This is a genomic window from Marinomonas ushuaiensis DSM 15871, assembly GCF_000521805.1.
Lineage (GTDB): Bacteria > Pseudomonadota > Gammaproteobacteria > Pseudomonadales > Marinomonadaceae > Marinomonas > Marinomonas ushuaiensis.
On record NZ_JAMB01000006.1, the window covers coordinates 115,344 to 173,014 of the forward strand.

Genomic DNA, 57,671 nt, shown 5'->3' on the forward strand with positions numbered 1-57,671 from the left:
AGCCACCACCGTACTAACATCGACAACTGTATAGCCATAAGTCTGAGCTTGATCTCTTTTCTTAGGATCAATCCATACGGCATCCAACCCAAACGATGGGTCCTTACCAGGCACACCCTCTACCGTACCAAACACTTGTCCTGGATCGATAGCCAAATCCTTATCAGGATGAACTTCAGCTTCCGCCAAACTCACCCCCATTAGCGTGACACGATAAGCATTTGGCATTAAGTCCAGATTGTCTCGAATATGCACACTCGGCACCAAGAAACCCAAATCTTGAGACAACTTCCGACGAACACCTTTTATTCTTGCTAGCAACTCACCACCCTGAGTCTTATCAACTAAAGGAATTAAGCGATAACCAACTTCTAAACCAAGCATATCAACTGGAGCAACATCATCCCAACTAAGATCTTTCATTTCAGCTGGCACAGTTTTGTCCGTTGCAGGCTTCCCAGTCGAACCTTTCGCCTTCTTAGGCGCTTGTTTCTTTCGGTACTCAAGGAAATAAGCAAGACCACCAATACAAGCCGCTAAAGATAAAAATGAAAAATGAGGCATACCAGGAACAATACCCATGATAGTCATCACACCTGCGGCAACATAGAGAGCTTTTGGAGAGCCGAACATTTGCTTCACTATTTGTGAGCCCATGTCTCCAGTTTCATTAACTCGAGTCACCATGATGGCGGCAGCAGTAGAAAGCATAAGAGAAGGTAGCTGAGCAACCAGTCCATCACCAATAGTCAGTAACGAATAACGCTCTATCGCTTCAGTAAACGACAAATCATGTTGTGCCATGCCGATGGATAAACCACCAATAATATTAATGCCAAGTATTAACAACCCAGCAATGGCATCACCTTTTACAAATTTAGACGCACCATCCATAGAGCCATAAAACTCAGCTTCTGATGAAATCTCTATACGGCGAGCTTTAGCTTGCTCAGCATCAATCATGCCAGCATTTAAATCCGCATCGATCGCCATTTGCTTACCTGGCATCGCATCCAAGGTAAAACGCGCACTTACTTCAGATATACGTCCGGCACCCTTGGTTACCACTGCAAAGTTAATAATCATCAGAATTGCGAAAACAACAAAACCAACAACATAATTCCCGCCAATGACCACTTCACCAAACGCCTGAATCACCTTACCAGCAGCATCACCACCCTCATGCCCATTCAGCAATACAACTCGTGTCGAAGCTACATTTAGCGCTAATCGCATCAAGGTAGAAACAAGCAAAACAGTGGGGAAAACAGCAAAATCTAAAGGTCGCATGGAGTAAATCGCAACAAGTAAAACCACGATTGCTAAAGCGATATTAAAAGTAAAAAGAACATCCAATAAAAAGGCAGGAATAGGTAAGATCATCATTGCCAAGAGAGACAACAACAAAATAGGAATACCTAGATTTCCACTAAAAACACCTTGAACTTGTCCTGCAATACGACCACGGTCAAAATTCACACTACAATCCTATAGAAAAATAACAAGACACGATCAACTTCCATCCCATCTAAACTCATCAGGCACATCCAAGTCAGGCATCACTTCTGGTCTAGGAGCTCCAGTTCGAGCATTACGCAGCTGATAAACATATGCCAATAACTGAGCCACAACCTTAAACAAACCATTAGGGATTTCATCACCTACTTCAGTATGATGATATACAGCTCGAGCCAATGCAGGAGATTGTATCACAGGGATATCATAGTGATTGCCAACTTCCCTAATCTTCAACGCAATAAAATCACCACCTTTCGCCAGCAATATAGGTGCTTCACCTCCAGATTGATCATACTTCAAAGCAACCGAAAAATGTGTTGGGTTTGTTATAATCACATCCGCCTTAGGCACATCTGACATCATTCGACTCATTGCAGCCTGCCTTTGCATTTGTCGAATTCGCCCCTTAACCAAAGGGTCACCTTCTTGCTGCTTGAATTCGTCTTTGACTTCTTGCTTGGTCATTTTAAGCTTTTCTTTGTGAGACCAGATTTGAAAAGGCACATCGATGGCAGCGATTAATACCAAAGCCAAAGCCACAAATATAAAAGACCAAATAATAATATCAATGCCGTTAGCTATGGCCACTTGAATAGATTGGAATGTCAGCCCTAAGGTTTCAGGTAAAAAATAGCTCAATACAATAAAGGCAATAAAACCAACCAAAGTCACCTTAGCGATTGATTTAAATAGCTCCACCAAGGATTGAACAGAAAACATTCTTTTCAAACCGGCAATTGGATTTAATTTACTTAACTTTGGCGTCAAAGGCTCCCAAGAAAAATTCAACCCACCTAAAGCAATACTCCCCACGATACCAGCCGCAGCCAAAATTGACATCATCAGCAACATAGAATCCATCATCGTCACCACAGACACATAAAGATGAAAAATCATGCGACTCAAGTCAAAAACATCGGCTCTCTCAACAATAAAATTAAAATCAAATAAAGCGGCAAGATCTCGGACCAACAATGTTCCAGTTGCATAAATAGTGACCGCCGCCACAATTAATAAAAGTGCAGAACTTAAGTCTTTAGAGCGAGGAAGGTTGCCTTTGTTACGGGCATCCTGAAGCTTCTTACTACTGGCTCCTTCGGTCTTTTCGCTACCATCTTCATTTTCAGCCATTTAAATGAATCCCCCAAGTTACCTTCATCCAGTCAATAATTTCTGCAAAGAAGAGTAAATAAATACTCAAAAATTCATCCAACATAACCCAGAAAAAGAACAAAGAGAATAGCATGATAATAGGAAAACCAAGCGCAAAAATATTTAACTGAGGAGACGCTTTTGCAACAACACCAAACGACAGATTGATAATCAACACAGCAATCGCCAAAGGCAAAACAATAAGCAACGCCTTCTCAAACATCCACCCACCAAGAAGCACCAACTGCCAATAACGCTGACTATCAAACCCACCACCAATTGGCCAATAATTAAAACTTTCAGCCAAGTATTCAATCATTACCAAATGACCATTCGTACCAAGAAATGCCAAGGCAACCATAGACAAATAATACTGCCCCAATGTCGCAACAGAAATACCATTTGCAGGGTCATTCGACATAGCAAAACCAAGACCAGCCTTCATCGCAGCCAACTGCCCTGCAAGAGAAAACAACTGAAACAAAATCGTCACGACAAAACCCAACACAAAACCAATCACCAACTGCTCAGCAATCAATACAATATAAGCCGGAGAAATAGGATCGTGACTAGGAACATTAACAATTGGCGTCACGATGATCGCAACAAGAAAGGAAAACACGATACGCACTCGCGTATTAACCAGGCGACTACCAAACAACGGCAGCGCCATGAAAAAAGCCCCAATACGAAAAAAAGGCAAAAGAAAACTGATCGTTAAAGTTAATAAATCATCAGGATTAAGTTCTAACATCAGCCTATTATCATAGGGATATTAATAAATAAGCTGGTCGTAAAATCCATTAATTTCATTAGAATCCACGGCCCCAGTTGCATAATCACCAAAATAGTAACAATTAACCTAGGAAGAAAAGAAAGTGTCTGCTCATTAATCTGAGTTGCCGCCTGGAACACACTCACCATTAAACCAACAAACAAACTGGGTAACATGACCGCACCAACGATCAATACAATTAAATAAAACCCTTGACCATATAGATCTAAAACAACTTGAGGATCCATAGTTAAATCCCAAAACTCGCCGCCAATGTTCCCATAATCATAGACCAACCATCGACCATAACAAAGAGCATAATTTTAAACGGCAAAGATATAATAATAGGTGACAACATCATCATACCCATCGCCATCAAAACACTGGCCACGACCATATCCACAATCAAAAACGGAATAAAAATCATAAAACCAATCTGGAAAGCAGTTTTCAACTCACTTGTGACAAAAGCAGGCATAAGAATCGTAAATGGAAGTGTTTCTAATGACTCTATCGTACCTTCTCTACCTGCTAACTTAACAAAAAGAGCGATATCATCCTCTCTAGTTTGAGCCAACATAAAATCTCTCATAGGAACCGATGCCGCTTCAACCGCTTGGTAAGACGTCATTTCTTCACTTAAATAAGGTTGCAAAGCCACCTCATTTACCTTGTCTAAAGTAGGCGTCATGATAAATAAGGTTAAGAACAAAGCCATCCCTATCATAATTTGATTAGATGGGGTCTGCTGAAGACCAATCGCCTGACGCAAAATCGCCAGCACAATAATGATACGTGTAAAGGCTGTCATCATAATCAGAGCTGTAGGCAAAAACGTCAGCGCCGTCATGATAAAAAGAATTTGCAAAGAAACAGTGTAGTCTTGGCTACCGTCTGCGTTGGTAACCACTTTTAATGCAGGCAACCCCACTTCAGCCCAAGAAACAGCCGGAAGCACCAACAAAAATAAGAGCAGAAAAAAGCGAATCACTTAACATCTCCGCTACCGTGAGAGCCATTTAGACCATCTTCATCCACTTCATCCATAACAGAAGCAAAACTCTTTGGCTTAGGCGAAATAGTCTTGAGATGAGTGATGGTGTTTGCGGTAACACCAATAAGCATGCGCTCACCTTCAACCTCTACGAGCATAAGCTTTTCTTTCGCCCCTAAAGATTGAACACTCACCACTTTAATATCAGCCTGCCCTAACTTCATCTGGGCGAGCTGAAAGCGTTTCATTAACCAAACACAAGCAGGAATAAAAGCAATAATAAAAACCAAAGAAGCGACCACCTTCCATAAAGAAGAAGTCGCCGAGACTTCTTGTATACCAGCGGCATGCAAGTACGACGCTGCCGTAAAAAATACGGCAGCGATAAAATAACGATAGAGAAAAGGTAAAATCAAATTTGGACTACTTCAATCGTCTAATGCGCTCACTAGGGCTTACAACATCCGTCAAACGAATACCGTACTTATCATTTACTACAACCACTTCACCATGAGCAATTAAGGTACCATTAACCAATACATCCAAAGGCTCACCAGCAAAACGATCAAGCTCTACAACAGAGCCTTGAGTTAGCTGCATTAAGTTACGAATTGCTATTTCCGTATTCCCCAATTCCATAGAAAGAACAACAGGAATATCCATAATTAAATCAAGATCAGAACCGACACCACCACTAGGCACCGCAGAACTCGAAAGTGTTTCAAGCTTAACTGGCTCAATCTGCTCAGTCATAGCAGCCGCCCACTCATCATCAAGGCCAACACCTTCTTCAGCAGTGTCACCGGCTTCAGACATTGCTGCCGCCCACTCATCCGCTAAACCTTCATCCATTCCTTCTTGATCTGGAGATTGTTCTTCTGCCATGCTACTTAGTTACCTTCGTTTTAAAACTTTCTTCCATTTGCACCGAATAGTGCTCGTTACTCACGCCCAACTTACCTTTAAAAGTAGGAATATTATTTGCCCGTACAGTTACAAACTCAGGCATTTCTACAGGAATAACATCACCTACTTTAAACTTTAGTACTTCACCCAGAGAAATTTTTCGATTTACGATGTTAACCGTTAAATTAACATCAATATCTTTCACGTCTTGTTCTAAAGATTTACCCCAACGGTCATCTTTCTCATCCACATCACTCTGAACACCAGCATCAAGCAATTCACGTACTGGCTCAATCATAGAGTAAGGTAAAGTGATATGTAATTCCCCGCCACCGCCATCCAACTCAATATGAAATGTCGAAACAACGACAACCTCACTCGGGCTCACGATGTTTGCCATTGCAGGATTCACTTCTGAACTAATGTATTCTAGTTCCAGCTTAAGTACTGGCGCCCAAGCTTCAGTTAGATCGACAAAAACTTGCTCTAGCATAAGTTGAACAATACGAATTTCTGTTGGTGTAAATTCTCGACCTTCAATTTTAGCGTGACGTCCATCGCCACCAAAAAAATTATCGACCAATTTAAAAACCAATTTTGCATCGAGTATAAAAAGAGCGGTACTTCTTAATGGCCTAAATTTAACAAGGTTCAAACTCGTTGGAACATAAAGAGTGTGGACATATTCACCGAACTTCATAACCTGTAAACCACCAGAAGAAACATCGGCAGTACGACGAAGCATATTAAACAAACTAATACGTGTATAACGAGCAAAACGCTCATTAATCATTTCCAACGTAGGCATTCGCCCACGAACAATACGTTCTTGACTAGTAATATCGTAAGACGCTACACCGTTAGCGTCTCTATTATCTTCTTCAGCAGGCTTTTCATCCGCGCCATGTAAAAGCGCGTCTATCTCATCCTGCGATAACAGATCTTGAGCTGACATAATTCTTACTGCATCACAAAGTTAGTAAACAACACATGATCGATACCGCCTTGACCAGTTTCCTGCTCAAGTATGCCATTGATTGCGTCAACTGAAGCTTGCTTCAATGCAACTTTACCCTCTGCAGTTTGCAAGTCCGCGAAAGATTGGCTAGAGAAAAGTAAAACCAAACTGTTCCTAATTAATGGCATATGCATTGTCACCGCATCAATTTGAGCTATATTTTTCGACATCACCGTCATATTCAATTGAACATAACGCTGCCTACCGTCGACCATAAAATCCACAACAAAAACAGGATCTAAAGAGAGGTAAGTAGATGGTTCATTAGTTAGATCGACTTCGACATCGTCCCCGCTAAATAAAAAAAAGTAAGCGGACGCTCCACCACCTCCTACCAACACTAATAGCAGAAGACCAATAATGATAAGCTTTTTCTTACCACCAGACTTTCCTTCTTCTGTACCGATATCTAAACCGTCTTCTTCAGCCATACTACAAACCTTAGGTATATCAAATTCTTTCTATAGAACGTGAATTACGCTCTCTTACACTACTAATCCTCTATTCTACAAAGAATCAAACATAGCACCATCAATTTTCTTAATTTTTAAGCATAGTAATCAACACCTGATGCAGAAACATAGGATAAGTTACTAGAAACAAGCTCGCCACCAACCTCTTCAGAAGCAATATCATTTCGATTCTGTGTGTCTCGCTCCATTTCCCTTTGCGTACCAGAAGCGTCTTGTTGGGAAACATCTACGTCTGCCTTGCTCAAATCCATACCTTGTTGTGCAAGCATATCACGTAATCTATTCATCTGACTTTCTAATAAGTCTCTAGCCTGTGGCGTCGCCGCAAGGAAGCTCACTTGAGTATTGGCATCATTATCAACAGAAATTTTTACAGTTAAACTACCAAGTTCCGGTGGATCTAATCTTATATGAGCAGTATGACCTCCTTCTCTCGCAACCCATGCTACTTTCTGACTCATCTCCCCAGCCCAGCCTGGATGAGTTGGAGGCAAACTCATGGCCAAATTTGATTGTGGATTATTTACTGGCACGGCAGATAGATTCATACCTGGTACTAAGCGATTTATGCCATTACTCTGCAAGGAACTATTTAATCCACCTACATTCTCATCACCCAACCTACCATTAATCTGCGTAGACATTCGAGCAATAATGGCTTCCTGTTCTTTTTCACCTAGCTCAACAGGCTCACCCAAGACAATGTCTTCATTCAAGAAAGAGTCTTCAGCAACCTCAGTAAAATTCATACCTACACTATCCAATGTTGAAGAGAGCGTTAAATTTGAACCAGCACCTTTATTTATAGAAGCAGAAAGCAATCCTGTCGCCGCTATTCCAGCCTTAGTGTTGTCCATAGTTAGCGCTTCAGGGCTCATAACAGCGGCTTTGTTTGCCGAGACATCCATCTGAGACAGCACCCACGACAGCTGACTTTCGCTGTCACTCTCTAAAAATGCAGGCCCACTAGAATTTTCCGCCAAACCAGAAGACATTTTATTAACATCAACCAGAGAAGAATTAACCAAACTCGCTTTCGAGTTCACTTTCAAATTGGGCTGAAATTGAGTATCAGAACGGGTAAATAAAGTATCTTCGTCAACCACACCGGATGTTAAGTCAGACTGAAACGAATCATCAGAAGCCATATACATTGCTCCTGCTTCTCCTTGAGGAAACTGAGTCAATTCACCAACATCGACAAAACCATTCGCACTATTCTGAATTGTATTATCAGATGCAGCTGATGACAGAAGAGACCCTTCATCAATAAACTCTGCATCTGTACCAGATACAGGAAGCTGGTCGCCATTCGGCTGCAAAACATTGCCGCTTGGCACTAGATCTGAAATAGAATCATCCGATGCTTCGGATGTGTTTTCTTGAGCCCCCTCCACCCTATCAGTGACAGAACTAGAAACTCCGCCATGATTTCTTAGCTCCTTTGAACGTGATTCAAAAGAGGCCTCTGGTTCAACGACAGAAGCCTCTTGAGAGCGCTCTAGCTCTGCAACCTTCTTAGGGTCTCGATCAACCTTGGCTTCATTAAAATCACGTTCAAAAGCTGCACCATTACCAGCAGACACACTAGCCACTTTAGCGCTTTTATTCGACACACTTGAAGATAAAGGTAATACTGTATTTGATTCTGTTCGCATAATTTCCTCCAACGATAGAGAACGCTATGCAATAGGAAGGCCAATCCAATGAATCAAGCTCACAAGATTGCGCTGATACTCTTCATAATATTGAGCAAACCATCGCTGAAACTATTTTCATTCAAACATTTATTTAATTTTTCACTCTCTCACTCGCGCTTTTATCTTCGAGAGCCTCTGATGTTGTTTTTGCCATTAGCTCATGAGTCCGTTCAATCATTTCATTGATAGAATCTCTAGTTTTATCCAACCTTGCCATACCGACACTTCTATCTGATTCCAATAATGATAAAGTGGAATCAGCCATCGTCTTTATATTCTCAATCTGATTTTGCACGCTGCTAATGTCATGCTCTAAGTCAATAGCAAAACGCCGACGAACTCTTTCACTTTCACCCTCTGAGGCCGAAAGACTAGACAACACCCCAACTCTTACTTCATTAAGTAGGCGATCAACATCCCCCAATACAAACACACCCGAAGAAAGATCTTTCTCAACCAAAGCCAAGCGCTGCAACACCAATTCATAACCCAAAATCAAGGAGTCTCGAACCTGTTCTGACAACCAAGCCATATCATTAATTTCAACTTGAAACCTCTTCGGCAAAACATCACCAACTGCAACCAAATCGCTTCCTAATGATTCATTGTCGGTCGATCTTTCATTAATTAGGGATGCTACATGCTGTAATTTAGTGATTTTTTCAAGAGAATTTGCTTGTGAAGATGAAACATCCAAGGCATTGAAAAGCATCACCACTTTTCGTCGCACTATTTCTAAAGACTGAGCAAAACTCATATAAGGAGAGCCATCCCTTAGCAATCGAATAGGAATCCCCCAAACATCCTGCTCCATTAACTTTAAACTGTGATGCAGAACGTCAAGTTCGGCCACTTCTGATTTTGGCTTAATAGAGATAAAGCGCGTCAAACTTTCCTCTTCAGATTTTAAATCAGACTCAAAAGAACCAACTTCCAACCAATAAACACCATCATGCAAGTTAAGCTGAACACCCTCTTCAGCGAACAAAATAGAGTCCGCCACTCGTTCCCCTCTCGGACTATCGAGACCAGAATCGACATCAAACATAGCCTCGAAAAAAGAGCTATTTCTAAGCCAAATCCGCTCAGCTCCAGCACTCAACCAAGCAATATCCCCTTCATTATTTATAACAAAGAAAGGCTCTTCAACTTTAGCCAAGGTGCTTTCTAGCGCCTTGTGCTTTTCATTTAAGTGATTAAAGTCAAAGCTCCGTGAAGCCAATTCTTTATCAATATAATGAGCCAAATCTGTAAATTCATCTACGACATTACGCGGCGATTCAACCAAAGCATGACCGTGCTTATGATGATTTAAGGCATAGTGCAAACTTGAAAAACCAGATCTAAGTTGACGAACAAACCCTACCGACATAAAAATCACAACAAGCGCAATAAAAAGCAAAACACCAATAGGCACCAAGACCAATCTTTCAATAAATTCTTGGCGTGCATACTCTAAATCAACACCAATCTGCAATAATTTATCATCCAAGACTTTAAGCTTTTCAAAAGAGAGATAAGCTAATTTCCGCTCTTCACCTGATAAAGGTTTAACATTTAACTCTCTTTGTGAAAGCCGTTCCAACAACAAAAAGGCATCAGACATATTCACTTCTGCGGTAAGTTGAAAATCTCCAATCTTACTTTCAATTAATCGATATTCACTTATTAACATTTGATTAAAATGACTTAAAGACGGCGCAGATATACTATCAACATACGTCAGCTTATCCCCTACCAACAACAACTCCAACCAATGCTGCTCTGCATAATGAACAACACCTAAAAGCTCTTTGAGCTTCTCTTGTTGAGTATTTTGCCTTTCCAAATTAACGCTTATTAGTACATACAATCCAGCAAAGACTAATAACATCAAAAACAACAAAGCAACCACACTTTGCTGCAAACGACTAGTCAGCTCTTTTCTTGGTATACTAAACGGTGAATAGGGTGTTTTCATAATGAGTCATCACTTTCAAGCTATAATGAAGGCTCTTTAAAGCCAGTAACAAAATACAAAACCATCTCTTCTCAATTCAATAAATACTTAACATGAGAAAGGAAAGGCGAGCGTTTATTTGATAAAAACATCTTAAAAATTGAGGGTATTGAATTAACAATAGTTCGAAATGAAGTTAAAGCGATTTGAAACTTATCCAAATTTAACGGAGGCAAAATACAACAATCATTTATTGCCATTTTTAGTTAAAAAACAAATAAGAAAAATCAACCAATCCGTTGCTCTGATATATCATTCCTACCAAAATAAAAAGCTCGAGAATCGTCCAAAATAGCATAAAAAAAGCTATCGCGTATTATCCAAAAAACGTCGCATAGCAAACTCATCACTTTGACGCTGCTCTTGCTTAGCCTCTACAGCCAATTCTGCTTTATAATTCTTTTCTTTCAACCAATCCATACTTTTGGTTTTAGACCGGGTTTGCAACCAACGCCGCATACTCATATCCGCCTGCTGCTCTGATCGCCCAATAGCCGCTTCTTGCTGAATAATCGCTTGCTGAACACGGTCAACAAAGTGTTGATAATTCGTCGTTAGATAGGCACTTAAGCCAAGAAGATTACGTTCAGATTCATATTGACCAGCGTATTCTTTTAACTCATTAAGTTTTTGAACATCATGCGCCACTTTCGCCTTATCACGAGCTAACTGTTGCGCAGCTGAGTCTTCTTTACGCTTTGCAAGATCGACCAAAACCTGCATTCGTTGTGATTTTTTCATGCATAACCCATCTAGAAGTTAGCTAAATAGTAGGCTTTTTTACAAGCTAACGTCTACTACCCTTTCGTCATTGCCGTCACTAGAGCTTCTAGACTTTGATCAATCGTAAAACTTTCAGATAAAGACTGCTGTAAAAAACTGCGGATTTCAGGCATCTGAATAATTGCCTGATCCAGATCTGGATCACTACCTTTAGCATAAGCACCAACAGAAATGAGATCTTGATTTTGCTGGAATTTAGAATAAAGCTGTTTCACCCTCATCGCGCCATACAAATGATCTTCACTGACAATTTGAGGCATAGCACGCGAAATAGAAGCCTCGATATCAATAGCAGGATAATGCCCTTCTTCTGCTAAACGGCGAGACAACACAATGTGGCCATCTAAAATTGCTCTTGATGCATCTGCAATAGGATCCTGCTGATCATCACCTTCTGTTAATACTGTATAAAAAGCAGTAATCGAACCGCCATCTTCACGACCATTACCTGCACGCTCTACAAGCTGAGGCAACTTAGAAAATACTGAAGGCGGATAACCTTTTGTTGCAGGTGGCTCACCGACTGACAGGGCGATTTCACGCTGCGCTTGAGCATAACGAGTCAACGAGTCCATTAGCAGCAAAACACTCTTGCCTTGATCTCGATAATACTCTGCAATACGTGTCGCAAGCATAGCCGCACGTAGTCGCATTAGCGCAGAATCATCAGCAGGCGAGGCAACAACAACCGAGCGAGACAAGCCCTCTTCACCCAATATTTGGTCAATAAATTCTTTAACCTCACGGCCACGCTCACCAATCAAACCAACTACGGTAATATCGGCCTCAGTAAAACGCGTCATCATGCCCAGCAATATACTTTTACCAACACCACTGCCCGCAAAAAGCCCCAATCGCTGACCCTTACCGACCGTTAATAAGCTATTAATCGCTTTAATACCCACATCGAGCGGCTCACTAATTGGTTTTCGTTGCAACGGGTTAATAACCTCACCATGCAAACTCACTGAGTCTTTTGTCTTAATTGGCCCTTTTCCATCGAGAGGCTTACCAAGACCATTTACCACTCGACCAAGCAATTCATCACCAACTGGCATTCGACTGTCTTCAAGTAAAGGCCGAACCCTTGCTCCAGGCGAAATTCCATCAATCGCTTCGGTCGGCATGAGGTAAGTTAAATCGCCCGTAAAACCGACGACTTCTGACTCAACCCATCGATTTTTTCCAACCTGAACAGAGCAACGATCACCAAGCGCAACGATACAACCGACAGCCTCCATGGTTAAGCCAACCATACGAGTAACTTTACCTTCCAACTGAGGAGGTAAAGATACAGTAGACACGCCTTTTAACTTATTTAAACGCTCTTGGAGGGTAGACACAAACTAGCCTTGATCAGAAGAAAGGTGACGCAACTCATTACACACAGCATCAAGGCGCTGCTCAACTCGCCCGTCAATATGAAAGGATTTAGAATCAATCACAAAACCTCCATTTATTAGAGAATCATCACTTTCCGTTTGCAAGGTCAGTCTATCTTTGACCCCCAAATCCTCTAGAACAGAAATATCATCAGGATGAAGTCGCAACTTAATACGCCCCTCATACTCACCAATCTCATCAAATACTCTAGAAAGCTGCTCTTTTAAAACTTTATGGCCATCTTCACGCATTTTAGAAAGGCATACATTTTCTATCATCCTAACCATAGATTGATACAATATATCTTCTGCAGCCGCACGGCTTTCTTCAAAGGGATGGATGATTTCATTAGCAATATTTTTCAACAAGGCTTCAAGCGTTTCTAGTTGAAGCTGAGCTTCTTCTTTTGCTTTCACCTTACCCTCTTCCAATCCTACCGCGAGACCGTCTTCATGACCTTTCTCAAAACCATCAATCTCACCTTTGGCAAAGCCATCAGAATGCCCTTTTGCATAGCCTTCCTCTTCCCCTTGAATAAAACCTTCATCATAAGCAGCTGAACGTATTTCTTCTAATTGGGAAGCAGTCAGAGGCTCATAAACCAAGGTATCTTGATCTACTTCTTCAGTCTCAACAACTTAGTTCTTTTGAATTAAAATAGCTGGGCCAGACTCATTACGAGGCTTATTGCTATCAAGATGAGGAAGCTCCCATCGTTCATAAGCGGTTAACTTGCGCTCATTTTTTTCATCGTTTGGATCAGCCATATATCAACTAGACCATCTTCTCAGAGCCGCCGCCGAGAGCTATTTCTCCGTTATCAGCAAGGCGCCTCGCAACAGCCAATATTTCTTTTTGCGCAACTTCAACCTCACTAACACGTACAGGACCTTTTGCCTCCAGATCGTCTTTCAGCATATCTGCAGCACGGGAAGACATGTTGTTAAATATCTTGTCTTGCATATCTGGATCAGCACCTTTCAATGCAAGGATCAAGGTTTCAGATTCCACTTCGCGAAGAATAACCTGTATTCCTCGGTCATCCACTTCCAATAGATTATCAAAAACAAACATCAAATCTTGAATAGTATTTGCTAAGTCTTCGTCAACATCACGAATGGATTCCATTAACTCAGATTCCACAGAACTTTCGATAAAGTTCATAATATTGGCGGCCGTTCGAATACCACCAATTGTCGTTGATTGAGTAGACTGATTCCCTGAGAACTGACGTTCAAGAATATCATTCAACTCTTGCAATGCAGCTGGTTGCACCGTTTCTAATGCTGCAACTCGTAGCACGATATCAAGACGAACTCGCTCATCAAAATTAGCAAGAATATCCGCAGCTTGGTCTGGGTCTAGATAAGAAATAACAATGGCTTGAATTTGAGGATGCTCATATCTAATCACATCAGCCACAGCTCTAGATTCCATCCATTTAAGCGTATCAAGCCCTGTAGTACTTCCGCCCAATAGAATTCGGTCAATCAGACTACCGGCTTTCTCTTCACCAAGCGCCTCTCTTAGCATGTTACGAATATAACCATCCGCACCCAACCCCAAACCCGTTTGGTCGCCAACTAGAACCAGAAAATCATCAAGTACTTTTTCCACCTGATGTCTCTGAATATTGGCTAACTGAGCCATGGTTGAGCCGATTCTCTGAACTTCTTTCGGCCCCATATGCTTAAGAATTTGCGCCGCATCAGACTCACCAAGAGACATAAGCAACACGGCTGCTTTTTCAACTGAACTCAACTCTGAGCCTTGGCCTGAATTACTCATTTATTTTTCCATCACCCATTGTTTAACAACTTGAGCAACTCGCTCTGGTTCTTCCGCAATTAAACCTCGAATTGCATTTAGCTGACGCTCTATCTTCTCAGGAGAACCCGGCACTAATATATCTTCTGCACTAACCAAGGATACCTGATCATCTGAAATTTCATCTGTTTCATCGGAAAAAATAGCTGCCTCAGTGTCATCCGCCATAGCAATTTTATTTTGGTCGCTAAGTGCTTTCAAAATTGGCCTAACGACAACAAGTAACAAAATCAGGACAAATATTCCAACCAAGGTAGGTTGTAACAAATTCAGGAACCAAGTTTGTTTATAGAATGGTATTTCAGCAATTGGCTCAACTGGATCTGGCAAAGCAAAAGGCGAATTAATCACACTGACACTATCACCACGAGAAGGGTCATAACCAACTGCATCACGCACTAAAAGTGTCAAACGCCCCAATTCGTCATCATTCCACGGCGTACGAACTAAAGCTGACGTTTCTGGGTTTAAACTTGCCAAATCATCAACCACAACAGCAACAGACAAACGTCGTACCATACCTTGTTGACGTTTTGTGTAGCTAATGCTTCTATCTAGCTCAAAGTTACGCCTTGTTTCTTCACGTGACTGACCATTAGCAGGATTCGAACCACCAATAACTGCGCCATTCTCATCAACCGATTCAGGTATTGTTACCGCTCCTGGAGGCTGATTTGTAAGTGCCCCAGGAATCCCACTAGTACTTGTTCCTGCACGGTTCTCTGTGAGTGTTTGTTCACTACGCAATGCAAGTAAATCAGGATTGTACTGTTCGTCAGTTTTTTCAATGGCAGTAAAATCTACATCTGCAGACACTTCAGCCTTAAAACGTCCCTGACCAATAACAGGCCCAAGAATATTATTCACACGCTGTAACAGTACTTCTTCCACTTTACGAGCATAATCAAATTGCTTACCAGCAACAGACAGCTCTGAGTCAATATCTTTCTCTGTCAACAAAGTGCCACGTTGATCTACGACAGTTACGTCTTTATCACTCAATTGGGAAATACTAGAAGCGACCAAATTAACAATGGCTTCTACCTGGCTATGATCCAAACGTCTTCCAGGATAAAGCTCTAAAAACACCGAAGCAGAAGGTTTTCTAGTATCTCGTACAAAAACAGATTCTTTTGGTATAGCAAGATGAACTCGAGCACTTTTAATACTTTGCAAGCTAGTAATAGTTCGGCTCAGTTCCCCCTCTAGACCTCGTCGATAACGAGTCGTCTCGACAAATTGGGAGGTGCCTAATGCTTGCTCCTGATCCATTATTTCCATACCAACAATGTTGTCGGAAACAATACCTGAACCAGCTAATTTAAGACGGGCTTGATGATAAAATTCAGATTCAACAAGCAACGCGCCTGTATTTTCATCAACTTTAAAAGGAATATTATTAACACTAAGAAGTTCAACTATTTGATCAGCATTGTAGTCTGTAATACTACTCAATACAGGCTTGTATTCTGGACCGTTACTCCACAACACTGCCGATAATCCTATCGCGATAGATGCAGCTAAACCAACCATTAATGCAAGCTGACGAATAACAGTCAGCTTGTTAAAGCCAGTAACCAACTCTAAATAGAGCTTTTGCTCTGATTGTTCTGCAGGGACATTATCCATTTAAAAGCGCCAAGCGGTTTGTTATGCCTAAATCGGCATATTCATGATTTTTTCGTATGCGTCGACAAGTTTATTTCGTACTTGTGTCATAGCTTCAAATGACACACTGGATTTTTGCAAGCCAATCATGACCTGAGGCAAATCAACCCCTTCATCACCTCTTTCATAAGACTGAGCTAACTGTGTCGCATCTTTTTGCAATGTATTCACATTATTCACAGCGCTTTTTAACATTTCTGCGAAATCTGCACGCTCAACAGCCTGAATTCCATCGCCTTCACCACCCACTTTGGCTACATTAGACACAGGGGAATTAGGCGCTTGAACTTGCGACCTCATATCCCGCATTTGGGACAACACCTGATTAATGTCTGGTCGACCAGAGATCATGTTACTCACCTACAAAATATATATCGATACAGCTTAGCATAAAGCCAATTAAAACAAGATACAAAAATCAATCTACATCTATACCACTTTCTCGCATTTTTGCGATTTTATAACGCAAGGTTCTAGGACTAATCCCCAGTGTTTCTGCAACTATTTTGCGTTTACCGTTAGCATCGATCAATGCTTGAGCAATAATACGAAACTCGTGCTGCTGAACCCCCTTACCCAAGATAGAAGCAACACTATCTTCTTCAACCTCAGACTCCACCGTTGACGGATTCAAACTCATCATATCAAACGCAATATGATCTTCATTAATCTGCGCATTTGGGCTCAAGATTAAGGCTCGCTGAATAACGTTATCAAGCTCTCGGACATTTCCTGGCCAAGGATGAGATTCTAACTTACTTTGAGCCGAAGGTTTTAATATTGCGGCTGAAATACGCATTTTTGCCGCATGTTTTGCCAATAAATGCTGAGCTATTGGTAATATATCACCTTTTCTCTCACGAATCGGCTGCCAACGCAGTGGGAAAACATTTAGACGGTAATATAAATCCTCTCTAAAACCGCCTTCACGTACATAATCAGCAAGATCACGGTTTGTCGTCGCAATAATCCGAACATCTAGCGGAATAGATTTTTTCCCACCGAGGCGCTCCACTTCCTGCTCTTGCAAAACTCGTAACAATTTGGCCTGCAGCCCCACATCCATTTCAGTAATCTCATCAAGCAATAAAGTTCCGCCGTTGGCTTGTTCGAACTTACCCGCTTGAGATGACACTGCGCCAGTATAAGCCCCTTTTTCATAACCAAAAAGAATCGCTTCCAACATATTTTCTGGAATAGCCGCACAGTTAATAGCAATAAAAGGCGCGTTAGGACGACTAGACTGCTGATGAATATAATGAGCTAGAACCTCTTTACCTGTACCACTTTCACCACAAATCAACACTGTAGAATCAGTGACAGCAACGCGCTTCGCCAACTCTAACAAAGCCAAACTAGAAGGATCTTTCGCAATAGGCTGACTATTAGATGACGGCGTTACTTTGACAGTGTATTTAGCAATGGCACTGAGAAGCTCCTCTTCTTGAAAGGGCTTTAGCAAATAATCGACAGCACCATCACGCATCGCCTCGACAGCATGAGCAATATCGCCATAAGCCGTCATCAACATGATTGGAAGTTCTGGATAAGTATCGATGACATGATGAAGTAAACCATAGCCATCCATTCCAGGAAGGTTTACGTCTGAAACAACCATATCAAACTGACCATGCTTTAACGCTATCACAGCTTCTTCTGCACTATAAACCATTTTACACTGATAACTGGCTAACATCAGCGTATCTTCTAACGCCTCAGCCAACCCCTTATCATCTTCTACAATTAATAATTTCACATCAGACATGTCATACCCTTACAAGAGGAAGTGTTAAACTGGCCGTCGTACCAGCGCCCTCTATACTGTCTATTTCAAACTGCCCATGATGAGCTCTCGCAATAGCCTTAACAACCATAAGGCCCAGTCCGGTTCCATGCTGTTTTGTTGTTACAAACCCCTCTTGCACATGATCCAAATGTTCTTTAGACATGCCAACACCACGATCTCTAAATGTAAAAATCACATTACTACCATGACTACGCCAATCAAATCGAACCACATCACCTTCAGATTGTGCATCAATCGCATTATTTAAAAGGTTTAATAATGCCCCTAATAATGTTTCTTTATTACACTGAATACAATCCATGTCGGAGAAATCCTCTCCCACCATTTCAAAGTTCATATTTTTTTGTTCACAAATTTCTTCGCAATGATTTGTCAGCTCCTCAACAAATTCCGAGGCTGAAATCACTTCATCTAATTTAATTTCACTACGAGAAAAAATAAGCATATCGCGAATTTGCTTTTCAATATTCGCCAGTCTAGCGACTAACTTATTCGCAAAAGTTTGACGCATAACAGGCGCAAGATCTGGCTTTTGTAGATGCCCAGCATAGAGTGTCGCAGAAGACAAAGGCGTTCTGATTTGATGAGCAAGTGCGGCGACCATTTTGCCCATATTTGATAAGCGCTCATGGTGCGTTAATTTCTTTTGCAAATGATACGCCTCAGTCAAATCTACTAAGATCACTAACTGTCCTGGAGCATCACCCAACGATGCCGTTTCTACACGAACACGACGACCAGTCACCATGCTCACATCGTGACCATCATTTTCCTGTGGACGAAAACTTAAAGGAACAATTTCTCCCCATAACTGGCCAATGAGAGATAAATTAAATAAACGCTCTGCAACAGGATTTGCCATTACCACCACGCCCTCATCGTTTAATAACAACACACCTACAGGCATAGACTCAAATAATTGCTGAAACTGCAAAACCAATATCCGATTTTTATCTTGCTCTTGGCGTTTGTCTTGTTCAGATCTATCCAACTGATCATACAATCGGACGACTTCTTGCTGAAGGTCCAAATAAGACTTTGCCAACACATCAGAAGATTCAGTGAACGCTTTGAAAGCAGCTTTTAACTCCGCTATTTCTTCATCTTTAGTCACTAAAACTCCGATTTATCAATATTATATCGACGCATTTTCTCGATCAACGTCGTGCGTTGTATCTGTAAATTCTGCGCTGCTTTTGAAACCACACCTTGAGTAGACACCAAAGCCTGTCGAATAAGAAGCGCTTCTAAATGACGAACATGCAAGTTTAAATTAACACCAGAAGTTTGAGGAAACGTATGTAATTGTTTAATTTCTTTTAGAATCGAAGAAAGTAACTGAGACCGCCAAGGCAAAGGAGCTAACCAAACATTATGACTGCAATTCACAATATCAATAGACTGATTCAATGAGACAACAGGAATCATCTCATCCAGTTCAAAAGATTGAACAGCCTCCCCCAAAACAACAAAATCGGGCAATTGAAATGCAGTCAATGACGTACTATGCTCAACACCTACAAAGGTTAAGATACTGGAAACGCTCGCGTATTCTTCCTCACCCAAACCACACAACCAAGCTTTCACACCGCCACCCCAACCTTTAATAAGTCATTCTCGTCTATGTCATTACTACAATGCGCCTACATCGCTGACTTTCAAGTTTTATCAAAAATCATTATAACGTCAAAAACAGTTTATCAAACTGATTTTGCGAGACTTTTTCATCTTGAGCCCAAGATAAAACACCCAATAATGGAGCTGGCAACATCACCGAAAGACTCGCTAGATTTTCATCATAATGTGACATTCTTTCTGGCCCGGTATTAGCAACCCATCCAGCAAGCTGCAATCCGTCTCTCACTATTGCCTCGGCCGTCAAAACAGCATGATTCAAACAACCTAATTTCATATTAACAACAAGAATGACAGGAAAACCAATCCGTTTTGCTACATCAGACAAGAACTCTCTATCATTTAATGGGACCCGCCAACCACCAGCCCCTTCAATTAAGGCAAACTCATGAGGCTTCAACAAAGCACCTTTAATATAGCCTTCTAAGCGAGAAGCTGTGATCAATTTATTTTCTTTCATAGCAGATATATGTGGCGCCATACGCGTTTCGAATACAACAGGGTTAACCTGCTCATAGGGCAAATTGACACTACCGGCTTGCTGAATAAGCACTCCATCATTATGACGCAAAACACCATCAACCCTTTCTGCCCCTGCCGCAATCGGTTTAAGACCAAATGATTTAATACCTGCTCGTTTAGCGGCTTTCAACAAACCTACCGTGACGAAGGTTTTACCTGCGTCTGTATCTGTACCTGTCACAAAAAAATGTTTTTTCACGCTAATCCTTAGAAGTTTTTTCGCAAAGAAGTCATATAACAAAAGAATTAAGCATACATTTATTGACACCTTAAGGAAGGACTAAGCCAAAGAATATGAAAACACTTAACTGAACACTATATTAGCGTCGAGTATACGGTTGCTACAATGTATTCGAATAGATAAAGCGTTCTATATACAGAACACATTCATCTTGATTTTCAAGAAAAGGTAGGTGCGTACAATTAGGTAATACAACACATTTTTGTAAGGGATTTACATTGACTTGTTGCTCTAAAGCTTGCGCAAAAACCAAGGTATCTTTACCGCCTAGCAAGTGCAAATTAGGCAAATCTAAAATCGACCATTCTCGACGTAAATCAAGAGACTTTAACAGTCTAAGTCCTCCAATAAGAGCCGCATGATTAAGTGTCTTTATGGGTAAAAAGGATTGTAATTGATTGGCAAGAGCGTTCTCATCTTCTGCACCTTTGACCTGTAATGCCACTAAGTGCTTCACTCCCTGCTCAGGCGCACTCTCAACCAAAGCTGAAAAAGCATCAAAATCCGCCACAGACATGCCAAATGAATAATCATCCCTTCTGATAAAACTAGGGGAAGCCGACAAGGTAATCAAACCTCGAACACAACTAGAGCGGCGAGCAGCGACATAAGTAGACACCATTCCACCAAGTGACCAACCAATCCACCATGACTCTTTAGGCGCCACATCAATTAACTGTTCAGTTAATGCATCGATATCGTAGTTAGGTCCGATACGTGAACGACTAATCCACTGTTCATCAAGAGAAATACCAGGCAAATTAGCCAAGACAACATAAAAACGCTGACTTAAACGTTGAGCAAAAGCATGCATCACTTCTTTTGACATCGCCCATCCAGATACCATAAAAATGGCTTGATGAGTTGGATCTCCAAATGCTTCTGTTTCAATACGTGCGCGCATGCAATCCCTCTATTATTTCGACATTAATATCTGTTGGAACGAATCAGATAATAACACTAAATCCTCATTGGAGTGCTCTGCACTCAAATCATTTTTTGAACATTAGCCTCATAAAACAACTTAGACTCTTCTTGATTTACCACTCGCGCTACAATAGATTCAACAACCGCTTCATCAGAGAGCTCTTCCCGCCTTTCAGGGCTAACACCCAAATAAGCAAGCAACGCCATATCCTTGTCTGCTTCTAGATTAGCTGCTGTCAGTAATTTCCCCCCATAGAAAATAGAATTTGCACCCACCATAAAACATAGAGCCGGAGTTTGATAGACAAAAGAGCACTCACCTGAACTTCATTTAGCTTGAATTTTTCTATGGAGAGTTTGAGCATGAAACAGTAAATCCATAAATGGAAAATCGAAAAGCACCTTAACTTCAGCATGAATCAAATTAAAACGAGTCTGCTGATGTTTTCAGTAGAAGTATTTACAGATATATTTATAGGCATATTAGCCTCGGTAAAATAAATGAATGGAGCAATACCAATGGACTGGTTAAAGCTATCAACTATAAGAATAAACTCAATTTACAATGGATTATTTTTAGGTCTGTGCTATATCTGCAATACAAAAAGTAAAACCACCATTTGTAAACACTGCCACGACAACTTTCCAAAAAATGAAAAGCATTGCCTTCACTGCAAACGCTCTACGCATAAAAAAAATATCTTATGCGGTCGCTGCCAAACATCACCACCGCAGTATCAACTTTGCATTGCACCCTATCGATTCGAAGGCATTATAAAAACCCTCATTCATAGCATCAAATTTAATCAAGGAAATCACTATATTCGTCCATTAACATACCTATTGAGCGAACACCTTATTCAAATCTACTCCTCTGATTCTTGGCCTGACCAGCTTATCTACGTTCCGAGTCATCCAAACAGAATCAAAGCACGCGGATTTTGCCAAACAAAAGCCATGAGCGATCACTTATTGAAAAACTTACAACTGAAAATTGGGGATCAATGCCCATTCAAAGCTAACAACAATCCACTCCGCAAACTAAAACACACTCAAGCACAACACTCATTAAGTAGAAAAGAACGACTTAAAAACCAAAAAAATAGCTATGAAATCAATACCCCCATTGCCAAACATGTTGTTTTATTTGATGACGTAATGACAACAGGCAGCACGATAGAAAGTTGCACTAAACTCCTTCTTGAATCTGGTGCAGAACGAGTAGATATCTGGGTAATTGCTCGGACACCAGACAAAATAGACCAATCCTAAAAAGAAACAGTAATTTAACATCTGAGCATGAAAGCTCTTAAACAGCCATAAAAAAGCCATAAAAAAGCCCCGTAAGAAAAACTCACAAGGCCTTTGTGCCTGTAATGACCATGATTAGTTACTGATTTATTGCTTCATTCTCTCCGCAAGGTTCCCTTGCTCGTACGCCTCTTCTTCAATATGCGAAATATTCAAAACAATATTCTCTGCACTTCGAATACTATCAAGGCTCAAAGCGTCCACATCTTCCATTTTGTCATTAAGATCTCTAGCCACTTTAGCCTGCTCTTCTGATGAGACATTAATTTGCGCAGTCATTTGAACCACTTGCTTAATGGCGACCTCAATATCACCCATTTTCCGAGCAACTTGATTAACACTTTCTACGCCTTGCTGTGCAACCAATGTACCTTTATCAATTGTTTCACTTACATCGGAAGTATTCTTTTTCAACTCTTCCGTCATAGCATGAATATTCTGTGTCGCACTTTGAGTTCGTATTGCTAACGCACGAACCTCATCAGCCACAACTGCAAAACCTCTTCCTGCTTCACCTGCACGAGCTGATTCAATCGCAGCATTCAATGCAAGTAAGTTGGTTTGATCAGCAATATCACTAATAGAATGTACAACGGCATTGATGCTATCGCTTTGTTCAGCCAAGATAGCCACAACTTTTTTAGCGTCCGAAATGTCTTTATAGACTTCACGCATGGTCTCACCTGTTTGTTGCGCCAATAACCGACTTTCACGTGTCAAAAGCCCAACAGACTCCGTGGCTTCAACCGCCACATTAACGTGTGACGCTACATGAGTAACACTAGACAACAACTGGGAACTAGAAGCTACAACACTCTGAAAAGTACCACGTTGTTTATTAAAGTTATTTAGATTGGCTGTAACACTTGCCTTAGATTCCGTAGCTCTTTTTTGAAGCTGTCCTGCACCTTCTTTCAAACGGTATCGAAATGTATTTCCAGCTGCTTCTTGATGAATTTGGGCAAACTTAATTGCAGCTTTAGCCCCAACCATTTTGCAATATAAATACTGGCCAATAGGATTTTTGGATTCTGTGGATAAATTATCAACAACGAGACTTAAACTGCGTACTTGGTAAGTCGTTAAAAACACACCCAAGAGAGCAAAGACACAGGACAGCACTTGAAGCGCAACAGTATTTGAAAGCAAACCAATAACAGCCAAAAGCGCAAAACAAGCCACCAATGGCCATGACGCATTCACTAAATGAGAAGAAACCTTAGCAGTAAAAGGCAACAAAGCTTTACCCGCATTAATTCGGTCATAAACAGATTGAGCGTGTTGTATTTCATCTTTTGTGGCTTTTCGCCTAACAGATTCATAGCCAATAACCTTATCACCATCCAATAAAGGACTTACATGAGCACTCACCCAGTAATGATCACCATTTTCACAGCGATTTTTAACAATCCCCATCCAGCTTTTACCTTGCTTAAGGTTTGCCCACATATCCGCAAAAACCGCAGACGGAACATCAGGATGACGAATGACATTGTGCGCCTTGCCAATTAACACTTCACGCTGATAACCAGCCACATCACAAAAAGCATCATTAACAAATGTAATACGTCCTTTTATGTCCGTGCTCGATACGAGAACATCACTTTCTGGAAAATCATTTTCCTTATTTGTCACCGACATTTTACGCATAAATTTTTCCTATTCTTATTCTAAATTGTTCCTTGTCAAATAACTCAAAATCAATCGACCTGACCACTTAACTCTAAATATTTTTTCATAACCAAGAGAGAAATCAACAATTCTCTATCCTCATCAAAAAACTGTTCAACGTAATCATGTGCATTATTAATAATATTCTTTGCCAAATTGGGGTTTTCAATGTAAAAATCCACTTTTTCTAACAAATCAGAAAAATCATCTTTTAACTCGACATAATGCACATCAGGAATCAACCTCCCTTCCATAAACCACGTCTCAAATCTGGGCTTCCTCATAAAACAAAGAGAGTTTGAAGACATAATCCACTTTAAATTAGTAGCAACGTCATTTCCTTCCATAGACAAAATAAACTTATATTTCAGCTGTTCATCTATCGTCAATCGTCCTCGAGTTAAGTGTTTTTCATACGTTTTTTTAGCTGGATTAGAAAGCCCAATATTACACTGAGGTGAATCGAAATACTTACCACACACCTCAAACCTATGATGAGTTACAAAAGATTTCCCTCTCCATACGATCATGTCTTTTTTATCTTCATAATCAAGAGAATCATTAATAAAATTAAAATGCCGTACTTTATTCAACTTTAATAGAACAGAATTTTGATTATCTTCACTAATTGGCCGACTTTTTAGGAAAGAAGGTGTATCCGGAACATGTGTGATATCACCAAATAAATAGTCGAATCTAGCATTCGGGAAAAAACGACAAAATTGTAACATATCAAAGTAATATGCAGACGGATACTCTCTAGGGTTAATATCTTTAATTGAGGCGACTTCTGAACTTAAAGAAAAGCTCGTCTTTACCCGAAAGTAATAATCAACACGCCCCTCTATATATTCTTTTTCATCTTCAAACCTTATAAATAAACGCTTATAAATTATTTTGAAGATAAAATCTGGAAGAAACTTGTTCATTATACCATTTAGATAAAACCGGAACTTTGAACTCTTATGCTTACGAAATCTCATCTATTTACTCATCATCAAAATCTTGATATGCCCCAGGCGCCAAGTCCTCAAACCGAGTATATTTAATTATAAAAATCACCATATACTCCTCCGTAATTTAAAGAAAAACATCACGACAGTTAAAAATCAAATTGAAAATCCACACTAAACCTGCAGTAGGATATGGTTCAAAATTTCCAAAAATTATGACCTTTTCGTTGCTGAAATTTACGAAAAATATTCCATGGTTTTCTTTTAATTCCAGCGTTTTCTTTTAGCAGCATTTCTTTAACAGCCTTCAAAATGCGAAAACTTGACACTCCATCAACATAGGGATGCAATTGCTTAACCGCTTCTACCATAGAACGTTGTAACTCAGTTGAAGGGTTGAGAGCCAAAGAGATCATTTCACCTAATTTCTCAGGGACATCAAAATTAATAAGCTCAGCACCTGGCTTAATATTTCTATAGGTAATTACAGGTTTATTCAATAATAAAAACTCACCTATTACTGAACTCGTATCAGAAAGAAGAATATCTGCAGTTTGCAAAGAAGGGGAAATGCTTTCAAAATTAATTAAAACTACATTTCGATATTTTTTTTCCATGTCTTTGTAAGGCATTAAAAGATCAGAACTCATTTTAGGATGAAATTTAAACAACCAGTTTTCTTTATTTAATTTTACACGATTCTCTATCTCTATTAAAAGATCTACAGAACTTGTTAGTGAAATTGAAAAGGTAGGCGCATAAAGTACACAAGGCAATTGATTCTCAAACAAAGAAGTCAACTTTTCTGTATGAAATAAAGGGTCTAATTTTGGCCAACCAGTTTCAATTACTTCAAAAGATTTATATTTATCAGCCAACTCATTAAATTTTTCGGTTGTAATTGGCCCATGCGTACAGTAAAGATCAAAAAAACCACGAATAATAAAATGACCTTTCTTTTTATGTTCTAATCCATGAAAGATCTGAACTTTTAATCCTGGAATGAAATGTGGAACTACATTACCAGGAACAAAAACAGCATCTGGTTCATATTCTATAACGCTATCAATTGTTTTTAATATTTTCTCATCATCATTAAAATACTCTTTATTAACACTATTGCCATGGGCATACCAAAAGCAGTCATCACCCTCTGATAAAATAGCCTCTTGTAGAGGTCTCAAAATTTCAAAAGAATAATTTTTAGTTATATAAAAAAGGTATTTTTTATTCATCATCTCACCTAGATTAATTTATCACTGTAAATAGAAATTGAGGTTTCAATCTCATTATAATTTTTTTCACTGTCGATAATTACTATTTTTCTGTAAGTTTTTTTGAATGACAATGATCCCAAAATTGCAAACCAAAACGTCTAGCACCTAAGCATTGAAAACAATAAATTTAAATTTATCATCCTCATACTCCTGACATAAAACACTAAAAGGACAACATCTCCAAAAACAATCAAGTTATTCTTAAGGTAGGTATAAAGTTCTTCTAACAAATCTATTTATTTTTTTCGTTAGAGAGTTATTTTTTATTACATTATCAAGAGATAGCGAGTATTTTCCATCATGATTTTTTATAGCATAAAAAATAAGACCTGAATCCTTATTCGTTTTTATTTTCCCATATAAAACTGTAACATTTGAAAGAATCTCTTTTTTTAGAACTTATTACTAGTACCAATAAGAATAGATATTAGTAATATCCATAGAAAAACCATTGAAAATTAGATTAAATATATCATCAAAATGTAAGTATCACTCATCATCAAAATCTTGGTAGGCCCCAGGAGCTAAATCTTCAAACCGAGTGTACTTACCAACAAAAGCTAAACGGCAAGTCCCTATTGGGCCGTTACGCTGCTTACCGATAATAATCTCTGCAATGCCTTTATGCGGTGTATCTTCATGATACACCTCATCACGATAAACAAAGGAAATAACATCCGCATCCTGCTCTATCGCTCCCGATTCACGCAAATCGGAGTTAACCGGACGTTTATTTGGTCGATTCTCCAAACTACGATTAAGCTGAGACAGAGCAACAACAGGACATTCCATTTCTTTGGCAATGGCCTTAAGAGATCGAGAGATCTCAGAAATTTCGTTGGTTCGACCTTCGGTATAACCCGGAATCTGCATTAATTGAAGATAATCAATCATAATCATGGCAACACCACCATCTCCATGCTCACGAGCGATTCGACGAACACGGGAGCGCATTTCTGTCGGACTAATACCCGCTGTGTCATCAATAAATAACTTACGATCTTTTAGCATTTTTACCGCTGACATTAACTTATCCCAGTCTTCTTGCACCAACTGACCTGAACGCATTCGAGTCTGGTCGATACGACCAAGAGAAGACAGCATCCGCATCATTAGTTGCTCTGAAGGCATCTCTAAACTAAATACAATCACTGGCTTATCACTGATCATGGTGGCATTTTCAACCAAGTTCATGGCAAACGTCGTTTTACCCATCGAAGGACGGCCTGCCACGATAATCAAATCCGATTTTTGCATACCTGCAGTCATAGCATCAAGATCTGTAAAGCCTGTACTCAAACCAGTAATAGAGCCTTCTTGATGATAAAGTTCATCAATTTTATCGACAGTCGCACTAAGAATATCGGAAACAATTCTAGGGCCGCCTTTCTTTTCACCACCTTCAGCAATCTGAAAGATCTTACGCTCAGCCTCATCCAACACTTCTGCTGCCGTCATACCTTCAGGGTGAAACGCCCGAGACGAAATATCATTAGTAGTAGTAATTAATCGACGAAGAATCGAACGCTCTCGTACGATGTCAGCATACGAACCTATATTAGAGGCACTTGGCGTCGCTTCTGCAACTTCAATCAAATACGCCATGCCACCAATTGATTCTAAGTCACCGCGCTTATCTAAACGCTCACCAATAGTAACCACATCAATAGGTTCAGATTCATCTGCCAAACGGGCAATAACAGCAAAAATCAGCTGATGCTCTGGGCGGTAAAAATCATCAGCAATAACAAGCTCAGAAACCTTTTCCCAGGCTTCTGGGTCAAGCATCAATCCACCAACAACGGAACGCTCAGCCTCAATAGAATAAGGAGGCAATTTAATAGAAGCGACTTCAGAATCATTTAGTTGCACACAGAGTACCCATACAAAAACGGAAAAAACACAGAGTGATCAGCTTATCATGATCATAAAAAAAGGGCATCTTGCAATAAGCAAGACCCCCTTTTTGAGAGAATAATTTGTAAAACAAATTACTCTGCGATTACAGCCAAAGTAACAGTTACTAGAACTTCAGAGTGAAGTTGTAGATCTACTTCGAAAGAACCAGTGTGACGAATTGCGCCTTCAGGAAGACGAACTTCAGCTTTTTCAACTGCAACTTCAGCAGAAATAGCATCAGCGATATCACGAGTACCGATAGAACCAAAAAGTTTACCTTCATCGCCCGCATTTGCAGCGATAGTGAAAGTTTTACCTTCTAGTGTCGCAGCACGAGCTTCAGCAACGGCTTTACGTTCAGCAGCTTTTGCTTCAAGTTCTACACGGCGCTCTTCAAAGCTAGCCAAGTTAGCTTTTGTAGCCATTACAGCTTTTTTGTTCGGAATCAAAAAGTTACGAGCATAACCTGGTTTAACAACTGCAACGTCGCCAATACCGCCTAGCTTGTTTACTTTGTCGAGTAGAATAACTTCCATCTCGATCACCTCTAATTAATCATTAGCCATTACTTGAGTTGGACGGCTTATCTTGGATCCTAGAACGGATATTCACAAAACTATCAATCACGCAAAGCATGACCAAGATATTTACAAAATATACATTTAGGATAAAAAACCCCACAAGATAAAATGCAACCAGTCCAACAACCCCAATTTCTTTTTTTGCTAAAACACCATGTACTAGCGCGAGCGCTGGCAATACCAATGCCGGTATAGCGGCTTGAGAGAAGACAGTAAAGGATCCGCCTAAGCTTTCTCCTATCAGTATCATTCCACCCAAAACCAAACTGAATGACACAGGTAATCTTAACTGATGAAATTCTGTACGCAATCCACCTGGATTGTAGAGCCCTGCCTGCCACTTTCTTGCCAAAAACAAGGAAATAACAGCAATTACCGATTGGAAGATGGATATAGCCACCACCGCCTGGTTGAAAATTAAATCTCTATCAGGAACATCAACACCTTCTTCTGAAGACAATACTTTTTGAACCAAACCAACAGCCAGATTCAAAACGTCCTCCATTAAAAGAGGTTGAATCAGAGTACTAATAACAGCAATAAAACTACCTGTTAATAACACCCAACTCCATGATGACATCGATCTAAGCAAATAGCTCAACAACATCACATTCACTAACACCATTAATGCCGTTGCATCGCCTTGAAGTACCCACAGCACAAGTGCTGGCAGACAACCCCAAGCTAATACAGGTATTCCTTCTCTTACACCTTTACGAAGCACTACCAACCCTAAGATTGCAGCAGCTAGCCAAAACATCATAGGAATAAGACCAAACACCATCACACCAATAATGGCATTCAAGCGTTTTTTCATAACCCATTTAGCTAAACCACTCATAACGCGCTTCTCAACCTATTAATTAAAATGGCTGTCAGTGTAAGGAAGTAAAGCTATATAACGAGCGCGTTTGATAGCAGTCGCTAGTTGACGCTGGTAACGTGCCTTTGTGCCAGTAATACGGCTAGGTACGATTTTACCAGTTTCAGTAACATAACCTTTTAGTGTTTCTAGATCTTTATAATCGATCTGCTTAACGCCTTCTGCTGTAAAACGGCAGAATTTACGACGACGAAAAAAACGAGCCATGAGTGTCTCCTAATAAAAAATATTGATTAATCTTCAGATTCTTCAGCTACTTCGTCAGTGCTTTCGTTGCTGCGCTCTTCACGTTGAGGAGCTGGGCGACGATCTTCACGACCTTCAGAAGCTTTAATAGGAGATACGTCAGTTACCGCTTCTTTACAACGAATCACCAAGTTACGGATGATTGCATCGTTGTAGCGGAAAGTGTCGTTCAGTTCAGACAAAACACTATCAGAACACTCAACGTTCATAAGAACGTAATGTGCTTTGTGAATTTTGTTTATTGGGTAAGCCAATTGACGACGGCCCCAATCTTCTAGACGGTGAACTTGACCACCATCTTCAGTGATTAAGTTAGTGTAACGCTCAACCATTGCTGGTACTTGTTCACTTTGATCTGGGTGAACCAGAAAAACGATTTCATAATGACGCATTTAAGCTCTCCTTATGGGTTTTAGTCTCCACGCTCCCCCTGTTACGAAGCCTTGAGACAAGGAGTATAGATTTACAGGGACGCGCATTATATAGCACTACTGGACAGTAAGTAAACGAAATCAGTCAAGATAGAGTCAAAGCAAAGAATTAAGTTTTAAACTTATTAAATTACTAAAAAGCTGTATTCGCATATAGATTCAAATAACGTTCCTAGTGAGCCATGAAACACTTACAGATTAAGTAAAAGCGCTATAGAATATTTATTATCTATTTTATAAAAGCACACCTTCTTATGTTGAAGAAAATCATTTTGATCTATTTGTTGCTTACTCCATTTTTCGCTTTTTCCGAGAGCAGTATTGGCGTGATCGGAACATATTCACAAAGTCTATATAAAGACACAAATAATAAGCCTAAACTCTTACCAGGACTCTCCTATAAGAGCGAACGATTGTATTTAAACTTCCCTGAAATAGGTTATCACTTAATTCCTAAGAGTCGATTCCAAAGCCTATCTGCAGGTTTAAGATATACACCCTCTATGTTTGACCCAGATGACTCAGATAACAGCAATATACAGTTATTAAATGACCGTGATGACAGTGCCATGGCTTTTGCCTCTTATCGCTTCGGCCCCATTACTGCAAAGCTAGCTCAAGATATTAGTGGTGTACATAATGGCTATTTAGGCCAACTGTCATTAGGTTTTCCTATCCCCATCGCAACATGGCGTGTCATCCCATCAATACGTTATCAATATATCAGCGGACAGATGAGCAACTACATGTTTGGCGTTTCACAAAGTGAATCCACTAAAACAGGTGGCACCATTTCTTCCTATGATGCACCAGCCACATCAAGAACATCCTATGGTTTTGTCGCATTTCACTCCATTAGCAAAAACATAAGCACTATGGTTTCAATTAGGCAAACTCAATATGATTCAAGCATCAAACAAAGCCCTATTGTCGATAATGACACAGTGAATTCCGCTTTAATTGGTATCTTCTACAAATTTTAACCTTATCCAATATGGATTTACTCTAATCAAAGGATTAGCCATACAACGATGAAAACACTTACTAATAACACTCAAGCCATATTGTTTGGACTCGGCGCTGTTTTACTTTGGTCAACCGTTGCAACAGCATTTTCAATATCACTTAAATACTTATCTCCCACTCAACTACTGCTTGTGGCTAACATAGTGTCATTGATTTTCTTAGTCTCTTTGATCGTATTTAAAGGACACCTCAAAGAATTAATCACATTCGCTAAACAATCTTGGAAATCGTCTTTCTTTTTTGGTGCCATTAACCCTTTCATATATTATTTAGTTTTGCTCCAAGCCTATAACATGCTGCCCGCCCAAGAAGCTCAGGCCATTAACTACACTTGGGCGATTATGCTCAGTTTCATGGCCGTTCCTATCCTTAAACAACGATTGAAAACGGCGGATTATATTGCGGCGGGGATGTGTTATTTTGGCGTCCTCTATATATCTACCCGCGGACAAATAACCTCTTTAGAGTTTTCGAACGCCACAGGCGTTGCTTTTGCTCTTTTGAGCACCGTGATATGGGCAATTTACTGGCTACTGAACACCAAAGACAAGCGTCCGAGCCTTATCGGATTAACCCTTAATTTTGCCTGCGCACTGCCATTAATCACTCTCTATGCAGGCATTACAGGCGAACTTAATCAATGGAATAAAGAAGGTTTATGGAGTGCTGTTTATATTGGTTTGTTTGAAATGGGATTAAGTTTCGTTTTATGGAACCAAGCTCTTAAACTAACCAGCAACACGAGCCAAGTTGCCAATCTGATTTTTTTATCGCCATTACTGTCGATCGTTTGGCTGTCGCAATTTGCTGGCGAACCTATTTTACAATCGACTTTAGTTGGGTTAGCGTTCATTCTCATCGGTCTATTTGTACAAAACTGGGCTAAAAAAATAAAATAAAAGGACAATCAATGCCAGCGTTTATGTATCTACTGCTTCCTGTTGCTTTCTGGTCAGGAAATTATATTTTAGGACGATTAATCGTTTCCAATGGGATAGACCCTTATACGATCTCCTTTCTTCGTTGGAGTTTAGCCTGTCTAATAATGCTCCCTTTTGCATACAAAAAACTGTGGTTAGAACGCAAGATCATCGCAAAAAACTGGCCGCTACTCACCCTATTTGGTTGGCTTGGCATATGTAACTACAACTTATTTCTCTACATAGGCCTAACATCAACAACCGTCACCAACGCCGTATTACTTAACTCAATTATGCCTGTGATGATTCTGATTGCCTCACGACTACTATTAGGCAATAAAACTTCTTGGTTACAAAATATGGGAATCTTCATTTCCACAGTCGGCGCCATTACTATTGTTAGCCGCGGAAGCCTAGACACCTTTTTACACCTTACTATTTCACAGGGTGATTTATGGATCATTACCGCCGCCGTTAGCTGGGCTATTTATTCTGTGATGATTGTAAGAAGACCAAAAGAAATGTCTTTGATTGGTTTTTTCACCAGCACAGCCATCATAGGCACACTATTTCAAATGCCACTATTCTTTATATTCGGCGAAACGCAATTAACGGATTTAACAACTGGAAACCTTGGAACCATTCTATACATGGCATTATTTGCTTCAATTGGTGCTTTTTTATGCTGGAATACAGGCATTCAAAAACTAGGCGCCGCCACAGCAGGTCAGTTTATTCACCTTTTACCTGTTTTTAGCATTGCTCTATCTGTTATCTTTTTAGGTGAAAGTCTATTTCGTTTCCATTACATGGGCATTTTACTTATTTTCTCAGGAATTTTTGTCGCTACCATGCTACATAACAAACGAGAGTCACATAATAAGAAAAAGCCCTCCGTCACCATAAGATAAGCGTCAAGAGACACAATTAGACAGCTTTATTTGATCATTAATGATGAGTTGGGAATACCAAAATAATCCGAAAACAGCGAATGAGCAGGTGTTTGATCTAAAACAGATACTGGCTCATGCGCCACAATATTTCCTTTCTCGATCAAGATGACCTTTCCTCCAATCAGGCTCACCTCTTGCGGCAAATGCGACACCAACAAAGTTGTCAACGAAAGCTCTTCCGTCACCTCTTTGACGAGATAAAGCATTTCTTCACGCAATGCAGGATCCAAAGCACTAAAAGGCTCATCCAATAATAGTATTGGCTTATTTCTTACTAATATACGGGCAATCGCAACCCGTTGAGCTTGCCCACCAGACAAAGCCTGTGGAAAACGGCCTGCTTTATCAACAAGCTGCGTTTTTTCTAAAGCCCAATTAACCTTGTCTTTCTGTTCAGTACTCAGAGACAAAGAAGGCGACACACCAATAGCCACATTTTGCCAAACCGTTAACTGAGGAAAGAGATTATCACTCTGAAACAAGGTAGAAATCGGTCTTTCATAAGGAGCTAAGCGCAGTAATGACTCACTATTAAAATCCAATTCACCATGCCCATCTAAAAAACCGCCAAGAAGATGCAAGAGTGTACTTTTCCCTTCCCCACTCCCACCTAATAAAGTCGTTACACCTGACGGAATGTTCACACGATAATCAGCATGAAAACTATCCCAACTGTATTGGAGCTTAATGTTTAACATGTCCTTTGCCTCCGATAAGTCGAGATGACAGATAAAATAAAACCAAACAAAGCGTAATAAGTACCACAGCGACACAAGCGCCCTTTTCTAATTGATAAGAACCGATCAATTGAAAAAGATACAAGGGCAAAGACACCAAGCCTTGACTACCAAACAAAGCGATTACGCCCATATCACCAAGAGATAGCAACAAAGCATAGCCAAATGCCTGTGCCACAGACTGGCGAATAAGAATCCACTCCAAACGCCAGCGAGACCAATTGCGAATACCCAAACTTAAATAAACATTTCGAAAACGGCGTTCTTGTTGATATAAAATAGGCATCAAGGCTCTGAGCACAAAAGGTAATGCCATCACAGCATTCACCCAAACAACAATCCAGTAGCTTGATTGAAGCCCCCAACCGAAATCACGCAAAAGTAAAAAAAGCCCTGTTGCGATAACCAAGCCAGGAACCATCAAAATCATATTCCCGAGATGCTCAATTTTATTGGGTAAAAAAGTCAAATATTTACGCCCAACACAAAAGCGCGCAAAAACACCAAAACAAACACCTAACAATAGACTTACCACAGCAGCGGGTAAGGCAACTTGCAGCGAAACCATAACAGACTTCCACAAAGAAGAAGACAATAGAGTTTCAAGAAAAACGGCAGAAAATACTGGATCGAAGATCGCGATAAAAGGCGGAATAATTAGAACAAGAACACACAACACCGCCAAACCATCTGTGGCCTTTGCCCATAAAGAATCCTTCAAAACATATCGCTCAAAGGACAGTAAACTCACATCTTGACGGCTTACAGGCGCAATACGATAAACAATAACGGCAAACAAGGTACATATCACCACCTGTATCAATGCCAAGAAACTGGCTTTACTAAGGTCAAATTCAAACCTTAACGCCTGATAAATAGCCACTTCCAAGGTACTGGATTTCGGCCCACCACCCAAACTCAACACCACGGCAAAGCTGGAAAAGCACAACATAAAAATCAATACAAAAGCACCAGGCAAAGCCTTTTTAACATAATGCCATTCAATTAAACGAAAGGCGGAATAACGAGAAAAACCTAATTGAGATGCTTGGCGCCACTGACCGGACGGAATTAAATCGTAGCCTTGTAACAAAAGACGTACCGCCAAAGGCATATTGAAAAATACATGAGCAAGTAAAATTCCCGTCAGACCGTATAAGGGAATTTGAATACCAAATAACTGACTGAGCCAGCCTGTACGACCATAAACAACCACCAAACCAAGTATCGCCACAATCGTTGGAACAACCATAGACACAGAAAAAAGCTGCAATAAAAACGCTCGACCATAGAATCTGCGGTGAATAAGACAAGACGCTACAGGAATGGCAATTAGGATACTAATTCCACTGCTCAGCAAAGCCTGCCACAACGAAAAACGTATCACACGCCAAAGATAAGGCTGAGACAAATAGCCAAACCAGTCAGATAGCTCGCTATAACGCAAAAGAGCCGCCAAACTGGCAGCTCCTATTAACAAGAAGAAACCAACACCCAAAACAGCGGGTGTTAGCCCTTGATACATACGCAAAGAAAACACGTTAACGAATCTTATCGAGTCGTTGCGTTTAACCACTCATTCACCCAAGCCTTACGATTGTCAGCCACATCTTTGGCTGATAACACTAAGTTCTCCGTTGGTTCCAAAGCACTATTAAATGCGGCCGGTAAAGGTTCAGAAAGCTCAACCACTGGCAACATCCAGTTTCCTGTTGGAATCACTGATTGAAATTCCGGCTGCAAAATAAATTGCATGAAACGTTGTGCCAAAGCAGGGTTTGGAGCGTTTTTCATCATGACTGCTAATTCGATTTGAGGGTAAAGACCTTCACTGGCCGATGCTGCTTTATACTTATTTTCGCCTTCAGCGATAATGTGATACGCAGGAGACGTTGTATAACTTAGCACTACATCCGCCTCACCTTTCAAAAACAAACCATAAGCATCAGACCAGCCTTTTGTTACTGTCACTGTGTGGCTAGCCAAGCTTTCCCAAGCATCTGAAACGTCATCGCCATAAACAGACTTCATCCACAATAGAAGACCTAAACCTGGCGTACTGGTTCTTGGATCTTGGTAAATTACACGAAGATCTTGATTCTCTACCACTTCCTTCAAACTCATCGGAGGATTGCTCAACGTTTCCGAATTATAGATAAACGCAAAGTGTCCTTGGTCAAATGGGACAAAAGTTCTGTCATTCCAACCACCAGCCACGTTTACCGTAGACGTATTTACAGAATGCGTTGTTAATAAACCAGTCTGCTTTGCCGCTTCCATTAGATTAAGATCAAGCCCCAACAATACATCCGCTTTAGACGACTGACCTTCCAGTTGAACTCGTGACAATATGCCAACAGAAGAATCCAAAGCCACAAAATTCAATTCACAGTCACACTCTTTTTCGAAGTTTTCTTTGATTTTAGGTCCCGGCCCCCAATCAGAAGCAAAAGAATCATAGGTGTAAACATTTAATGTTTCACTTGCCAGCGAAAAAGGAGAGAAAAGCATAACCAAAGAAAGAACAAAGACTTTAGAGGAAGTTATTAACGAAAATTTATTCAATGTATCGCTCCTAAAAATAAGTGAGCGGCGTACAGGAGAAACGGCAAGGTGCTATTTTGTTATTAAATCAAAAAGCGTTTTTGCTACCTCGATTCCTACGCCAGCATAATCTGGATCAGGTTCAGTGGGTTAGCGGTCAATTCCGCTTCTCAGTTTTAGTTTTTAAAAAACTAAAACACCCCATGAGATAATGAGCGTCTATTGTAAGGAGTCGATCAACGGAAGTCTATTTCAGTTAGCACTCGAGTCACAGCGCCCTGGTTTTTTTCAGCAAAACGCAAAGCGGCCTGCCCCATTCGATAACATTGAGAGGACTTCCCAGCGAAAGTAATGACAACTTTTTCTAATTCCTCTGCATCAGAGCAACGCACAGCACCTCTAACTTGCAGAAGCTGATCTGTAATTTCTAAAAAATTAAAAGTGTGAGGCCCGACTAAAATGACTTTACCTAATAACGCAGGTTCAATTGGATTATGCCCACCACGGGGAATCAAACTTCCACCCACAAAAGCGAGATCAGAAGCCTGATAATAATGCATCAACTCACCCATCGAATCACCAATCACCACATCAAAATTTGACCATTGATCGGGCGGTGTTTGACTACGTAAGGTAATGTTATCAAAGTGTTGTTTTGCCAACGTATAAACCGCCTCAAAACGCTCAGGATGACGAGGTACTAATAACAATAAAGCGTCAGGTACTTTCTGTAAAAGCGCCTTATGGACACTTAATAAAATTTCATCCTCGCCTTGATGAGTGCTACCACCAATCCACACAAATCGAGAACCTAATTGTTCGCGCCAATTATCCTGTAAAACCTCAGGAGATACAGAAAGATCAAACTTAATACTTCCTGTTACCAAGACTTTTTTAGCGCCCAATGACTCAAACCGTTTTGCATCCTCTTTCGCATGAGCCAAAAAGCAATCTGGTAATTTAAATAAAGATCGAGATACGATAGAAAATTTTTGATAACGCAGAAAGGAACGCTCACTCAGTCGAGCATTTACAACATCAATGCGCATACTTTGCGCTTTCGCCTGCGTCAACAGATTTGGCCAGAGCTCTGTTTCAACAATAAAGAGATGCTTGCAGGTAAGCCGCTTAAGGGCTCTTTTTACACTGAAACGCCAATCCATCGGTAAATATCTGTGCTCAGCAAAAGGAAAGATTTTCTCTACTTGCTCCGCTCCTGTGGGCGTCATAGTAGTAATCAAAAAACGATGATTAGGATGCTTTTCACGCCACTGAGTAATAAGCGGTCGTACAGCAAGTACCTCTCCAACAGAAGCACAATGAACCCATAAGTCTGCCTCAACTGAAGGCCAAAACCCTAAGGCTTCTTTTGTTCGATAATGACTGTATTTTTTTTGAAAACACCGTATTTTCAATAAAATAGCCGGCGTTAACAAAAATAATAAAACACGATACATCCACACGATTAATCAGATTCCTCTGAAAATTGTTTATTATGCAACTGTGCATAAGCGCCATTCATCGCCAATAACTCACTGTGTGAGCCATACTCAACGATTTCACCATGATCAATTACCGCAATAATATCGGCATTTTCAATAGTGGATAATCTATGAGCAATGGCAATGGTAGTACGATTTTCCATCAAACTATCAAGTGCAAGTTGAATAGCGCGTTCAGACTCGGTATCCAAAGCTGATGTTGCTTCATCCAAGATAAGAATAGGCGCATTTTTTAGGATGGCCCTTGCAATGGCGATTCGTTGACGCTGACCGCCAGATAGCAAAACACCATTTTCACCTACCATGGTGTCAACACCATTATCTAATTCTTGAATAAATTCCCAAGCATTAGCTGCTTTTGCGGCTTCTATAACGTCTTCAAGACTGGCATCATGCAAATCACCATAAGCGATATTTTCTCGAATTGTGCCATTAAAAAGGACAACTTGCTGATTCACCAACGCAATATTAGAGCGAAGTCCCTTAAGCTCATAATCTGCGATTGAATGCCCATCAATACACAACTCACCCTCATCAATGTTATAGAAACGAGGAATCAAGTTCGCCATGGTTGATTTACCACCGCCAGAGCGCCCTACTAAAGCCAATGTTTTTCCAGCGGGTAAAGATAAGTTAATATTTTTCAATGCTTGCTTATCTGCACCAGGATAACTAAATGACATGGAACGCCACTCAATATTCCCTTTTAAACGTCCTGCTTCTCGCTTCCCTAGGTCTGGCTCAACGTCCATATCAAGAAACTCGAAAATGCTATAAGAAGCAGCGATGCCTTTCTGCAACACACTATTTATGTCCGTCAACTGTCTTATCGGCTTACCCAACATACCTGCTGCCGTTAAAAAGGCGATAAAGTCACCTGGTGTCATACCAGAACTGATGGAAGGGCTTAAGGCGAACCAAATCAAAATAGCCATTGCAAACGCTAAGATAAATTGCACGATAGGAACATTAAGCGCTTTGGTTTTATTCATTTTAAGCTGCGAACGACGGTTTTCATTCGCTACTTTGTAAAAACGCTTTGTTTCATAATCACTGCCACCAAATATTTTAACAACTTCATGGCCTTTAATCGCTTCAGATGCCACATCAGTCACACCACCCATAGCATTTTGAATTCGAGTACTTAATTTACGAAAACGTTTTGACGCATAACGAACAACCAAACCAATAAACGGAACAACTAACAAGAATAATAAAGACAATTTCCAATTCATGTAAATCATGTAACCAAGCAAGCCGACAACCGTTAACCCTTCACGTAATACAACTCGAATTGCCTGAGAAATCGAGCCAATTACCTGTTCAGTATTGTATGTCAGTTTAGTCAGCAGTCGACCAGTAGGGATAGAGTGGTAATAGCTCGATGGTAATAAAACAAGTTTATTAAACATTTGAGTACGCAGGTCAAATACAACTTTATTCGCAACTTGTGCCATAAAGTAACTGCCAAAAAAAGTTCCTATACCGCGTACTATAAAAATCCCTAATATTGCCCCAGGAATAAGCAAGCGACTTTCCGTAATTTTCCCATCCGATACGATATCAACAATATGCTTTAGTAAAGCCGCAAGAGCAGGCTCCATGGCCGCATACAATATATAGCCAAAAAAACTGAGTAATAAATACCCCCAAGAAGACCCTACGTAACTCAATAAACGAAGATAGGTTTTTACACCTGATGCAGGGTCATCATTAATAGGCTCTTTCACTTTTGCTTCTTCTTGCATTTACAAATTCGCTTTTTCAATAATAGAAGTTGTCGAGTATCCATCGACAAAAGACAATACTTTCACTTCTCCGCCTTGTTTTAATACATGATCAGCGCCAACAATAGTATCTATACTATAATCGCCACCTTTTACTAAAACATCTGGAGATAAGGTTTCTATTAATTCTTTTGGTGTATCTTCATCAAACCAAGTTACCCAATCAATAGCGCCAACACCTTCAAGTACAGCCATACGATGCACAAGATCATTTATTGGTCTTTTCTCGCCTTTTAGACGCTTTACTGAAGCATCGGTATTTACTGCCACAATCAACCGATCACCCAAGGCCTTTGCTTGCTTCATATAAGCAACATGACCTGGGTGCAGAATATCAAAACAGCCATTGGTAAATACCACCTTCTCACCACTCATTTGAGCCAATTTAATTTGCTCTAATAGCTCTGCTGGTGCCAATACGCCAAAATTTGTAGAGTGAGAACGCTGATACATAATCGCATCAAGTTGGCCTGCTGTAATAGAAGCCGTACCTAACTTACCAACGACAAAACCTGCTGCTTGATTTGCGTATTCAACAGCATCCGTAAAACGTTTACTGGTCACATAAACCGCCGTTAATGCAGCAATCACTGTATCGCCAGCACCTGTCACGTCATAAACCTCTTTCGCGGAAGTAGCCAATGAAAAAGGGGCTTTATCATTTTCAAACAAAACCAAACCATCTTCGCCACGAGTCACCAATAACGCGTCCCAGCCAAACTGTTCCTTCAACTGAGTGCCTTTAGTTTGAATATCAGACTCTGAAGAACACGTACCAACAATGGTTTCAAACTCGACAAAGTTCGGCTTAACTAAAGTTGCACCACGGTAAATAGAAAAGTCATCACCTTTAGGGTCAACAAAACTAGGAACCTTCGCATTATTTGATAGCTTGATTAAAGACGGTACATCAGCAAGACAACCTTTTTGATAATCTGAATAAATCACAGCGTCTGAATTTGTTAGACATTCTTTCACCATGGTCGCCACCGCTTCGTTTTGAGATAAGCAATCGTCACGCTCTTCAAAATCTAAACGAATAAGTTGTTGATGGCGGCTCATCACCCGTAACTTGGTAATCGTAGGCAAGTGTTCTGAACGTACAAAACGACATATTACACCCGATGACTCAAGACAGCGCTCTAGCGCCACAGCATTTTCATCATGACCAACAACGCCAACTAGCGTCACGGAAAGACCTAATTTTGCTAGCCCTAACGCCACATTAGCAGCGCCACCAGGACGATCTTCAATATTGGATACTTTCACCACTTGAACAGGGGCTTCTGGAGAAATACGAGACGTGCCTCCATGCCAATAACGATCCAACATCACATCCCCAACGACGAGAATGTGTTTATCCTTAAAATTCAAATAAGAAGAGTTCATAGTCACATAATATTCGATTTTTGAAAGCCGTCATCTTATCATACTCCCCTATCAAGTTGGACATACCAAATATCACATGAAATAAGGCTATTTACATCATGTTGAACGCTTCGCTATCTAACTGTCAGTCTTTTCTATTTAGTAAGCTACTTAAAAAATGGGCACGTTATGGCATCAATTCAGAACATGGTTTTAGCTATGAAAGCATGAATCATGACTGGACGATCAACCCTGTCGGCCGTATCCGCCTATTAACTCAATGCCGCCAACTCTATACATTTAGTCATGCGTATCAACTTGAAGAGAAAGAAGAATGGAAAGCAAAACTTACGCCGCTATTTGATTTCATCATAGATCACTACTTTATCAACAATCGTTGGATTTTTTCTTTAAACGACGATTTGTCAGTGCAAGACACACTATCAGATGCTTATGCCTTAGCGTTTGTTCTTCTTTCTTTCAGTCATTACTATCAAGTCACACAAGATAAACGTGCACTGGACTACATGAAAGACTCTCATCACTTTTTGACTGAACATATGCAAGCAGAGTCCGGCGGTTTTTACGAAGCCTACCCAATTAACTCCGATCAAGTTCGCCGCCAAAACCCTCACATGCATTTATTAGAAGGCTATATTTCTGCTTTCAATATTACTCAAGATGAAGAATATAAAGAAACCATTAAGTCACTACTAACGCTTGCTCTTGAACGGTTTTACGACAAGAAAACAAAAACCTTACGTGAATTTTTTTCCGAAGACTGGAAACACCATCCAACAACAGGCAACCAAGTAGAGCCAGGTCATCATTTCGAATGGGTATGGTTGCTTTACGAAGCCAATAAGATAATACCCAATACAGACTACACAGATTTAGCCCAACATCTATGGTCAACGGCTACTCGTTACGGATTAGCCTCTAACGGTGGCATTTATAACCAAATAAATGGCGACACTTATCAACCGCTCGATAAAGAAAAACGTATTTGGCCAATCACAGAATACATAAAAGCCATTACCGTTATTCCCATTGGCAAAGAAGAAAAAATACACAGATTAGAGAATGCTATCGACTTTATTCAAAACCACTACTTGCTAGATGATGGAGGATGGAATGAATACCTTGATGAAAACAATAAAGCGAAAAACTACCCTTTGCCAGGTACCAGCAGTTATCATATTTTTCTCGGGCTGTCAGAAGTGCTAAGATGGAAAAAATTCAATACAGAAGCAAGAGATAACCTATGAAAGTTGTAATTACTTACGGTACATTTGATTTATTCCACGTAGGACACATCCGTCTTTTAAAACGACTAAAAGCACTGGGTGATAAATTAATCGTGGGTATCTCTTCTGATGAATTTAATGACTTAAAAGGGAAAAAATCTTTCTTCTCATACGAAGAAAGAGCAGAAATCCTTTTAGCATGCAAATACGTTGATGATGTCTTTCCAGAATGCAACTGGGAACAAAAACGCACAGACGTTCAGAAGTTTAATGCGGATATTTTTGCCATGGGCGATGACTGGCAAGGGAAATTCGATGAACTTAGTGAATTTTGTGAAGTTGTCTACCTCCCAAGAACAGAAGACATTTCGACAACGAAAATCAAGAAAACACTTTCTTCTTTAAAAAGAAGTGATTTAGAGAAAATAGAAACATCGCTTCATGATGTTATCGAAATTGTGAAAACAATGTCTCATAAATAGAAACCTTTGCACGAAGCAACGGGAGAAGTTAAGACAAAACAAAAATAGACGAGAAAGTGTAGTTTATGGGTTATAAATGAGTATTTCGAGTCTATTTTTACTAAAGTATTAGTAAGCGCAGTAGTCGTGAAAAGGTCTTAAATAATCGATATTGGTGTTATTTTTGATGATCATTGCCCCCTTTTAGTCTGGTATATTTCTGGCTCGTGTAGGTTGGCTTTATTCTTAGTTGAATTGAGTTGACCTTCTTAATAATAATTGCAGCTACGATCGTATCTTTTTTAACCCTCCAAGCTGAATAATTTTTTCACCTTTTAAAAAACTCGCGCAGAACTTTCTCTTTTCCAATAGTATCTACAATTCATAATAGCTATGTGTTCATAAAATCATAATATTTAACAACGACTCAGTAAAAAAGCTCATCGAAGTTCTTATCGCAGAGGCACTCATATTTTACCAAGTTGCATACAGTGAATATGAAACATACTATTACTTCAGGTTTAGAAGAAAATGGCTCAATAACAACAGCCCATAATAGAGTGCAACACATCAACTCACTCATATGAAGAAGAATAACTCTTTACGGTATTTATAGCCTTTACTGTCGAAGCTAAAAAATGAGTTGATGTGACATAATTGAGGTTCGAAAACTACACCTTAGCTTTTTCAACTGAAAAATCATCACATTCATGACTCCAGTTTTCTTTGGGCGTTTTCCAATCTCCATATTTATAAGTCAAATATTCATCGTATTTTTCAGGTATCTTACATTTAATTCCACAGAAATTTATTTCAATCAAATCAGATTCTAAATATTTTTTAGGGACAGAATTTTCTTCCCCATAAGCCATCCAATACAGTTTTTCATTTTTTTCATATTTGAAAAATATATCTAAACATGTTTTTCCACGCCCGAAAATGAAGAAATTATTATTTCGCACCTTAGCTATATGGAAATTATTTATATCTGTAAAAGATATATTAAGATTCGGAATCTTATTATGTTTTTTCGCAGAGCTCTCTAAACTATATAAAAAGGTTTTCAAATAAACTCTAAGTTTATTTTTCTTTTTTATATAATTTAAAACCATAGGTATTTTTTCATAGTCAGACTCATCATAAAGAGAAATATCAATATCATCATCCCAAAGAATAAGTCCTTTTTCACGTACGGCACCGATCAATGATCCAAAATCCAAATAATATTTTATATTAAATTCATCCAAAGCATTAACAACAGCACTAAGAACCATCAGTGCATTTTCTCTATTTTTTTTAATTCTAAATGTTTTACCCTTCATCATTCCCTCTAATATTTTTTATATTTTAATAAAATTAAATATTACTCATCACATATTCAACAATTCTTTTACTCGCAGAGCCATCGACTTTCCCAGCAAGTTTTTCAGACATTTCCAATCGTATAGATTCAAATTCTTCCGGGTTGTCTAATTGCTGCACTATAAGACTCTTTAAATTTTCATATTTTTTCGCATGCACAGCAATATTAGAATAATCGCCATAGTCTTTATCCATCCGTTTTTTGAATCGATAAGAAAAGATGCCGCGATACCCTAACCTAAGCTTTAAAAAATCACACCAGATAACAGGTTTATTTAACAAAGCGAATTCAAATAAAGAAGATGACGCATCGCTCACCAATACATCAGAGATACTTAAGAATGGAACCAGTGAATAGTCTTCAACTTTTGCCAAGTACACATTATCAAATTCAGACCATGTTTTGAGCAGCGCTTGTTGTTTATAATACTTGCTTTTACTCAAGGAAAAATAATGCGGCTTTATGATGATATTAAAGTCTTTAAACTCTGCAGGCCAATCGGCAGGAAAACACTCGATACTGCTCGGGTAAAATGTTGGTGCATACAATATGGTAGGAAAATCGTCTTTAAGACCGTAAGTTTCTGACAAAGAAATATCTGATATTTCCCCATTAAAAATAGGGTCTAGCTTACAAAAGCCCACATCCACAAAAACATCATTAGGAAACATTTCACGTAAACGCTGAGTCCGATAAGCGCCTTCTACAAATCTCACACCCATCGGTCGTGATGATTGCGTGTAATAACTTGTTTTTGGACCAATACCATGGGCCATTTGGGCTGTTTTTGATACTTTATGCACTCTATCTAAATAGTGGAAAGTGTTAGAAAAAAACACCCAGTCCGCTTTTCTTTCTTCATAATAAGCCGCTGCTTTTTCTTCATCCTTCACCCAAAAATGTTGAAGTTTTTCATCCGAAATGATTTTATTAATGACATCATTATGAACACCATCATAAAAAACAAAGGTAGATTTGATTCCTAATTTACACAGCTCATTATAGACAGGTAAATATTGAGGCAAATAATACAAACTTTTTGTATCAAAAATAACATCCATAGAAATTTGATCCATAATTTAAAATGAAAGACCTTTGCACGACTACAGCGCTTGCAGATACTTTGTTAAAACAGACTCGAAATACTCATTTATAACTCTAGAGTTAAGGATTCTAAGAATCCACACCAAACAAATCACGGGTATAAACTTTATCCTGTATATCAAGCATATCGTCGGTCATTCGGTTTGCGACAATTACATCAGAGATGGCTTTAAATTCTTCTAGGTTTTTAATCACTCTCGAATTAAAGAAGTTGTCTTCTGCAAGTGCGGGCTCATAAACAATCACTTCGACGCCTTTGGCTTTGATGCGTTTCATTACACCTTGAATAGCAGATGCTCTAAAATTATCAGAACCTACTTTCATTACTAAACGATATATGCCGACAATTTTTGGATTATTCTTAAGAATAGCTTCCGCAACAAAGTCTTTACGAGTGACATTAGCGTCCACGATAGCACGCACTAAATTATTTGGCACTTTATCGTAGTTGGCAAGTAATTGTTTTGTATCTTTAGGTAGGCAATAGCCGCCATAACCAAATGAAGGGTTGTTGTAATGACTTCCTATACGAGGATCTAACCCAACTCCTTCGATAATTTGTCGGCTGTTTAGATCATGAGATTCGGCATAACTGTCTAGCTCATTAAAAAACGCAACTCGCATCGCCAAATACGTATTAGCGAACAATTTAATGGCCTCCGCTTCCGTTGAATCAGTCAGTAACACATCAATATCTTTTTTCTCAGCCCCTTGAACCAATAGATCAGCAAACACTTGTGCCCTATCGGATTGCTCACCAACAATGATACGCGAAGGGTATAAGTTATCATGGAGAGCTTTACCTTCACGTAAAAACTCAGGAGAGAACAACAAGTTATTAGTTGAATAACGCTCTCGTGCTGTTTTGGTAAAACCAACAGGGACAGTGGATTTAATCACCATGATGGCATTTGGATTGATGTTAATGACATCTTGAATAACCGACTCGACATGGTTGGTATTGAAATAGTTCGTCTCTGGATCATAATCTGTTGGTGTGGCAATAATAACGAAATCCGCACCGGTGAAGGCTTCACTCTTATCAAGTGTGGCAACAAAGTTAAGTTCTTCTTCCAATAAATAACGTTCTATATCTTTGTCTTCAATCGGTGATTGCTTATTGTTCAGCATTTCTACTTTTTCAGGCACGATATCCAATGCAACAACTTGATTATATTTTGCTAACAGCAGTGCATTTGAAATGCCTACATACCCTGTACCTGCCACTGCTATTTTCATGAAACTTCACCTTTAGCATCAAATAGAACAATCAATTTTTAATGAAGGTTATTTTACAGTCTCGCCAGCAATTAAAAACGCCTAGTTTGATTTTTTTATACATTTTTTTAGTAGAACAACAGCAAAATAAGACTATGTAGACTAATCTAATCTTAAAAATAAGGAGTTCTATATGAAGTTTGAGCTAGTTGATCGTCAAGGCTACATTCCAGATTTAAATTACGGGGAAGCGAAAAGTGAGCTTGCCTGCTTTATTCCCAGTAACTACAGTTTCCGCCAAGTCAGTTATAACAATGGTGAGGGGGAAGTCATTATAGACAATCACACATGGTATTTTTTCTTTACTCAAGAAGGTATTGGCATCCAGTTAATGGATGGTATTGTCACATTAAAAGAAGCTGAACATTTTTTACTCGCGATAAAATCCCACATCTGGGGTGAAAACCATCAACAAGTACAAATTTTTATGGCGGGAGTAACACCAAAATAACAGATGCTCTAGGCCCTCATACCGAGGGCCTCTTCTTTCGTTTTAACACCTAGTTCTAACACCATAAAACAGTTAAATTACAATGAAGCGGCTCTCAACATTCGCTTAGCCCACTGGCTCCAAGACCCAACATACACTTGACGAGCCTCGATACCTGCATAATTAAACGCCAACACATTATGACAAGCCGTAATGCCTGAACCACAATAGTAAACATACTCATCGTTGCCGCCAGATAACAGACTTCTCAATTCGACATTTAGCTGTTCAGCGGGCTTAAAACAACCCGTCACATCCAAGTTATCGGAGAACGGACGATTAATCGCTCCGGGTATATGACCTGCAACAGGGTCAATTGATTCATTTTCACCATTAAAACGATCTGATGCTCTGGCATCCACTAGCTGAAATTGGTCTGTTTCAAAGTTCTCAACGACAGAGCGCTCCCTAACCGCCCAAGGAAAACTCACATCAAATTGATGCTCTACAGGATTGATTGACTCATCGACCAATGAAACAGGAAAACCTGCCTTCAGCCATGCAGGAAAACCGCCATTCAACACTCTGACGTCAATACCTTGCTGAACTAACATCCACCAAGCGCGAGCAGCAACCGCACCACCCATGTCGTCATACACAACAACTTGGCTATCGGGTTGTATTCCCCATTTTTGTAACTGTATGGAAAAATCCACTTCATTAGGTAATGGGTGTCTACCTGTCAACTCACTTTCTGGTGCTGCTAACTCATGATGAACATCCACAAAAACCGCACCTGGAATATGCCCCTTTTTGTACTCAGAGTTACCTTTATCATGGTCCGTAAGATAAAATCGACAATCCAATATAATCACGTGGGATTTATCAATGAGAACGTTCAATTCATTGGTATTTATTAATGTTTTAAATAGCACAAGCATTCCTTAGGCAATGATTAACAACCACAAAAATAGACAATTACTTCTTTCGTTAAATCTACTTTGATTATTCAGTTTTTGTTAACATTCGCACTTATTTTTTTGTCCGAGTGTTTTTATGTTACGAATTGATTTGATCCTTACTGAGCAAGGTCTTGCAAAATCACGGTCACAAGCACAAACCTTTATCAGTGAAGGCCGAGTATCATACAAACAAAATGACAAATGGTTAAAAGCCTCCAAACCGAGTCTAAAACTTCCTGCAGACATTCCACTCAATATTACAATCAATAAAGCAGACAAGTATGTCTCTCGTGGCGCGTTAAAGCTAGAAGGCGCGTTACTGCACACTAAATTAAATATTAAAGGTTTCCATGTTTTAGATATAGGCCAATCAACAGGAGGCTTTAGTGATTGCGTTATCCAACACGGCGCCGCTCATGTTGTAGGAGTTGAAGTAGGTCATGGACAACTAGATACACGACTACACAACCATGAACAAATCACCTGCCTAGAAGGCATTAACGCACGCAGCCTATGCATTGATGATTTAAAAGAACACTTCCCAGTGAATGGATTTGATCTGGTTGTGATGGATGTGTCTTTTATCTCTCAAACTAAAATCCTTCCACAATTACCGACACTACTCAGTCAAACAGGCCATTTGATTACCTTAGTCAAACCACAATTTGAAGTAGGAAAAGAGTTCATTGGTAAAGGTGGGATTGTTAAAGACAAGAACCGTGTAAATCAGCTAACAAAAGACATTCAAGTTTTTGTAACATCTCTGGGATTTGAGGTGCAATGCTATATTGAAAGCCCAATAAAAGGTGGTGATGGCAATCAAGAATTTTTACTCTGGGCTACTCGAAAAAAGATTAAATAGAACCTAAATCAAAGCATTTCATCGTAATTATGATACTGGCTTGGGGTAAGATTTCTAGCCTCTTTTTCTTCTAATTCCGTAATGTAGTTTCTCGCCATATAAAAGCCTAAACAACCAAATATAACTGACCCGACTGCCTGCCCAAATAGTATTCCCTCAGCCCCCATAAACAAAGCAAAGATCGTAATCAAAGGCAAAGTCCCCAATGTCGCACGCCCAAAATTAAGCAAGGTACTATTTAAAGGTTTGCCTAAATTATTAAAAGCAGCAATAGCGATAAATAACAAACTTTGAAAGAAAAAACTGAACGACACAAAAGTTGCAAAAAAGTGTATAAGATCGGCACTCTCTTGAGTTGCGCTAAACACAGCAACCAACCAATCTTGCATATTATACAAAACAAGACACAAGACGACACAATAACCAAACGCATAAATAACAGCGCTACTCATTGCCCTGTGCATCCGATCAAAACGACCAGCACCATAGTTTTGCCCTAAAATCGGCCCAACAGCGCCAGACAAAGCAAACACACCAGCAAAAACAACGGGGATAACACGCCCAATAATCGCCACAGCGGCAACAGCATCGTCACCAAATGAAGATGTGTGCTCCATGACAATGGCGTTCGCCAAAGGAGAAGACATATTGGTCAACATGGCAGGAACTGCAATGACAGAGATACATTTCACATCTTTGAAAAAATCCATCAAGTCGAATTCTGCCAACATTTTATGCACATATACCACACCATAATAAGATACGGCCACCATAGAAAAACGGGCTATCAAAGAAGCAATTGCGGCGCCCTGCACACCCAACCCAAATCCAAAAATAAAAATAGGATCGAGCACAGCATTAATTAAACCGCCAATCAGTGTCGCATACATAGCACGACGTGCATCGCCCAACGCACGCATAATCCCTGAACCAATCATGCCAATCATAACGGCTGGCATGCCGAGAATAAGAATTTGCAGATAGCCAGTCGCTAAATCTAACGTCAGACCTGTGGCACCAACAAACAGAAGAATATGAGGGATTTTTGGCCATAACAGCCAAACAACAACAGAAGAAAAAACGATACCAAATGCCAACACATTTACAGCTCGACGTTTGGCCAATTCAATATCGCCCTCACCTACTGCCTTTGAAACCAAAGCTGTCGCAGAAATAGAGACGGCAATGCTTAATGAAATAGTAAAGAACATAATCGCGCTAGAAAAACCGACAGCGGCAACGGCTTCTTTTTCACCCAACATGGAAAGAAAGAGCATATCAACCAGATCAACAATAAACATGCACATCAGGCCAAATGCACCTGTCATCGACATAATGACAACATGCTTAAACGTTGAACCTTGTGTGAGTTTTGCCGGACTTGGCATTTTGTCTCCTGAAAATACGGCCTAAAATACAATTTAAAGGCGAAACGCTGAAAATAAAAAAACCGGACAAGCTAGTCCTTGTCCGGTTCCTTATTTTGTCATGTCTCACCTTTTGAGAGAATCCTTACTTTACCGATAACGCTAATGAATAGAGGAATTCTCACGATTAAAGACAATTTTCTCTACATCGGTAAAACGCTCTGCGAAGTGTACAGTCATTCCATCTTTTACCGAATCTGGCAGTTCTTCAAAGTCTCGACGATTAGGCTCTGGCAAAATTACTTCATTAATTTTACTGCGTTTGGCTGCAATAATCTTTTCTCGAATACCGCCAACAGCGAGTACTTGTCCTGTTAATGTTAGCTCTCCCGTCATGGCTAATCCTCGGCGCACAGGCTCACCTTTCGCCAACGACAATAAAGCCGTCGCCATAGAAATACCCGCACTTGGGCCATCTTTCGGTGTAGCACCTTCTGGCACATGCAAATGCACCAGAGACTTATCAAAGAACTCCGGTGATTTCTGGTAACTCTTCGTATGCGAGAAAACATAGGAATAAGCAATTTCTGCCGATTCTTTCATTACATCACCTAGTTTACCAGTGAGTTTCAAGCCTCTCGTAAGTTCATGCACTTTATTCGCTTCAATTGGCAATGTTGCGCCGCCCATTGATGTCCAAGCCAATCCAGTCACCACACCAACACCTTGTATGGTTTTTTCAGGACGAAAATAAGGCATCCCAAGCAAGGTTTCTACGTCTTTCACTCCAACATTAATGTTTTCTTTTTCACCCGTTATTAATTCAACAACCGATTTCCTTAACACTTTTTGCAGGAGTTTATCCAAACCTCGCACACCCGCTTCACGAGCATAATGCTCAATTATATGACGCAATGCGGCATCCGTAATATTTAACTGTTTTTTAAGCAGCTTGTTTTTCTTAAGCAATTTTGGCCATAGGTGTTGCTTAGCGATGGCGAGCTTTTCTTCACCGATATAACCAGAAAGACGAATTACATCCATTCGGTCTAACAAAGGCGCTGGGATCGTATCCAATTGGTTCGCTGTACAGATGAATAGTGCCTTAGACAAATCAATACGCATGTCTAAATAGTGGTCTAAAAACTCACTGTTTTGTTCTGGGTCTAATGCTTCTAATAAAGCAGACGCTGGATCGCCTTGAAAAGAGTTACCTATTTTGTCAATTTCATCCAACATAATAACAGGGTTTTCGACCTCAACATCTTTTAATGCCTGAACAAACTTACCAGGTAAAGCACCAATATAAGTACGTCGATGTCCTTTAATTTCGGCTTCATCACGCATTCCTCCCAAACTAAATCGATAAAATTTACGATTTAAAGACATCGCTACAGATTTACCAATCGAGGTTTTACCCACGCCTGGCGGCCCCACAAGCAACAGTATAGAACCGCCCATTTCACCACGGTGCGCACCAAGTGCTAAAAACTCAACAATGCGATCTTTAATATCGCCAAGCCCTGCGTGGTGTGATTCAAGTACATCGCGGGCAAGTTTAATATCCAGATTATCGTTAGAGTGAACACCCCAAGGCAATGACGTCGCCCAATCTAAATAATTTCGTGTCACTCCGTATTCTGGCGAACCGGTTTCAAGAATGCTGAGCTTATGGAGCTCTTCTTGTATTTTATCGCTGACTGCTTTGGTAAATGTTTTACCTTCTAGTCTTGCTTCAAAGGTCTCTACATCAGAAGTGCGGTCATCTTTCGAAATACCCAGCTCTTTTTGAATTATCTTCAACTGTTCTTTAAGGAAAAAATCACGCTGATGCTTGCTGATTTTGTCGTTCACTTCAGCGCTTATTTCATTTTGTAAGTGTGCGATTTCGAGTTCTTTTTTCAACAAGGTAAGCGATAAATGCATACGTGACTGAACGTGAGTCGTCGCCAGCACGTCATACAACTCATCGGATTCCGCCGAGGTTATAGACGCTGCAAAATCTGCTAGCAAACCTGACTCATTAAACGAAAAACGTCCAAGGTACTGTTTTAGATCTTCACTGAATAAAGGGTTTAGACGGATCAACTCTTTGATTGCGTCCAAAATTGCGATGGAATAGGCTTTTGATTCATCATCATTGGTTTTTAAATCACTGATATAACGAACTCGAGCCAAATAAGGTGCCGTATCATTTAACCACTCAACAACCTCAAAACGTTTCACACCTTGTGCTAGAAACGTCAGTTTATCGTTCTGTTTTTCTGCTTTGTGCATTCGAGCCACACAACCGACGGGACGAAATGAATCAACAGAAGGCGTTTTATTGCCTTCTTTATCCGCATACACTAAACCAACAACGGCCTGTGGATGTTCAGCAATACGCTCTAAAGTGTCTTCCCATTTATCCGCATCAACCATGACAGGCTGAATTTGAGCCGGAAAGAAAGGTCGGCTGGAAATTGGCAGGATATACAAAGTCTCAGGTAACACATCGTCAGGAAGTGCCAAACCTTTTGGATCATTAACAATCACGTCCTCTTCTTCGATTGCCGCGTCATTTTCTTCTACGTTTGAATACTGCTCGTCATCACTCATAATTAATTTCTCAATAAAGCCTTTTTCAGAGAGGCATAAATCTGTCTGATTATGTTTGTTACCTCTTATGTAATGACGATATCGACGAAAACAATACCTTTCGCTTTTTTTCAAAATACTTGCTCACTTGATAAAACCGACCTAAGAGACAGGATTAGTTATTTGGTCGGTTCTCACTTAGTGCTATTATATAAATATCGATATCTCTTCAATATCACTCTCTTTAGTTTATAGAAAAAGGAAAGGCCAATGACTCGCGATGAACTCCTTAGCACCTACCAAGACATCTTTGTAATAGAACATCCCTTCGTGAAACATAAGCTCACCAGCCTTCGAGATAAAAATACCAGTACGCGTGAATTCCGCATGTTAGTTGAAGAACTTGGAACGCTAATCGGTTACGAAGCCACTCGTGATCTAGAAACAATGGATATTGAAATCGAAACGCCATTAGAAAAAGCCATGTGTCCGGCATTAAAAGGCAAAAAGCTTTGTATCGTGACAATCATGCGAGCCGGTAATGGTTTGGCAGAAGGCGTACTGAAATTGTCTCCTTCAGCACGTGTTGGTCATGTTGGCTTATACCGTGACCCTGAAACAAAACAGCCTGTCGAATATTACCTAAAAATGCCTCATTCAGTGAATGAACGTACTATTATCGTCGTTGATCCAATGCTTGCGACAGGTAACTCCGCCATTATGGCAATCGATAAAATGAAAGAAATGGGTGCAACGGACATACGATTCATCTGTCTTTTTGCTGCGCCAGAAGGCATTGAAGCATTCAAAAAAACTCACCCAGATGTTGCAATGTATATAGGCTCGATCGACCGTGGACTAGACGAACACGCTTATATTCGTCCGGGTGTTGGTGATGCTGGAGACCGTATTTACGGTACTCGATAAGTATTTTGGCAACGCTTATTTAACAACCCATTATTTAGTAAAAAAACCTCTCTTTTCATTAGAAAATGAGAGGTTTTTATTTGACAAAATAATCACTTACTTAGAATTTTCATTTATTCAGCAGCTAGCTCTTCAGTGCGAGAAAGGCGCCTGCACTTACCATAATTCCACCCGCTGTTTTATTTAACGTTTTCATAGAGCGTTCAGACCTCATGAAGCGCCTTGCTTGAGATGCGCTCACTGAAATCATGGTTAATCCAAGCATTAAACCAGCAAAAGTAAGTGCAGAAGCCAAAACAATATCAGGGCCTTTTAAAACCGTTAAATCCATAAATGTCGGTAAAAAAGCAATATAAAACAATATAACTTTAGGGTTTGATGCTGAAATCATAAAACCCTGTATAAAACTTCCAATCTCATTATGTGATTCAAGAGTGTCTTCTTCTGAAGGCGCTGACACAGGTGCCACCCACATTCTCCAACCTAAGTACATAAGATACGCAGCACCAAGATAACGAATCATTAAGAAAACACCTTCCCAAGCTGACGCGATAGCCGCCAAGCCATAACAGGCCATCACCAAATAACCGATATCACTTAAAATCATTCCTATAGACAAGGAGACGCTAGCCCGAGCACCTTTTGTCATACTTCTCGCCAAGATAGCAAACACGCCTGGCCCTGGCGTAATACCAAAAATAAAAATCGCCAGAAAAAATGTAATACCGCTTTCTAATGTCATACCTCAACCTCCGTGACTCGACAGCCGGCCAATACCATGCGCGTAATAAACTGCTTGGCTTCCTCGTAGTCTGACTCTTCTAGCTCTTCTTTTTGCAACATGATTTTCACCTGAGCATCAAAATCAGCGTAAGTTTGAGTCATAGCCCAAATACTGATAAAAAGATGTTCAGTAGAAACTGGCGCCATTAATCCTTTTTCCACCCATATTTGTATGGTTGCCTTTTCTCGGGCTAATTCGGTTACAAATAAACGCCTCAAATAGTCCAAAACAAAATCTTCTTCACCAATTAATGCCATAGCAAAGACTTTCGATGCATTTTTATTGGTACGAGATTGTTCTATTTTTTCACTGATGTAACGCGACAAGTTTTTTTGAGGCCCGTCATCTACGTTAAATTCGCTAACAGAGCTCAACCAAAGGTGAAGAATCCGCCCTAAAACCGCTTCTAATAAATCTTTTTTAGAACGGTAGTAATAGTGAATATTGGCTTTAGGAAGACCAGCTTCGTCAGCAATCATCTGTGTTGTGGTTTTGGCTAAACCTTGTCGAGCAAAAACACGTTCTGAGGTTTCCAAAATAAGTTCTTGGTTTTGCGCTCGTATATGAGATTTCAACTGATCTTTTGGTCGTTTTACTTCGCTCAAGGATTAGCCTCACTGATCAAATATCTACTGAAAGGGGGAATTCTCGTATTGCATTATCGTCCTTAGCAATACATTAGAAGAATAACATTTTTTAGAATGGCCAAGAAGCAATTACAAAAATTGAATAAAAAAAGGGAGCCGAAGCTCCCCATTTCCCCTCGCAGCAGAGACGTTAGTGACTATAGGCATTCATCACTAGGCTAACTGCTACACCACGTTGGCGCTGTTATTGACAGGTAAACACACTATCAATGTTCGGTTTCGATGATAAAAATCACCGCCGGATGCTGTAAAAAATAACACCCGAAAAGGGTAATACTGATTTAATAAGACCGACCTAGGAGGATCTTAATGAATAAAGTGCAGCCTCTTTCTAAATTCTATACTTTTGAATGTGTATACGTTGATTATAAACAGGTGTTTTGACAGTGCAATAGATTGACAAGAAAAAATTGACCGATCGATCAATTTTATCGTCATGTTATATATTCTTGGGGCTGGGTGACTTAGAAACGCGGTTTCGACCTTTCTTTTTTGAAACATAAAGCGCTTCATCTGCTCTTTTTAATACAGAGCTAGGCTCCTCACCTGTAGAAGCAAAAGCAAAAGCAACACCAATACTCGCGGTTACATTTACGTTTACATCTTTTTTCTTTTTTGGGTCAAACACCTCAACCAACGCACTCTCGATTTCTTCACGAACTTGCTCTAATGTTTCTTCAACATGATCGGCAGCTTTACTAGAAAAAACGATGGTAAATTCTTCCCCTCCATAACGAAAAGCACGCCCAGGCGTAGAAAACTGTTTAAGCTGAGTAGCGACACTTTTAAGCACCTTATCGCCCATGTCATGACCGTAGGTATCATTAAATTTTTTAAAGTGATCAATATCGACCATAGCAATCGCGTATTGTTTAGATAAACCGACCAAACGCTCATTCAAAGCTCGTCGACCTGGTAATTTAGTCATGTCATCTAAGTAAGCCATGCGATGACTTTCCATTAACAAAAACCAAATCCACAATAAAAACTGTGCTGATAATAAGGCATCGAATTGACTGTCCAATATCGAGAAATGACTAGTAATTAATAAGCTAACAATACTAATGAGCCCACATGCTCTAAAGGTGTCACCACTCAACCACCAAGCAGCGCCTATTGCAAAAACACTAATAAGGAGAACTGTCCAAAGTAAAACTGTTGACCAAGTTATTTCTGTATATAAAAAATCGTGGTCTAAAAAAGCAAAAGAAATCCAACTACGCTCAATGGCATAACACCAACACACAAGCATTAAGACGAATAAAATTCGATTCACTGCAAAGCGATTAAAAAATCCTCTTTCAGGGAGAAAACTTAATAAAGAAATGCAAAAGCAGGACACAACAAGATACGCAGTTAATGAGGCTTCTTGATCAGAATCACCGTACAACTTAGGAATCAAGAGTAAAAGGGCCAGAATAAAGACTCGGCCTTTATTAAAGTGCCAAGCAAGAAGAATCGCTATGCCTGCCAAAATCAGTGGCAACAACGGCAATAGGCCAAGCCACAAAGGCGGCAAATGATCTACAGATAGGCTGGCATAAACACTGACCATTAAGATTAAAAAAGGCGCCAACAATGACTTCAAACGCTCAGACATAAAAATTCAGACCCATCGAATCATTCGACCAAAAACAGCAGACATAGTGCCTTGAATACGAGTTTTTTTCATTACTTCATTTAACTATTCTATATCACGCTGGCATAAAGAAACACGCACGAAGTACTTGATACATTGAAGTAAATTTATTAATGAAAACAATATGGTCGGAGCATTTTATAAGAAACACTCAAAAACTGCACTATACGCCAACCAAAGAAATACGGTCAAAGAAAATGAAAAGCTGTTGGATAAGTCTATTAAAGTGCCTCTTTTTTAAGGATAATAGCAATGCTATTTTTACAAATTCCTTACTGATTCTTTAAATATTCATATTTAAGTCATTAGTATTAAAATTCATTTGAGACTCGTGGTTTTTATGAAAAACAGACGCTTAGACATTTCTTTTTCCATCATTATTCTTATATTGGTGATTATTGCTATATCTATTGGTAATAACAATCATGATGATTCAAACCTTGCCCAAGACGATACCTCTCAAGAAGATAGCAACGAAGCAAGCCCATATGAAAAAAGCTATTTCTTATCTCACCCAATTCAAACAGAAGCCCCAGTTTTTTCAGAAATCGCAAATATTAAAGCTAGAAAAGAAGCATTTTTTAACTATCTAGCACCGTTTGCAAA

Annotated in this window: 57 protein-coding genes and 1 riboswitch (2 of these 58 cut by a window edge); of the genes, 10 read left to right on the forward strand and 47 right to left on the reverse strand. The window is 39.8% G+C overall.

Annotated features, from left to right (window positions below):
- The 24 genes from flhA to MUS1_RS08540 all read right to left on the reverse strand — a co-directional run.
- Nucleotides 1–1,479: the 5' portion of a flagellar biosynthesis protein FlhA gene (gene flhA / locus MUS1_RS08430; protein WP_036161252.1), read on the reverse strand. The gene continues 639 nt to the left of window position 1, outside the view; only the first 1,479 of its 2,118 coding nucleotides appear in the window; its start codon is at nucleotides 1,477–1,479; its stop codon lies beyond the left edge, outside the window.
- Between the two features lie 33 nt (nucleotides 1,480–1,512).
- Complete coding sequence (flhB, locus tag MUS1_RS08435; protein WP_036161254.1) at nucleotides 1,513–2,649, reverse strand: flagellar biosynthesis protein FlhB; 1,137 nt, start codon at nucleotides 2,647–2,649, stop codon at nucleotides 1,513–1,515.
- Entirely contained in the window at nucleotides 2,642–3,424 is a 783-nt protein-coding gene (gene fliR, locus MUS1_RS08440) for a flagellar biosynthetic protein FliR (RefSeq protein ID WP_036161256.1), read from the reverse strand. Before fliR ends, flhB begins: the two co-directional genes overlap by 8 nt.
- Nucleotides 3,424–3,693 carry a flagellar biosynthesis protein FliQ gene (gene fliQ / locus MUS1_RS08445; protein ID WP_036161257.1) on the reverse strand — a complete coding sequence of 90 codons (270 nt, stop codon included), beginning with the start codon at nucleotides 3,691–3,693 and terminating at the stop codon, nucleotides 3,424–3,426. Before fliQ ends, fliR begins: the two co-directional genes overlap by 1 nt.
- A gap of 2 nt (nucleotides 3,694–3,695) precedes the next feature.
- On the reverse strand, nucleotides 3,696–4,436 hold the full coding sequence (gene fliP / locus MUS1_RS08450; protein ID WP_036161259.1) for a flagellar type III secretion system pore protein FliP: 741 nt from the start codon (nucleotides 4,434–4,436) through the stop codon (nucleotides 3,696–3,698).
- Complete coding sequence (gene fliO / locus MUS1_RS08455) at nucleotides 4,433–4,855, reverse strand: flagellar biosynthetic protein FliO (protein ID WP_245595780.1); 423 nt, start codon at nucleotides 4,853–4,855, stop codon at nucleotides 4,433–4,435. Before fliO ends, fliP begins: the two co-directional genes overlap by 4 nt.
- A gap of 7 nt (nucleotides 4,856–4,862) precedes the next feature.
- Nucleotides 4,863–5,324 carry a flagellar motor switch protein FliN gene (fliN, locus tag MUS1_RS08460; protein WP_036161261.1) on the reverse strand — a complete coding sequence of 154 codons (462 nt, stop codon included), beginning with the start codon at nucleotides 5,322–5,324 and terminating at the stop codon, nucleotides 4,863–4,865.
- A 1-nt stretch (nucleotide 5,325) separates the two neighbouring features.
- Entirely contained in the window at nucleotides 5,326–6,300 is a 975-nt protein-coding gene (gene fliM / locus MUS1_RS08465) for a flagellar motor switch protein FliM (RefSeq protein ID WP_036161263.1), read from the reverse strand.
- A 5-nt stretch (nucleotides 6,301–6,305) separates the two neighbouring features.
- Nucleotides 6,306–6,794 carry a flagellar basal body-associated FliL family protein gene (locus tag MUS1_RS08470; RefSeq protein WP_036161265.1) on the reverse strand — a complete coding sequence of 163 codons (489 nt, stop codon included), beginning with the start codon at nucleotides 6,792–6,794 and terminating at the stop codon, nucleotides 6,306–6,308.
- Nucleotides 6,795–6,910: 116 nt separating this feature from the next.
- The gene (locus MUS1_RS15680) at nucleotides 6,911–8,494 is read right to left on the reverse strand and encodes a flagellar hook-length control protein FliK (protein WP_051436182.1); all 1,584 of its coding nucleotides are present in this window, start codon (nucleotides 8,492–8,494) and stop codon (nucleotides 6,911–6,913) included.
- A 133-nt stretch (nucleotides 8,495–8,627) separates the two neighbouring features.
- Nucleotides 8,628–10,496, reverse strand: coding sequence for a hypothetical protein (locus MUS1_RS08480; RefSeq protein WP_036161267.1), 1,869 nt, complete (start codon nucleotides 10,494–10,496; stop codon nucleotides 8,628–8,630).
- Between the two features lie 345 nt (nucleotides 10,497–10,841).
- Nucleotides 10,842–11,276 carry a flagellar export protein FliJ gene (fliJ, locus tag MUS1_RS08485; RefSeq protein ID WP_036161269.1) on the reverse strand — a complete coding sequence of 145 codons (435 nt, stop codon included), beginning with the start codon at nucleotides 11,274–11,276 and terminating at the stop codon, nucleotides 10,842–10,844.
- A 56-nt stretch (nucleotides 11,277–11,332) separates the two neighbouring features.
- Nucleotides 11,333–12,661, reverse strand: a complete 1,329-nt coding sequence (gene fliI, locus MUS1_RS08490) for a flagellar protein export ATPase FliI (RefSeq protein ID WP_036161270.1) — start codon at nucleotides 12,659–12,661, stop codon at nucleotides 11,333–11,335.
- A gap of 3 nt (nucleotides 12,662–12,664) precedes the next feature.
- Nucleotides 12,665–13,306 carry a FliH/SctL family protein gene (locus MUS1_RS08495; RefSeq protein ID WP_245595781.1) on the reverse strand — a complete coding sequence of 214 codons (642 nt, stop codon included), beginning with the start codon at nucleotides 13,304–13,306 and terminating at the stop codon, nucleotides 12,665–12,667.
- A 33-nt stretch (nucleotides 13,307–13,339) separates the two neighbouring features.
- Entirely contained in the window at nucleotides 13,340–13,468 is a 129-nt protein-coding gene (locus MUS1_RS16325) for a hypothetical protein (RefSeq protein ID WP_281171191.1), read from the reverse strand.
- Between the two features lie 7 nt (nucleotides 13,469–13,475).
- Nucleotides 13,476–14,489: a flagellar motor switch protein FliG gene (gene fliG / locus MUS1_RS08500; RefSeq protein WP_036161275.1), complete on the reverse strand. Its 1,014-nt coding sequence runs from the start codon at nucleotides 14,487–14,489 to the stop codon at nucleotides 13,476–13,478.
- Nucleotides 14,490–16,157 (reverse strand): flagellar basal-body MS-ring/collar protein FliF, encoded by a 1,668-nt coding sequence (fliF, locus tag MUS1_RS08505; protein ID WP_036161276.1) that lies wholly within the window; start codon nucleotides 16,155–16,157, stop codon nucleotides 14,490–14,492. It lies immediately after the preceding gene.
- A gap of 27 nt (nucleotides 16,158–16,184) precedes the next feature.
- Complete coding sequence (fliE, locus tag MUS1_RS08510) at nucleotides 16,185–16,547, reverse strand: flagellar hook-basal body complex protein FliE (protein WP_036161278.1); 363 nt, start codon at nucleotides 16,545–16,547, stop codon at nucleotides 16,185–16,187.
- 67 nt (nucleotides 16,548–16,614) lie between these two features.
- Complete coding sequence (locus MUS1_RS08515; RefSeq protein ID WP_036161281.1) at nucleotides 16,615–17,961, reverse strand: sigma-54-dependent transcriptional regulator; 1,347 nt, start codon at nucleotides 17,959–17,961, stop codon at nucleotides 16,615–16,617.
- Between the two features lies 1 nt (nucleotide 17,962).
- Nucleotides 17,963–19,117 carry a sensor histidine kinase gene (locus tag MUS1_RS08520; protein ID WP_036161283.1) on the reverse strand — a complete coding sequence of 385 codons (1,155 nt, stop codon included), beginning with the start codon at nucleotides 19,115–19,117 and terminating at the stop codon, nucleotides 17,963–17,965.
- On the reverse strand, nucleotides 19,117–19,590 hold the full coding sequence (locus MUS1_RS08525; RefSeq protein WP_036161286.1) for a helix-turn-helix domain-containing protein: 474 nt from the start codon (nucleotides 19,588–19,590) through the stop codon (nucleotides 19,117–19,119). Before MUS1_RS08525 ends, MUS1_RS08520 begins: the two co-directional genes overlap by 1 nt.
- Before the next feature lie 91 nt (nucleotides 19,591–19,681).
- Nucleotides 19,682–20,359 carry a dethiobiotin synthase gene (gene bioD / locus MUS1_RS08530; protein WP_036161288.1) on the reverse strand — a complete coding sequence of 226 codons (678 nt, stop codon included), beginning with the start codon at nucleotides 20,357–20,359 and terminating at the stop codon, nucleotides 19,682–19,684.
- Nucleotides 20,360–20,501: 142 nt separating this feature from the next.
- On the reverse strand, nucleotides 20,502–21,305 hold the full coding sequence (locus tag MUS1_RS08535; RefSeq protein WP_036161290.1) for an alpha/beta fold hydrolase: 804 nt from the start codon (nucleotides 21,303–21,305) through the stop codon (nucleotides 20,502–20,504).
- A gap of 83 nt (nucleotides 21,306–21,388) precedes the next feature.
- Nucleotides 21,389–21,607 (reverse strand): hypothetical protein, encoded by a 219-nt coding sequence (locus MUS1_RS08540; RefSeq protein ID WP_036161292.1) that lies wholly within the window; start codon nucleotides 21,605–21,607, stop codon nucleotides 21,389–21,391.
- 240 nt (nucleotides 21,608–21,847) lie between these two features.
- On the opposite strand from MUS1_RS08540, the gene MUS1_RS08545 reads away from it, so the two are divergent.
- Entirely contained in the window at nucleotides 21,848–22,600 is a 753-nt protein-coding gene (locus MUS1_RS08545) for a ComF family protein (protein WP_036161295.1), read from the forward strand.
- A 126-nt stretch (nucleotides 22,601–22,726) separates the two neighbouring features.
- On the opposite strand, the gene MUS1_RS08550 is transcribed toward MUS1_RS08545, so the two are convergent.
- From MUS1_RS08550 to rpsF, 8 genes are all read right to left on the reverse strand, one after another.
- Complete coding sequence (locus MUS1_RS08550; RefSeq protein ID WP_036161296.1) at nucleotides 22,727–24,289, reverse strand: methyl-accepting chemotaxis protein; 1,563 nt, start codon at nucleotides 24,287–24,289, stop codon at nucleotides 22,727–22,729.
- Nucleotides 24,290–24,339: 50 nt separating this feature from the next.
- A complete protein-coding gene (locus MUS1_RS08555) occupies nucleotides 24,340–25,239 on the reverse strand; it encodes a glycosyl transferase family 90 (protein WP_211236447.1) in 900 nt (299 codons plus the stop codon).
- A 221-nt stretch (nucleotides 25,240–25,460) separates the two neighbouring features.
- Nucleotides 25,461–26,501: a CDP-glycerol glycerophosphotransferase family protein gene (locus MUS1_RS08560; protein WP_051436183.1), complete on the reverse strand. Its 1,041-nt coding sequence runs from the start codon at nucleotides 26,499–26,501 to the stop codon at nucleotides 25,461–25,463.
- Nucleotides 26,502–27,029: 528 nt separating this feature from the next.
- Nucleotides 27,030–28,412, reverse strand: coding sequence for a replicative DNA helicase (gene dnaB / locus MUS1_RS08565; RefSeq protein WP_036161302.1), 1,383 nt, complete (start codon nucleotides 28,410–28,412; stop codon nucleotides 27,030–27,032).
- 119 nt (nucleotides 28,413–28,531) lie between these two features.
- Nucleotides 28,532–28,975 (reverse strand): 50S ribosomal protein L9, encoded by a 444-nt coding sequence (rplI, locus tag MUS1_RS08570; protein WP_036161303.1) that lies wholly within the window; start codon nucleotides 28,973–28,975, stop codon nucleotides 28,532–28,534.
- Between the two features lie 22 nt (nucleotides 28,976–28,997).
- Entirely contained in the window at nucleotides 28,998–29,861 is an 864-nt protein-coding gene (locus MUS1_RS08575; RefSeq protein ID WP_036161305.1) for a hypothetical protein, read from the reverse strand.
- 18 nt (nucleotides 29,862–29,879) lie between these two features.
- Nucleotides 29,880–30,110 carry a 30S ribosomal protein S18 gene (gene rpsR, locus MUS1_RS08580; protein WP_036161308.1) on the reverse strand — a complete coding sequence of 77 codons (231 nt, stop codon included), beginning with the start codon at nucleotides 30,108–30,110 and terminating at the stop codon, nucleotides 29,880–29,882.
- Between the two features lie 26 nt (nucleotides 30,111–30,136).
- Complete coding sequence (gene rpsF, locus MUS1_RS08585; RefSeq protein WP_036161310.1) at nucleotides 30,137–30,541, reverse strand: 30S ribosomal protein S6; 405 nt, start codon at nucleotides 30,539–30,541, stop codon at nucleotides 30,137–30,139.
- A gap of 293 nt (nucleotides 30,542–30,834) precedes the next feature.
- Between rpsF and MUS1_RS08590 the strand changes: the two genes are divergently transcribed.
- Genes MUS1_RS08590 through MUS1_RS08600 form a run of 3 tightly spaced genes read left to right on the forward strand, consistent with a single transcriptional unit; the run spans nucleotide 30,835 to nucleotide 33,437 of the window.
- Nucleotides 30,835–31,563 carry a MipA/OmpV family protein gene (locus tag MUS1_RS08590; RefSeq protein ID WP_036161313.1) on the forward strand — a complete coding sequence of 243 codons (729 nt, stop codon included), beginning with the start codon at nucleotides 30,835–30,837 and terminating at the stop codon, nucleotides 31,561–31,563.
- A 48-nt stretch (nucleotides 31,564–31,611) separates the two neighbouring features.
- A complete protein-coding gene (locus MUS1_RS08595) occupies nucleotides 31,612–32,505 on the forward strand; it encodes a DMT family transporter (RefSeq protein WP_036161315.1) in 894 nt (297 codons plus the stop codon).
- A gap of 11 nt (nucleotides 32,506–32,516) precedes the next feature.
- The gene (locus MUS1_RS08600) at nucleotides 32,517–33,437 is read left to right on the forward strand and encodes a DMT family transporter (RefSeq protein ID WP_036161317.1); all 921 of its coding nucleotides are present in this window, start codon (nucleotides 32,517–32,519) and stop codon (nucleotides 33,435–33,437) included.
- A gap of 26 nt (nucleotides 33,438–33,463) precedes the next feature.
- Here MUS1_RS08600 and MUS1_RS08605 read toward each other — a convergent pair whose 3' ends face one another.
- The 6 genes from MUS1_RS08605 to hldE form a co-directional block, all read right to left on the reverse strand.
- Nucleotides 33,464–34,177, reverse strand: coding sequence for a thiamine ABC transporter ATP-binding protein (locus tag MUS1_RS08605; protein ID WP_036161319.1), 714 nt, complete (start codon nucleotides 34,175–34,177; stop codon nucleotides 33,464–33,466).
- Entirely contained in the window at nucleotides 34,164–35,756 is a 1,593-nt protein-coding gene (gene thiP / locus MUS1_RS08610; protein ID WP_245595782.1) for a thiamine/thiamine pyrophosphate ABC transporter permease, read from the reverse strand. Before thiP ends, MUS1_RS08605 begins: the two co-directional genes overlap by 14 nt.
- Before the next feature lie 11 nt (nucleotides 35,757–35,767).
- Nucleotides 35,768–36,781 carry a thiamine ABC transporter substrate binding subunit gene (gene thiB, locus MUS1_RS08615; protein ID WP_036161322.1) on the reverse strand — a complete coding sequence of 338 codons (1,014 nt, stop codon included), beginning with the start codon at nucleotides 36,779–36,781 and terminating at the stop codon, nucleotides 35,768–35,770.
- 74 nt (nucleotides 36,782–36,855) lie between these two features.
- A riboswitch (TPP riboswitch) is annotated at nucleotides 36,856–36,974 on the reverse strand.
- Nucleotides 36,975–36,996: 22 nt separating this feature from the next.
- Nucleotides 36,997–38,217, reverse strand: a complete 1,221-nt coding sequence (locus tag MUS1_RS08620; protein ID WP_245595785.1) for a 3-deoxy-D-manno-octulosonic acid transferase — start codon at nucleotides 38,215–38,217, stop codon at nucleotides 36,997–36,999.
- 8 nt (nucleotides 38,218–38,225) lie between these two features.
- On the reverse strand, nucleotides 38,226–40,010 hold the full coding sequence (gene msbA, locus MUS1_RS08625; RefSeq protein ID WP_036161326.1) for a lipid A export permease/ATP-binding protein MsbA: 1,785 nt from the start codon (nucleotides 40,008–40,010) through the stop codon (nucleotides 38,226–38,228).
- On the reverse strand, nucleotides 40,011–41,438 hold the full coding sequence (gene hldE / locus MUS1_RS08630; protein ID WP_036161328.1) for a bifunctional D-glycero-beta-D-manno-heptose-7-phosphate kinase/D-glycero-beta-D-manno-heptose 1-phosphate adenylyltransferase HldE: 1,428 nt from the start codon (nucleotides 41,436–41,438) through the stop codon (nucleotides 40,011–40,013).
- A gap of 98 nt (nucleotides 41,439–41,536) precedes the next feature.
- Between hldE and MUS1_RS08635 the strand changes: the two genes are divergently transcribed.
- Nucleotides 41,537–42,685: an AGE family epimerase/isomerase gene (locus MUS1_RS08635; protein WP_036161332.1), complete on the forward strand. Its 1,149-nt coding sequence runs from the start codon at nucleotides 41,537–41,539 to the stop codon at nucleotides 42,683–42,685.
- Nucleotides 42,682–43,146: a glycerol-3-phosphate cytidylyltransferase gene (gene tagD, locus MUS1_RS08640; RefSeq protein WP_036161334.1), complete on the forward strand. Its 465-nt coding sequence runs from the start codon at nucleotides 42,682–42,684 to the stop codon at nucleotides 43,144–43,146. The genes MUS1_RS08635 and tagD overlap by 4 nt, the downstream gene beginning before the upstream one ends.
- A gap of 650 nt (nucleotides 43,147–43,796) precedes the next feature.
- Here the strand turns inward: tagD and MUS1_RS08645 are convergent.
- The 3 genes from MUS1_RS08645 to MUS1_RS08655 all read right to left on the reverse strand — a co-directional run bounded on the left by MUS1_RS08645 (nucleotide 43,797) and on the right by MUS1_RS08655 (nucleotide 46,831).
- Complete coding sequence (locus MUS1_RS08645) at nucleotides 43,797–44,450, reverse strand: LicD family protein (protein WP_084035590.1); 654 nt, start codon at nucleotides 44,448–44,450, stop codon at nucleotides 43,797–43,799.
- 31 nt (nucleotides 44,451–44,481) lie between these two features.
- Complete coding sequence (locus MUS1_RS08650; protein WP_036161339.1) at nucleotides 44,482–45,549, reverse strand: CDP-glycerol glycerophosphotransferase family protein; 1,068 nt, start codon at nucleotides 45,547–45,549, stop codon at nucleotides 44,482–44,484.
- A 112-nt stretch (nucleotides 45,550–45,661) separates the two neighbouring features.
- Nucleotides 45,662–46,831, reverse strand: coding sequence for a nucleotide sugar dehydrogenase (locus MUS1_RS08655; RefSeq protein WP_036161341.1), 1,170 nt, complete (start codon nucleotides 46,829–46,831; stop codon nucleotides 45,662–45,664).
- Nucleotides 46,832–47,003: 172 nt separating this feature from the next.
- Here MUS1_RS08655 and MUS1_RS08660 point away from each other — a divergent pair, with 172 nt between their 5' ends.
- Nucleotides 47,004–47,321 (forward strand): hypothetical protein, encoded by a 318-nt coding sequence (locus MUS1_RS08660; RefSeq protein ID WP_036161344.1) that lies wholly within the window; start codon nucleotides 47,004–47,006, stop codon nucleotides 47,319–47,321.
- Nucleotides 47,322–47,398: 77 nt separating this feature from the next.
- On the opposite strand, the gene MUS1_RS08665 is transcribed toward MUS1_RS08660, so the two are convergent.
- The gene (locus MUS1_RS08665) at nucleotides 47,399–48,235 is read right to left on the reverse strand and encodes a sulfurtransferase (RefSeq protein WP_051436184.1); all 837 of its coding nucleotides are present in this window, start codon (nucleotides 48,233–48,235) and stop codon (nucleotides 47,399–47,401) included.
- A 121-nt stretch (nucleotides 48,236–48,356) separates the two neighbouring features.
- Between MUS1_RS08665 and MUS1_RS08670 the strand changes: the two genes are divergently transcribed.
- The gene (locus MUS1_RS08670; RefSeq protein WP_036161349.1) at nucleotides 48,357–49,124 is read left to right on the forward strand and encodes a TlyA family RNA methyltransferase; all 768 of its coding nucleotides are present in this window, start codon (nucleotides 48,357–48,359) and stop codon (nucleotides 49,122–49,124) included.
- 8 nt (nucleotides 49,125–49,132) lie between these two features.
- On the opposite strand, the gene MUS1_RS08675 is transcribed toward MUS1_RS08670, so the two are convergent.
- Together MUS1_RS08675 and lon are read right to left on the reverse strand one after the other, a co-directional pair.
- Complete coding sequence (locus MUS1_RS08675; RefSeq protein ID WP_036161352.1) at nucleotides 49,133–50,512, reverse strand: MATE family efflux transporter; 1,380 nt, start codon at nucleotides 50,510–50,512, stop codon at nucleotides 49,133–49,135.
- 141 nt (nucleotides 50,513–50,653) lie between these two features.
- Entirely contained in the window at nucleotides 50,654–53,089 is a 2,436-nt protein-coding gene (gene lon / locus MUS1_RS08680; RefSeq protein WP_036161354.1) for an endopeptidase La, read from the reverse strand.
- A 249-nt stretch (nucleotides 53,090–53,338) separates the two neighbouring features.
- Here lon and upp point away from each other — a divergent pair, with 249 nt between their 5' ends.
- Nucleotides 53,339–53,995 carry a uracil phosphoribosyltransferase gene (upp, locus tag MUS1_RS08685; protein WP_036161357.1) on the forward strand — a complete coding sequence of 219 codons (657 nt, stop codon included), beginning with the start codon at nucleotides 53,339–53,341 and terminating at the stop codon, nucleotides 53,993–53,995.
- 124 nt (nucleotides 53,996–54,119) lie between these two features.
- Here the strand turns inward: upp and MUS1_RS08690 are convergent, their stop codons facing one another.
- The 3 genes from MUS1_RS08690 to MUS1_RS08700 all read right to left on the reverse strand — a co-directional run bounded on the left by MUS1_RS08690 (nucleotide 54,120) and on the right by MUS1_RS08700 (nucleotide 57,026).
- Nucleotides 54,120–54,737 (reverse strand): LysE family translocator, encoded by a 618-nt coding sequence (locus tag MUS1_RS08690; protein ID WP_036161360.1) that lies wholly within the window; start codon nucleotides 54,735–54,737, stop codon nucleotides 54,120–54,122.
- On the reverse strand, nucleotides 54,734–55,384 hold the full coding sequence (locus tag MUS1_RS08695; RefSeq protein WP_036161362.1) for a TetR/AcrR family transcriptional regulator: 651 nt from the start codon (nucleotides 55,382–55,384) through the stop codon (nucleotides 54,734–54,736). Before MUS1_RS08695 ends, MUS1_RS08690 begins: the two co-directional genes overlap by 4 nt.
- Nucleotides 55,385–55,865: 481 nt before the next feature.
- Entirely contained in the window at nucleotides 55,866–57,026 is a 1,161-nt protein-coding gene (locus MUS1_RS08700; protein WP_036161363.1) for a GGDEF domain-containing protein, read from the reverse strand.
- Between the two features lie 379 nt (nucleotides 57,027–57,405).
- On the opposite strand from MUS1_RS08700, the gene MUS1_RS08705 reads away from it, so the two are divergent.
- On the forward strand, nucleotides 57,406–57,671 hold the beginning of the coding sequence (locus MUS1_RS08705; protein ID WP_036161365.1) for a glucosaminidase domain-containing protein. Its footprint extends 598 nt past the window's final position; 266 of the gene's 864 nt are visible here — the first part of the coding sequence; the start codon lies at nucleotides 57,406–57,408; its stop codon lies off the right edge, out of view.

Excerpts from the sequence above, each read along its gene's own strand:
- flhB (WP_036161254.1), bottom strand. The coding sequence starts at position 2,649 with ATGGCTGAAAATGAAGATGGTAGCGAAAAGACCGAAGGAGCCAGTAGT.
- fliR (WP_036161256.1), bottom strand. The coding sequence starts at position 3,424 with ATGTTAGAACTTAATCCTGATGATTTATTAACTTTAACGATCAGTTTT.
- fliQ (WP_036161257.1), bottom strand. The coding sequence starts at position 3,693 with ATGGATCCTCAAGTTGTTTTAGATCTATATGGTCAAGGGTTTTATTTA.
- fliN (WP_036161261.1), bottom strand. The coding sequence starts at position 5,324 with ATGGCAGAAGAACAATCTCCAGATCAAGAAGGAATGGATGAAGGTTTA.
- fliM (WP_036161263.1), bottom strand. The coding sequence starts at position 6,300 with ATGTCAGCTCAAGATCTGTTATCGCAGGATGAGATAGACGCGCTTTTA.
- MUS1_RS08470 (WP_036161265.1), bottom strand. The coding sequence starts at position 6,794 with ATGGCTGAAGAAGACGGTTTAGATATCGGTACAGAAGAAGGAAAGTCT.
- MUS1_RS15680 (WP_051436182.1), bottom strand. The coding sequence starts at position 8,494 with ATGCGAACAGAATCAAATACAGTATTACCTTTATCTTCAAGTGTGTCG.
- MUS1_RS08480 (WP_036161267.1), bottom strand. The coding sequence starts at position 10,496 with ATGAAAACACCCTATTCACCGTTTAGTATACCAAGAAAAGAGCTGACT.
- fliJ (WP_036161269.1), bottom strand. The coding sequence starts at position 11,276 with ATGAAAAAATCACAACGAATGCAGGTTTTGGTCGATCTTGCAAAGCGT.
- MUS1_RS16325 (WP_281171191.1), bottom strand. The coding sequence starts at position 13,468 with ATGGCTGATCCAAACGATGAAAAAAATGAGCGCAAGTTAACCGCTTAT.
- fliG (WP_036161275.1), bottom strand. The coding sequence starts at position 14,489 with ATGAGTAATTCAGGCCAAGGCTCAGAGTTGAGTTCAGTTGAAAAAGCA.
- fliF (WP_036161276.1), bottom strand. The coding sequence starts at position 16,157 with ATGGATAATGTCCCTGCAGAACAATCAGAGCAAAAGCTCTATTTAGAG.
- fliE (WP_036161278.1), bottom strand. The coding sequence starts at position 16,547 with ATGATCTCTGGTCGACCAGACATTAATCAGGTGTTGTCCCAAATGCGG.
- MUS1_RS08515 (WP_036161281.1), bottom strand. The coding sequence starts at position 17,961 with ATGTCTGATGTGAAATTATTAATTGTAGAAGATGATAAGGGGTTGGCT.
- MUS1_RS08535 (WP_036161290.1), bottom strand. The coding sequence starts at position 21,305 with ATGCGCGCACGTATTGAAACAGAAGCATTTGGAGATCCAACTCATCAA.
- MUS1_RS08540 (WP_036161292.1), bottom strand. The coding sequence starts at position 21,607 with ATGGTGGGTGCAAATTCTATTTTCTATGGGGGGAAATTACTGACAGCA.
- MUS1_RS08545 (WP_036161295.1), top strand. The coding sequence starts at position 21,848 with ATGGACTGGTTAAAGCTATCAACTATAAGAATAAACTCAATTTACAAT.
- MUS1_RS08550 (WP_036161296.1), bottom strand. The coding sequence starts at position 24,289 with ATGCGTAAAATGTCGGTGACAAATAAGGAAAATGATTTTCCAGAAAGT.
- MUS1_RS08555 (WP_211236447.1), bottom strand. The coding sequence starts at position 25,239 with ATGAACAAGTTTCTTCCAGATTTTATCTTCAAAATAATTTATAAGCGT.
- MUS1_RS08560 (WP_051436183.1), bottom strand. The coding sequence starts at position 26,501 with ATGATGAATAAAAAATACCTTTTTTATATAACTAAAAATTATTCTTTT.
- rplI (WP_036161303.1), bottom strand. The coding sequence starts at position 28,975 with ATGGAAGTTATTCTACTCGACAAAGTAAACAAGCTAGGCGGTATTGGC.
- MUS1_RS08575 (WP_036161305.1), bottom strand. The coding sequence starts at position 29,861 with ATGAGTGGTTTAGCTAAATGGGTTATGAAAAAACGCTTGAATGCCATT.
- rpsR (WP_036161308.1), bottom strand. The coding sequence starts at position 30,110 with ATGGCTCGTTTTTTTCGTCGTCGTAAATTCTGCCGTTTTACAGCAGAA.
- rpsF (WP_036161310.1), bottom strand. The coding sequence starts at position 30,541 with ATGCGTCATTATGAAATCGTTTTTCTGGTTCACCCAGATCAAAGTGAA.
- MUS1_RS08590 (WP_036161313.1), top strand. The coding sequence starts at position 30,835 with ATGTTGAAGAAAATCATTTTGATCTATTTGTTGCTTACTCCATTTTTC.
- MUS1_RS08595 (WP_036161315.1), top strand. The coding sequence starts at position 31,612 with ATGAAAACACTTACTAATAACACTCAAGCCATATTGTTTGGACTCGGC.
- MUS1_RS08600 (WP_036161317.1), top strand. The coding sequence starts at position 32,517 with ATGCCAGCGTTTATGTATCTACTGCTTCCTGTTGCTTTCTGGTCAGGA.
- MUS1_RS08605 (WP_036161319.1), bottom strand. The coding sequence starts at position 34,177 with ATGTTAAACATTAAGCTCCAATACAGTTGGGATAGTTTTCATGCTGAT.
- MUS1_RS08620 (WP_245595785.1), bottom strand. The coding sequence starts at position 38,217 with ATGTATCGTGTTTTATTATTTTTGTTAACGCCGGCTATTTTATTGAAA.
- msbA (WP_036161326.1), bottom strand. The coding sequence starts at position 40,010 with ATGCAAGAAGAAGCAAAAGTGAAAGAGCCTATTAATGATGACCCTGCA.
- hldE (WP_036161328.1), bottom strand. The coding sequence starts at position 41,438 with ATGAACTCTTCTTATTTGAATTTTAAGGATAAACACATTCTCGTCGTT.
- MUS1_RS08635 (WP_036161332.1), top strand. The coding sequence starts at position 41,537 with ATGTTGAACGCTTCGCTATCTAACTGTCAGTCTTTTCTATTTAGTAAG.
- tagD (WP_036161334.1), top strand. The coding sequence starts at position 42,682 with ATGAAAGTTGTAATTACTTACGGTACATTTGATTTATTCCACGTAGGA.
- MUS1_RS08645 (WP_084035590.1), bottom strand. The coding sequence starts at position 44,450 with ATGATGAAGGGTAAAACATTTAGAATTAAAAAAAATAGAGAAAATGCA.
- MUS1_RS08650 (WP_036161339.1), bottom strand. The coding sequence starts at position 45,549 with ATGGATGTTATTTTTGATACAAAAAGTTTGTATTATTTGCCTCAATAT.
- MUS1_RS08655 (WP_036161341.1), bottom strand. The coding sequence starts at position 46,831 with ATGAAAATAGCAGTGGCAGGTACAGGGTATGTAGGCATTTCAAATGCA.
- MUS1_RS08660 (WP_036161344.1), top strand. The coding sequence starts at position 47,004 with ATGAAGTTTGAGCTAGTTGATCGTCAAGGCTACATTCCAGATTTAAAT.
- MUS1_RS08670 (WP_036161349.1), top strand. The coding sequence starts at position 48,357 with ATGTTACGAATTGATTTGATCCTTACTGAGCAAGGTCTTGCAAAATCA.
- MUS1_RS08675 (WP_036161352.1), bottom strand. The coding sequence starts at position 50,512 with ATGCCAAGTCCGGCAAAACTCACACAAGGTTCAACGTTTAAGCATGTT.
- lon (WP_036161354.1), bottom strand. The coding sequence starts at position 53,089 with ATGAGTGATGACGAGCAGTATTCAAACGTAGAAGAAAATGACGCGGCA.
- upp (WP_036161357.1), top strand. The coding sequence starts at position 53,339 with ATGACTCGCGATGAACTCCTTAGCACCTACCAAGACATCTTTGTAATA.
- MUS1_RS08690 (WP_036161360.1), bottom strand. The coding sequence starts at position 54,737 with ATGACATTAGAAAGCGGTATTACATTTTTTCTGGCGATTTTTATTTTT.
- MUS1_RS08700 (WP_036161363.1), bottom strand. The coding sequence starts at position 57,026 with ATGTCTGAGCGTTTGAAGTCATTGTTGGCGCCTTTTTTAATCTTAATG.